Origin of the sequence: Rhodococcus sp. Eu-32, from assembly GCF_003336925.1 — a bacterium.
GTDB classification, from domain to species: domain Bacteria; phylum Actinomycetota; class Actinomycetes; order Mycobacteriales; family Mycobacteriaceae; genus Rhodococcoides; species Rhodococcoides kyotonensis_B.
In genome coordinates, this window is record NZ_QGNK01000018.1 from 1 (window position 1) to 57671 (window position 57671).

General features: G+C 66.1%; 49 protein-coding genes and 1 pseudogene. 15 read left to right on the forward strand and 35 right to left on the reverse strand.

Going from position 1 to position 57671, the window contains the following annotated elements; genetic code table 11:
* Both DK926_RS19865 and DK926_RS19870 read left to right on the forward strand, forming a co-directional pair.
* Positions 1-187: pseudogene (locus tag DK926_RS19865) on the forward strand (cytochrome ubiquinol oxidase subunit I); the annotation flags it as partial.
* Between the two features lie 81 nt (positions 188-268).
* On the forward strand, positions 269-1219 hold the full coding sequence (locus tag DK926_RS19870; protein WP_114331870.1) for a methyl-accepting chemotaxis protein: 951 nt from the start codon (positions 269-271) through the stop codon (positions 1217-1219).
* Here the strand turns inward: DK926_RS19870 and DK926_RS19875 are convergent.
* The 6 genes from DK926_RS19875 to DK926_RS19900 form a co-directional block, all read right to left on the reverse strand.
* The gene (locus DK926_RS19875; RefSeq protein WP_068432110.1) at positions 1205-1717 is read right to left on the reverse strand and encodes a metallophosphoesterase; all 513 of its coding nucleotides are present in this window, start codon (positions 1715-1717) and stop codon (positions 1205-1207) included. The two genes, DK926_RS19870 and DK926_RS19875, sit on opposite strands and share 15 nt — an antisense overlap.
* 17 nt (positions 1718-1734) lie before the next feature.
* Positions 1735-2493 carry an ATP-binding cassette domain-containing protein gene (locus DK926_RS19880; RefSeq protein WP_114331871.1) on the reverse strand — a complete coding sequence of 253 codons (759 nt, stop codon included), beginning with the start codon at positions 2491-2493 and terminating at the stop codon, positions 1735-1737.
* Positions 2490-3506 (reverse strand): iron chelate uptake ABC transporter family permease subunit, encoded by a 1017-nt coding sequence (locus DK926_RS19885; RefSeq protein ID WP_114331872.1) that lies wholly within the window; start codon positions 3504-3506, stop codon positions 2490-2492. The genes DK926_RS19880 and DK926_RS19885 overlap by 4 nt, the downstream gene beginning before the upstream one ends.
* The gene (locus DK926_RS19890) at positions 3493-4464 is read right to left on the reverse strand and encodes an iron chelate uptake ABC transporter family permease subunit (RefSeq protein WP_114331873.1); all 972 of its coding nucleotides are present in this window, start codon (positions 4462-4464) and stop codon (positions 3493-3495) included. The genes DK926_RS19885 and DK926_RS19890 overlap by 14 nt, the downstream gene beginning before the upstream one ends.
* Before the next feature lie 58 nt (positions 4465-4522).
* The gene (locus DK926_RS19895) at positions 4523-5479 is read right to left on the reverse strand and encodes an ABC transporter substrate-binding protein (protein ID WP_243636917.1); all 957 of its coding nucleotides are present in this window, start codon (positions 5477-5479) and stop codon (positions 4523-4525) included.
* A gap of 96 nt (positions 5480-5575) precedes the next feature.
* The gene (locus DK926_RS19900) at positions 5576-8860 is read right to left on the reverse strand and encodes an error-prone DNA polymerase (RefSeq protein ID WP_068432120.1); all 3285 of its coding nucleotides are present in this window, start codon (positions 8858-8860) and stop codon (positions 5576-5578) included.
* A 140-nt stretch (positions 8861-9000) separates the two neighbouring features.
* On the opposite strand from DK926_RS19900, the gene DK926_RS19905 reads away from it, so the two are divergent.
* Complete coding sequence (locus DK926_RS19905) at positions 9001-11133, forward strand: MMPL family transporter (RefSeq protein ID WP_165839628.1); 2133 nt, start codon at positions 9001-9003, stop codon at positions 11131-11133.
* A 198-nt stretch (positions 11134-11331) separates the two neighbouring features.
* Complete coding sequence (locus tag DK926_RS19910) at positions 11332-13332, forward strand: SDR family oxidoreductase (protein WP_114331874.1); 2001 nt, start codon at positions 11332-11334, stop codon at positions 13330-13332.
* Between the two features lie 6 nt (positions 13333-13338).
* On the opposite strand, the gene DK926_RS19915 is transcribed toward DK926_RS19910, so the two are convergent.
* Genes DK926_RS19915 through DK926_RS19930 form a run of 4 tightly spaced genes read right to left on the reverse strand, consistent with a single transcriptional unit; the run spans position 13339 to position 17064 of the window.
* The gene (locus tag DK926_RS19915; protein WP_114331875.1) at positions 13339-13848 is read right to left on the reverse strand and encodes a hypothetical protein; all 510 of its coding nucleotides are present in this window, start codon (positions 13846-13848) and stop codon (positions 13339-13341) included.
* Positions 13849-13872: 24 nt separating this feature from the next.
* Positions 13873-14610: an alpha/beta hydrolase gene (locus DK926_RS19920; protein ID WP_243636921.1), complete on the reverse strand. Its 738-nt coding sequence runs from the start codon at positions 14608-14610 to the stop codon at positions 13873-13875.
* Positions 14611-14653: 43 nt separating this feature from the next.
* Entirely contained in the window at positions 14654-16207 is a 1554-nt protein-coding gene (locus DK926_RS19925) for a DNA polymerase Y family protein (protein WP_114331877.1), read from the reverse strand.
* A complete protein-coding gene (locus DK926_RS19930) occupies positions 16204-17064 on the reverse strand; it encodes a hypothetical protein (RefSeq protein WP_114331878.1) in 861 nt (286 codons plus the stop codon). The genes DK926_RS19925 and DK926_RS19930 overlap by 4 nt, the downstream gene beginning before the upstream one ends.
* 210 nt (positions 17065-17274) lie before the next feature.
* Here DK926_RS19930 and DK926_RS19935 point away from each other — a divergent pair, with 210 nt between their 5' ends.
* Positions 17275-18492: a serine/threonine-protein kinase gene (locus tag DK926_RS19935; protein ID WP_114331879.1), complete on the forward strand. Its 1218-nt coding sequence runs from the start codon at positions 17275-17277 to the stop codon at positions 18490-18492.
* A gap of 24 nt (positions 18493-18516) precedes the next feature.
* Here the strand turns inward: DK926_RS19935 and DK926_RS19940 are convergent, their stop codons facing one another.
* From DK926_RS19940 to DK926_RS19950, 3 genes are read right to left on the reverse strand one after another with little or no spacing between them, the layout of a single operon-like run.
* Positions 18517-19164, reverse strand: a complete 648-nt coding sequence (locus DK926_RS19940) for a response regulator transcription factor (protein WP_068432141.1) — start codon at positions 19162-19164, stop codon at positions 18517-18519.
* A complete protein-coding gene (locus DK926_RS19945) occupies positions 19161-20471 on the reverse strand; it encodes an ATP-binding protein (protein WP_243636918.1) in 1311 nt (436 codons plus the stop codon). The genes DK926_RS19940 and DK926_RS19945 overlap by 4 nt, the downstream gene beginning before the upstream one ends.
* Before the next feature lie 58 nt (positions 20472-20529).
* Positions 20530-21198 (reverse strand): NAD(P)-binding domain-containing protein, encoded by a 669-nt coding sequence (locus DK926_RS19950; RefSeq protein WP_114331918.1) that lies wholly within the window; start codon positions 21196-21198, stop codon positions 20530-20532.
* A 137-nt stretch (positions 21199-21335) separates the two neighbouring features.
* Between DK926_RS19950 and DK926_RS19955 the strand changes: the two genes are divergently transcribed.
* Positions 21336-22721, forward strand: coding sequence for a PspC domain-containing protein (locus DK926_RS19955; RefSeq protein ID WP_114331881.1), 1386 nt, complete (start codon positions 21336-21338; stop codon positions 22719-22721).
* Complete coding sequence (locus DK926_RS19960; RefSeq protein WP_068432148.1) at positions 22714-22959, forward strand: hypothetical protein; 246 nt, start codon at positions 22714-22716, stop codon at positions 22957-22959. Before DK926_RS19955 ends, DK926_RS19960 begins: the two co-directional genes overlap by 8 nt.
* A gap of 4 nt (positions 22960-22963) precedes the next feature.
* On the opposite strand, the gene guaA is transcribed toward DK926_RS19960, so the two are convergent.
* From guaA to guaB, 4 genes are all read right to left on the reverse strand, one after another.
* On the reverse strand, positions 22964-24553 hold the full coding sequence (gene guaA, locus DK926_RS19965) for a glutamine-hydrolyzing GMP synthase (RefSeq protein ID WP_114331882.1): 1590 nt from the start codon (positions 24551-24553) through the stop codon (positions 22964-22966).
* Positions 24550-26328 (reverse strand): GMC family oxidoreductase, encoded by a 1779-nt coding sequence (locus DK926_RS19970; RefSeq protein WP_114331883.1) that lies wholly within the window; start codon positions 26326-26328, stop codon positions 24550-24552. The genes guaA and DK926_RS19970 overlap by 4 nt, the downstream gene beginning before the upstream one ends.
* A 266-nt stretch (positions 26329-26594) precedes the next feature.
* Positions 26595-27734, reverse strand: coding sequence for a GuaB3 family IMP dehydrogenase-related protein (locus DK926_RS19975; protein WP_068432156.1), 1140 nt, complete (start codon positions 27732-27734; stop codon positions 26595-26597).
* Positions 27735-27782: 48 nt separating this feature from the next.
* Complete coding sequence (gene guaB, locus DK926_RS19980) at positions 27783-29306, reverse strand: IMP dehydrogenase (protein WP_165839629.1); 1524 nt, start codon at positions 29304-29306, stop codon at positions 27783-27785.
* Between the two features lie 277 nt (positions 29307-29583).
* On the opposite strand from guaB, the gene DK926_RS19985 reads away from it, so the two are divergent.
* Positions 29584-29988, forward strand: coding sequence for a DUF5319 domain-containing protein (locus tag DK926_RS19985; protein WP_068432470.1), 405 nt, complete (start codon positions 29584-29586; stop codon positions 29986-29988).
* Positions 29989-30064: 76 nt separating this feature from the next.
* Here the strand turns inward: DK926_RS19985 and DK926_RS19990 are convergent, their stop codons facing one another.
* The 3 genes from DK926_RS19990 to DK926_RS20000 form a co-directional block, all read right to left on the reverse strand.
* Positions 30065-31075, reverse strand: coding sequence for an anti-sigma-D factor RsdA (locus tag DK926_RS19990; RefSeq protein ID WP_114331884.1), 1011 nt, complete (start codon positions 31073-31075; stop codon positions 30065-30067).
* Positions 31068-31646, reverse strand: coding sequence for a sigma-70 family RNA polymerase sigma factor (locus DK926_RS19995; protein WP_068432163.1), 579 nt, complete (start codon positions 31644-31646; stop codon positions 31068-31070). The genes DK926_RS19990 and DK926_RS19995 overlap by 8 nt, the downstream gene beginning before the upstream one ends.
* A gap of 123 nt (positions 31647-31769) precedes the next feature.
* Positions 31770-32585, reverse strand: coding sequence for a hypothetical protein (locus DK926_RS20000; protein WP_243636919.1), 816 nt, complete (start codon positions 32583-32585; stop codon positions 31770-31772).
* A gap of 704 nt (positions 32586-33289) precedes the next feature.
* On the opposite strand from DK926_RS20000, the gene DK926_RS20005 reads away from it, so the two are divergent.
* The 4 genes from DK926_RS20005 (at position 33290) to DK926_RS20020 (ending at position 37716) form a co-directional block, all read left to right on the forward strand.
* The gene (locus tag DK926_RS20005) at positions 33290-33583 is read left to right on the forward strand and encodes a WhiB family transcriptional regulator (protein WP_068432169.1); all 294 of its coding nucleotides are present in this window, start codon (positions 33290-33292) and stop codon (positions 33581-33583) included.
* A gap of 258 nt (positions 33584-33841) precedes the next feature.
* Positions 33842-34405, forward strand: coding sequence for an alkyl hydroperoxide reductase subunit C (ahpC, locus tag DK926_RS20010; protein ID WP_068432471.1), 564 nt, complete (start codon positions 33842-33844; stop codon positions 34403-34405).
* A 138-nt stretch (positions 34406-34543) separates the two neighbouring features.
* A complete protein-coding gene (gene ahpF / locus DK926_RS20015) occupies positions 34544-36130 on the forward strand; it encodes an alkyl hydroperoxide reductase subunit F (protein ID WP_068432172.1) in 1587 nt (528 codons plus the stop codon).
* A 95-nt stretch (positions 36131-36225) separates the two neighbouring features.
* A complete protein-coding gene (locus DK926_RS20020; protein WP_114331920.1) occupies positions 36226-37716 on the forward strand; it encodes an adenylate/guanylate cyclase domain-containing protein in 1491 nt (496 codons plus the stop codon).
* A 60-nt stretch (positions 37717-37776) separates the two neighbouring features.
* On the opposite strand, the gene groL is transcribed toward DK926_RS20020, so the two are convergent.
* The 4 genes from groL to DK926_RS20040 all read right to left on the reverse strand — a co-directional run bounded on the left by groL (position 37777) and on the right by DK926_RS20040 (position 41585).
* Positions 37777-39390: a chaperonin GroEL gene (groL, locus tag DK926_RS20025; RefSeq protein ID WP_114331885.1), complete on the reverse strand. Its 1614-nt coding sequence runs from the start codon at positions 39388-39390 to the stop codon at positions 37777-37779.
* Positions 39391-39482: 92 nt separating this feature from the next.
* Positions 39483-39782, reverse strand: coding sequence for a co-chaperone GroES (gene groES, locus DK926_RS20030; RefSeq protein ID WP_008718149.1), 300 nt, complete (start codon positions 39780-39782; stop codon positions 39483-39485).
* Between the two features lie 194 nt (positions 39783-39976).
* Positions 39977-41035: an LLM class flavin-dependent oxidoreductase gene (locus DK926_RS20035; protein WP_114331886.1), complete on the reverse strand. Its 1059-nt coding sequence runs from the start codon at positions 41033-41035 to the stop codon at positions 39977-39979.
* Positions 41036-41045: 10 nt separating this feature from the next.
* The gene (locus tag DK926_RS20040) at positions 41046-41585 is read right to left on the reverse strand and encodes a potassium channel family protein (RefSeq protein WP_114331887.1); all 540 of its coding nucleotides are present in this window, start codon (positions 41583-41585) and stop codon (positions 41046-41048) included.
* A 191-nt stretch (positions 41586-41776) separates the two neighbouring features.
* Here DK926_RS20040 and DK926_RS20045 point away from each other — a divergent pair, with 191 nt between their 5' ends.
* Positions 41777-43426 carry an Hsp70 family protein gene (locus DK926_RS20045; RefSeq protein ID WP_165839630.1) on the forward strand — a complete coding sequence of 550 codons (1650 nt, stop codon included), beginning with the start codon at positions 41777-41779 and terminating at the stop codon, positions 43424-43426.
* Between the two features lie 3 nt (positions 43427-43429).
* Here DK926_RS20045 and tsaD read toward each other — a convergent pair whose 3' ends face one another.
* Genes tsaD through glmS form a run of 8 tightly spaced genes read right to left on the reverse strand, consistent with a single transcriptional unit; the run spans position 43430 to position 51773 of the window.
* The gene (gene tsaD, locus DK926_RS20050) at positions 43430-44473 is read right to left on the reverse strand and encodes a tRNA (adenosine(37)-N6)-threonylcarbamoyltransferase complex transferase subunit TsaD (protein WP_114331889.1); all 1044 of its coding nucleotides are present in this window, start codon (positions 44471-44473) and stop codon (positions 43430-43432) included.
* Positions 44470-44949, reverse strand: coding sequence for a ribosomal protein S18-alanine N-acetyltransferase (rimI, locus tag DK926_RS26870; protein ID WP_114331890.1), 480 nt, complete (start codon positions 44947-44949; stop codon positions 44470-44472). The genes tsaD and rimI overlap by 4 nt, the downstream gene beginning before the upstream one ends.
* On the reverse strand, positions 44946-45608 hold the full coding sequence (tsaB, locus tag DK926_RS26875) for a tRNA (adenosine(37)-N6)-threonylcarbamoyltransferase complex dimerization subunit type 1 TsaB (protein WP_114331891.1): 663 nt from the start codon (positions 45606-45608) through the stop codon (positions 44946-44948). Before tsaB ends, rimI begins: the two co-directional genes overlap by 4 nt.
* A gap of 31 nt (positions 45609-45639) precedes the next feature.
* Positions 45640-46146: a tRNA (adenosine(37)-N6)-threonylcarbamoyltransferase complex ATPase subunit type 1 TsaE gene (gene tsaE, locus DK926_RS20065; protein ID WP_114331921.1), complete on the reverse strand. Its 507-nt coding sequence runs from the start codon at positions 46144-46146 to the stop codon at positions 45640-45642.
* Positions 46139-47131: an alpha/beta hydrolase gene (locus DK926_RS20070; RefSeq protein WP_240931182.1), complete on the reverse strand. Its 993-nt coding sequence runs from the start codon at positions 47129-47131 to the stop codon at positions 46139-46141. Before DK926_RS20070 ends, tsaE begins: the two co-directional genes overlap by 8 nt.
* A gap of 44 nt (positions 47132-47175) precedes the next feature.
* Positions 47176-48399, reverse strand: a complete 1224-nt coding sequence (alr, locus tag DK926_RS20075) for an alanine racemase (protein WP_114331892.1) — start codon at positions 48397-48399, stop codon at positions 47176-47178.
* 46 nt (positions 48400-48445) lie between these two features.
* Entirely contained in the window at positions 48446-49885 is a 1440-nt protein-coding gene (locus tag DK926_RS20080; protein ID WP_114331893.1) for an NAD(P)H-hydrate dehydratase, read from the reverse strand.
* Between the two features lie 25 nt (positions 49886-49910).
* Positions 49911-51773 carry a glutamine--fructose-6-phosphate transaminase (isomerizing) gene (glmS, locus tag DK926_RS20085; protein WP_114331894.1) on the reverse strand — a complete coding sequence of 621 codons (1863 nt, stop codon included), beginning with the start codon at positions 51771-51773 and terminating at the stop codon, positions 49911-49913.
* A 122-nt stretch (positions 51774-51895) separates the two neighbouring features.
* Between glmS and DK926_RS20090 the strand changes: the two genes are divergently transcribed.
* Positions 51896-52750 carry a hypothetical protein gene (locus tag DK926_RS20090; protein ID WP_114331895.1) on the forward strand — a complete coding sequence of 285 codons (855 nt, stop codon included), beginning with the start codon at positions 51896-51898 and terminating at the stop codon, positions 52748-52750.
* Positions 52751-52980: 230 nt separating this feature from the next.
* On the opposite strand, the gene DK926_RS26880 is transcribed toward DK926_RS20090, so the two are convergent.
* Together DK926_RS26880 and DK926_RS20105 are read right to left on the reverse strand one after the other, a co-directional pair.
* On the reverse strand, positions 52981-54741 hold the full coding sequence (locus DK926_RS26880) for a hypothetical protein (RefSeq protein WP_114331897.1): 1761 nt from the start codon (positions 54739-54741) through the stop codon (positions 52981-52983).
* Entirely contained in the window at positions 54738-55031 is a 294-nt protein-coding gene (locus DK926_RS20105) for a hypothetical protein (RefSeq protein WP_114331898.1), read from the reverse strand. Before DK926_RS20105 ends, DK926_RS26880 begins: the two co-directional genes overlap by 4 nt.
* A gap of 144 nt (positions 55032-55175) precedes the next feature.
* Here DK926_RS20105 and DK926_RS20110 point away from each other — a divergent pair, with 144 nt between their 5' ends.
* Complete coding sequence (locus DK926_RS20110; protein WP_068432216.1) at positions 55176-56216, forward strand: LLM class F420-dependent oxidoreductase; 1041 nt, start codon at positions 55176-55178, stop codon at positions 56214-56216.
* Between the two features lie 9 nt (positions 56217-56225).
* On the opposite strand, the gene glmM is transcribed toward DK926_RS20110, so the two are convergent.
* On the reverse strand, positions 56226-57560 hold the full coding sequence (glmM, locus tag DK926_RS20115) for a phosphoglucosamine mutase (RefSeq protein ID WP_114331899.1): 1335 nt from the start codon (positions 57558-57560) through the stop codon (positions 56226-56228).
* Positions 57561-57671 lie beyond the last annotated feature (111 nt).

Here is a 57671-nt window from a genome sequence, read left to right on the forward strand (position 1 = left end):
GCCCCGTATCCGTTCCGAGCGTCCCGCGTTCGAGCTGCACTACCCACACATGGTCGAACGCATGCGCTCCGAAGCCCACGTCGGACCCGGCAGCCACGGCGGACACACCACCGAAGTACTCGAACAGTCCCGCCGTGCACCTCTGAGCACCAGCGACCACGAACACTCCGGCGACCCCGACGCGTAGTTCGCAGCTCTCTCAGATCGTTCTCAGCAGCGAAAGCAATACTCGACCGATGTTCGACTCCCCCGCGCCGAGGCTGTCGGCATGCCGATAGCCCGACGCGGGCGGTCGCCGCATTTCTCTCTGCACAGTCGGATTCGCCTGCTGATCATGAGCGTGGCCGCGTTGGCGGTCGCCGTCAGCGCGCTCGCGATCTATGCCGTCACCGAACAAGCCCTGCGCGCTCAGGTCGCTGATCGGGTCAGTCGCAACGCGGACGCGTTGATCGCCAGTGCAACATCGGGCGTGACGGCGACGCTGTTCGGTTTCGGCGTCGGTAGTTCCGATGGACCGGCGATCAAGGTCGCCCTCGTCTCGGTGGACGGCGAACTGATCACCTTCACCGCCGAGTCCCGTCCGTTCACCGGAACGAGCGGTGCCCTCGACCCACCCGAACAAGCAGTGGCCGACGGCAATGCCGAGACGTCGCTCCGCGAAGTGCGCGGCTACATGATCTCCGCGAAACGCACGGTGTCGGGAGAGACCGTGATGGTGGCCGAATCTCTGGACACCAACGCGCCCTTACTGGGCAAGCTGACGCTCGCACTCGTGATGATCGGCGCATTCCTCGTCGCGCTCGCCGGCATCGCGGGCGCGGCCGTCGCGCGCACGGGTCTGCGTCCGGTCAAACGACTGCGCAACGCAACCGAACGCATCGCCCGAACCGGCTCGCTTGAGCCGATCGCAGTGACGGGCGACGACGAACTCGCCTCGCTCGCCACGAGTTTCAACGAGATGCTGCTCGCGCTCGACAAATCGGGTGCCCGGCAGAACAAATTGATCACCGACGCGGCCGAAGAGCTGATGGAACCGCTGAACACTCTGCGGTCCAGGATCGACATCCTGATGTCCGTCGACACACAGAACCCTCCCCTCACCCCGGCCGAACACGACGAACTGCGAGCGGGAGTCATGGCCGAGATGGACGTCATCATCCGACTCGTCCAGGAACTCGTCGACCAGGCCCGAGAGGTTCCCGAGTCAACGAATGCGTGACTCTTTCTCGACCCGGTGAACGTCGACGTCGCCGAGAACGCCGTCGGTGATCGTCGCCGTCATATAGGTGCAGTAGGGCTGACGACGACGGTCGGTCGGCGAGCCTGGATTGAGCAAACGCAGACCGGTATCCGCCACCGTGTCCCACGGAATGTGGCTGTGCCCGAACACGAGTACATCGGTATCCGGATACAGCGCAGCCATTCGTTTTTCGCGTCCCGCTGCCGCACCGGTCTCGTGGACGACGGTCAACCGCAGCCCGTCGAGTGTCACGTCGGCCCGCTCGGGCATGACGGCCCGCAAGTCGTCACCGTCGTTGTTTCCCCAACACGCGATCAGTCGCTTCGATCGGGCGGAGAGATCGTCGAACAATCCGATTTCGACCCAATCACCTGCGTGGATGACGACATCGGCGTCGTCGACGGCTGCCCACACCTGCTCGGGCAACGCCCGGGCTCGCTTGGGAACGTGCGTGTCGGCCAACAGAAGTAACTTCACGACGACCAGTGTGCCCGTCAGCGCGCGTAGACCGCAGTTCTGTTGCCGTCGATCGTGTGCACGCGGACCGACGTGTCGAAGACGTCGCTCAGAATGTGATCCTGCATCATCTCGTCCGCGGTACCGCCCGTCACGATGATTCCGTCACGCAGTGCAATGATGCGATCGGAATACGCCGCAGCGAAGTTGATGTCGTGGACGATGAGCACGATGGTCTTGCCGAGTTCGTCCGCTGCTCTGCGCAGCTGCTTCATCATCAGGACCGAGTGCTTCATGTCGAGGTTGTTCAGCGGCTCGTCGAGCAGCACGTAATCGGTGTCCTGCGCCAGCACCATCGCGACGAATGCTCGCTGACGCTGACCTCCGGACAGCTGGTCCAGAAACCGGTGTGCCAATCCGTCCAGTTCGAGGAACGCGAGCGCTCTGTCGACATGTTCGGTGTCGGCTGGGCCGAGCCTCCCCTTCGAGTGCGGGAACCGACCGAATCCGACGAGTTCACGGACCGTCAGACGCGCGGTGATGTGGTTGTCCTGCCGCAGGATCGACAGGTGCCTGGCCAGATCCGCCGATCTGGTCGTTCGAATGTCCATGCCTCCGACCGTGACCGTCCCCGATGTGGGGTCGAGCAGCCGACCGATGACGGTGAGCAACGTGGACTTGCCCGCGCCGTTGGGGCCGATCAGCGATGTGATGCCCCCTTTCGCGATGGTGCCGGTGACGGGCCCCAGCACACGGTGGTCCTGATACGACTTGGCAACGTCGACGAATTCGATCACAGCTTGCCCTTACGAAGTATGACGGCGAGAAACAGTGCGCCGCCGACGAATTCGATGATGACCGTCAGGAATCCACCGGCGTAGAAGATATGTTGCATGACGAATTGGCCCAGCACGAGCGTCAGCAAGCCGAGCAGGAAGGCCATCGGCATGACATACACGTGCTTGTAGCTACCGGCGAACTGATACGCCAGCGTTGCGACGACGAAGCCGTAGAACGTCATCGGGCCCACCAACGCCGTCGAGAAGGCGACCATCACCGCGATCAGTATCAGCATCAGCGTCAGTTCGCGTTTGTGCGAAACCCCGATGCCCATCGCCGCTTCCCGGCCCAACAGCAACGCGTCGAGATGATGTCTGCGCTTCCACAGAATCAGACCGATCACGATGCACACGCCGAAGGCCAGCGGGAGGTAGTCCCCCTTGACCGCGCTCAGCCGACCGAACAACTTGACCGACAACATGTCGTACTCGGTCGGAGACAGCAGACGCTGGAGGAACGTCGAAATGCTGTCGAACGCAAGGCCGATGACGACCCCCACGAGCAGCATCAGGAACAGGCTCCCGAGTTTGCCCGAGAACATCCAGCGGTACAAGATCGTCGCGAAGACGACCATGAGCGCCGTCTGGGCAAGAAGCTTCGGAATGCCCTCGGTGTTCGCTATGACCGTGCCGCCGAAGACGAACACCATCAGCGTCTGCATCAGCGTGTACATCGAATCGAAGCCGATGATCGACGGCGTCAGAATTCGGTTGTCGGTCACCGTGTGAAAAACCACGGTGCCGACTCCCTGCGTGAACGCGGCAATCACCATGGCGCCCAACATGTTCAACCGTCGTGGAAACGCGAATGCGAAGGACCCACGGACGAACAGAAAGAGAAAGCAAGCGATAAGGGCGACCAGAACCACCGACACCAGCACGAGCCGGACACCGGGACTGAGGTACGGGCGCGGTATTCGCCGTCGCACCGGCTCGCGACGCGACGCGACGTGAGATTCAAGCACTGACATAGCGACGCTGCCTCACTATCAACAGAACGAACACGACCGCACCGACGACACCCAGAATCACCGAGGCCGGAATCTCCATGGGCGCGACAACGATTCGTCCGACGATGTCGCACGCCAACAGCAAACCGGCCCCGATGAAGGCAACCCACGGCAGATTCTTGTGCACGTCGTCGCCGAGGATCATGGACACGAGATTCGGCACGATCAATCCGAGGAACGGTATGAAACCGACAACGACGCTCGTGACGCCCGTGGCGACGGCGACCATCGTGACGCCGACGAACACGATCTGTTCGTAGCGTAGACCCACCGACGTCGCGAGGTCCTTGCCCAGACCGGCGACCGTGAACCTGTTGGCCAGCACGTACGCCAGGACTGCGATGACCAGGACAGTCCATAGTGGTTCGTAGAAACCGCGCACGACACTGCTGAATCCGCCGGACCGCCATGCGGACATCGATTGCAGCAGATCGAAGGTTCCCGCAAGGAACGTCGTCACGGCGCCGACGACGGCCCCGAGCATGATTCCGACGAGGGGAACGACCAACGACGACCGTACCGATACCTGACGAAGCACGCCGACGAAGATCATCGTGCCGACGAATGCGAAGCCCGTGGCAACGATCATCTTGACCATCGGGGTAGCGCCCGGCAGCACGATGAACGTGAACAGTACTCCGAGTCCGGCCCATTGAGCCGTGCCTGCCGTGGTCGGTTCGACGAACTTGTTCTGCGTGATCATCTGCATGATCACGCCGGAGATGCTCATCGCCATCGCCGCGAAGATCAGTGCGAGAGTACGGGGTACACGCGATATGAGGAACATGTTGCGCGCCTCGGGATCGTCGAGCAACGTCCGAAGGGTGATGTCGTAGCCGCCGACGAACAGCGAGAGGACGGCGAGACCGAGAACGGTCACGACGATCGCGGTGAGAAGCAGTGTTCGATGCTTGGTCATGGAGATACCCGTGTGCCGCGGCTTTCGACGGAAAGCCGCGGCACAGCCGGCCGACGAATCAGGCGGCGTTCGCGAACGCGGTCGAGATTCCCTCGAACGCCTCGGTGTACGCCTGGATGCCCTCGCGGGTGTAGAAGTACGGGTCGAGGTAGATGATCTGATCCTGCGTCGTGAACGTGGTGTTCGCGAAGGCCTCCTGTGCTGCGAACACAGCCGCAGCCGGGGACGCACCCTCTTCGCCTGCGGCGGCGTCGCGGTCGAGCACGATGACCCAGTCGGGGTTGGCCTGCGCGATGGTCTCCGGCGCCAGACCCGAATCCCCGTGCACGTCACCGGCTTCTCCGGCGAACACGTCTCGCAGGTTCAGCGGCTCGAGAAGACGGCCGATGCGCTGGGCACCATTGTCGATCTTGCCGCCGTTGACGTTGGCGAGGAACACAGTCTGCCCGGTGGTCTGGGCGGCAGCGTCGGCCTCGGCTGCGTCGAGGGCCGCGATGATGTCGGCGGCCTGATCCTCCTTGCCGAAGATGGTGCCGAGCTTCTCGGTCTGCGCCTTCAGCGACTCGACGTAGTTCTCGTCGGTCGGCGAGATGTCGATCGTCGGGGCGATCTGGCTGAGCTCGTCGGTGTACTCCTGGAAGCGGTAGCCGCCGATGATCAGGTCGGGTTCGGCTTCGCTGACGACCTCCAGGTTGGGCTCGCGGTGCGTACCGACGTCGAGAATGGCGTCGTTCGAGATCCACTCCTCGAAGCCCTCGTCCGGCATCAACGGCTTGGGGAGCGCGACCGGCTCGATCCCGAACGCCTGCAGCGTTTCGAACGACGTGTTGTCGAGCGCGGCCACACGCACTGGGTTGGCCGGAATCTCGACAGGACCGTTGGCGGTCTCGACGCTGACCGTGTCCGAGGACGAAGCGCTGTCGGCGTCGGTCGACGATTCGCTGCACGCCGACAGAACGAGCATCGACGCAGCGGCGCCGGCCATGAGCAGCATCGACGTACGAGAGATCTTCACGCGTTTCCTCACCAAGGTTTGTTTACGAAGTCTTTAGTCGACGAGAAAAGTAATGGTTTAGGTGAGGCTATGCAAATCATAGCGGGGTGACGCCGATCACTGAAAATCTCTGGACTTGGAACGGACACGGAGGTCCATCAGCTGCAGATGATCGGCCACGACGGTGACTGCGCCCTCGGCGTTCTGAACCTTGCCGCGCACGAGCAGAGCCGGTGCCGTGAGCGCCAGTTTGCGGAACTTGGCCCACAGTCCCACCGAGCAGACGACGTTGACCATGCCCGTCTCGTCCTCGAGGTTGAGGAACGTGACACCCCCTGCCGTCGCCGGCCGCTGACGATGCGTCACCGCGCCGCCGACGAGAACACGGTCCCCGTCGGGCACCTGCAGCAATCCGTTGGCCGGGACGACACCCATGTCGTCGAGTTTCTCCCGGAAGAACTGTGTCGGGTAGGAATCGGGCGAGACACCGGTCGCCCAGACGTCGGCCGACGCGATGTCCAGGTCGCTCATGCCCGGAAGCATCGGTGCCCGCGTCGACGCGCCGAGACCCGGTAGCAGATGCGACCTTTCCCCCGCGGCCGCACCCGCCGCCCACAGAGCCTCTCTTCTGGTGATGCCGAAACATCCGAGAGCGCCTGCAGTGGCAAGAGATTCGGCTTGCGACGTCGACAGTTCCACTCGTCCGGTCAGATCGAGGAACGACGCGAACGGGCCGTGCAGGACGCGAGATTCGACGATGCGTTCGGCGAGGTCCTGCCCGATGTGCCTCACGTCGGCGAGGCCCATTCGGATTTCGAGGCCGGAGCCGGTGAGATCGGCGTACCACGAACTGGCGTTGACGTCGGGACCGTGCACCTGGACTCCGTGACGACGCGCATCGGCGACGAGGGACTGCGGCGAATAGAAGCCCATCGGCTGCGCGCGGAGCAGACCCGCGCAGAACGCCGCGGGATGATGCAGCTTGAACCACGACGAGTAGAACACCAGCGACGCGAAACTCTGCGAATGACTTTCGGGGAAACCGAAATTGGCGAATGCGGCAAGCTTCTCGTAGATCCGGTCGGCGACGTCGCCGGTGATACCGTGCAGGTTCTGCATGCCGTCGTAGAACCGATCACGCAGCTGGTTCATCTTCTCCGGAGACCGTTTGGACCCCATGGCACGACGCAACTGATCCGCCTCGGCAGGACTGAATCCTGCGACGTCGATGGCCATCTGCATCAATTGTTCCTGGAACAGCGGCACCCCGAGGGTGCGTTCGAGCGCCTTCTTGAGCGACGGGTGATCGAACGTGACGGGTTCGAGTCCGTTGCGGCGCTTGATGTACGGGTGCACCGAACCACCCTGGATGGGGCCGGGCCTGATCAGCGCGACCTCGACCACGAGGTCGTAGAACTCGGACGGCTTCAGTCTGGGCAGCGTCGCCATCTGCGCGCGGGATTCGACCTGGAACACACCGACCGAATCCGCGCGTTGCAGCATGTCGTAGACAGCCTTCTCGCTCAGATCGATGTCGGCGAGATCGACATGGAGGTCCTTGTGCTCGGCCACGAGGTCGATCATGTAGTGCAACGCCGACAGCATGCCGAGCCCCAGCATGTCGAACTTGACCAATCCGACTGCGGCACAGTCGTCCTTGTCCCACTGCAGCACACTGCGATCGGCCATGGTCGCCCATTCCACCGGACACACGTCGGCGATGGGGCGATCACAGATGACCATGCCGCCCGAGTGAATTCCGAGATGCCGCGGAAACCCCTCGATCTGCTGCGCCAACTCGAGGACGGACGCAGGAATCTCACTGTCCTCCTGATCCCCCACCTTGGACCATCGGGTGACCTGCTTGCTCCAGGCATCCTGTTGTCCTTGCGAAAACCCCAACGCGCGAGCCATGTCTCGCACCGAGGACTTTCCTCGATAGGTGATCACATTGGCGACCTGCGCCGCGTACGTGCGGCCGTACTTCTCGTAGACGTGCTGAATGGCCTCCTCACGCCGGTCCGATTCGATGTCGATGTCGATGTCGGGCGGGCCGTCCCGCTCCGGTGCGAGAAAACGTTCGAACAGCAGCTTGTTCGCCACCGGATCCACGTTGGTGATGCCGATGGCGTAACACACCGCAGAGTTTGCCGCGGAACCTCTTCCCTGACACAGGATGTCGTGTGTCTTGCAGAAGTCGACGATGTCGTGCACGACGAGGAAGTAGCCGGGAAACTGCAGCCGTTCGATGATGTCGAGTTCGTACTCGATCTGCGCGTAGGCGGACGGATGCTGTTGCCGCGTACCGTACCTGCGGGCAGCGCCGTCGAACGACAGTGCCCGTAGATAGCTGATTTCGGTATGCCCCGGTGGCACGTCGAACGGCGGGAGCTTCGGCGCGATCAGGCGAAGATCGAACACACACTCGCGCCCGAGTTCGACCGCGCCACGCACGGCGCCGGGGTGATGCGCGAACAACCGTGCCATCTCCGCCCCGGATCGCAGATGCGTGCCCCCGGTCGGAGCGAGCCACCCGGACGCGTCGTCGAGACTGCTGCGAGCGCGAACCGCGGCCATCGCCATCGCGAGTCGGCCGCTGTCGGGTGTCGCATAGTGAGCAGCCGTCGTCGCGACGATCGGGAGCTCGTATCCACGTGCCAGTTGTGCGAGGGCGTCGTTGCGCTCGTCGTCCTCCGCAATGCCGTGATGGGTGAGCTCGACACTGACACGGTCCGCACCGAACCGGTCGACGAGGTCGGCCAACGCCGCGTCGGCTGCCGACAGGCCCCCGGTATCCAGGGCTCGTCGAACATGACCCTTGCGGCACCCGGTGAGAATCTGCCAATGCCCGCCCGCGGCGTCGGACAAGCCGTCGATGTCGTACTGCGGTTTGCCTTTGACGCCACCGCGCAGATGCGCCGCCGCGATCTCGCGTGACAGCCGTCGATACCCTTCCTGTCCCCTGGCCAGGACCAACAGATGGGAACCGTCCGGATCCAGCTCTCCCGCGCGAGACCGCGCCGTGCCCAGGGACAGCTCGGCCCCGAAGATCGTCCCGATGCCGAGCGCTTTGGCTGCCTCGGCGAAACGCACCACACCGTAGAAACCGTCGTGATCGGTGATCGCGATGGCCTCCAGGCCCAGCCGCACCGCCTCTTCGACCATCACCTCCGGCTGGCTCGCGCCGTCGAGGAAACTGAAAGCAGAGTGAGCGTGCAGTTCCGCGTACGCCGTCGTCGACACCGCCGGGCGTGTCACCTCGTTCTCGTATGCTTCGCGTTTACGCGACCACGCCGGACTGTCGCCGCCGTCGCCGACGACCTCGGGCACCGGCCGCGCCGGGCGGCCCGACAGCACACGTTCCATCTCCGACCACGTGGGTGGGCCGTCGTTCCAACCCATGTGCACCTCCGGTCAGTGTTCGAACGTATGTTCCCATTACACCTCGAGCCACCGACACGAATCAATTGTCGGCTCGCGGCACCGATAGGCTCGCCCGGAACACATGCGCGGCCCCCTTCGACCAGATCCGGAGATCTCGAGTGACACGTTGGGCTTCATTCGTCGTGGCCAGGAAGCGATGGGTGCTCACCATCGCCGTCGTCCTCGTCGCACTCGGTGGCATCTGGGGACTCGGGGTGTTCGGCAAGCTCAGCGAAGGCGGCTTCATCGATCCCGGTAGCGAAGCAGCCCAGGTGAGCTCACTCGTATCGGGACTCGGACAACAGACACCCGACATCGTGGCCATCTACACCCCGCCCGAGGGCAAGACCATCGACGACATCGGCCCCGAGGTCGAGGCCGTGTTGAACGACTTCCAGAGCAAGTACACCGTTCAGAACGTCACGTCGTACTGGACGGCGGAGAACCCGGCAGCCAAAGAGCTTCTGGTCTCGAACGACGGAACGAAGGCACTCGCCACCGTCACGCTCGGCTCGAACTCGGGTGTCACGTTCTCGACGTTCGGTCAGCTTCCGCCGCAGCTCGAAGTGCCAGGGGTGACCTCGCAGTTCGCCGGGGGCTCGGTCGTCGGCGTCTCGTTCAGCACGACGCTGCAGAGCGATCTGGTTCGCTCCGAGGCCATCGCAATCCCGATCACGCTCGTCCTGCTCATCGTGATCTTCGGCGGTGTCGTCGCCGCGGCGGTCCCGGTGTTCGTCGGCATTCTCAGCGTCGTCACCGCTCTGACGATTCTGCACGTGCTGACGACGATCACCGAGGTGAGCTCGTTCTCGATCAACGTCGCATCGCTGCTCGGTCTCGGTCTCGCCATCGACTACGGCCTGTTCATCGTCAGCAGATTCCGAGAAGAGATGCGCGACGGCAAGACCCCGGCCGACGCGACCGTGCGCACCGTTCTGACCGCGGGACGAACGATCGTCTTCTCCGGTCTGCTCCTGATCTGCGCGTTCGCGGGCATGCTGGTGTTCCCGCAACCGGTCGTCAAATCACTCGGCTTCGGCGCGATGGCCGCCGTCGCGGGCGCCGCAGTTCTGTCGCTGACGGCCGTGCCCGCCCTGCTCGCGATCCTCGGGCCGCGAATCAACTCGTTGACGTGGAGCAAGACCGCCTCCGATCGGGGCGACGCACGCGCACAGAAGTTCTGGGGAGGCGTCGTCACCCGGGTGATGCGCAAGCCCGGCATCGTCGCGACCGTCATCGTCGCCGGACTGCTCGTGTTGTCCGCGCCGATCCTGAAGGTGACGCTCGGCGAGGTCGACTACACCGCGCTGCCCGAACACGACCCGGCACGCGTCGCCGTCGAAACCCTCAGCAGCGAGTTCCCGTCCACCGGCGAAGGCGCAGTCGTCGTCCTTCGTGGCACCGACGGCACGAAACCGCAGGGCTCACCGATCGCCGAGGTCACCCGCGAAGCCGGAGAGGTCGACGGCATCGGCAACGTCCAGTTCCGTGGATCGACCGACGACGTCGTCGTTCTACAGGCAACGTACAGCGAACCGGCGGACGGACGGACCGAAGCCGAATCGCAAAGCGCTGCAGTGCAAGGACTGCGCGACATCACACCGCCGGAGGGCACCGAGATCCTGGTCGGCGGCAACAGGGCCTTGACCGACGACGGGAACGCCGCGATCGCGACGTGGTTACCCGCGATGATCGCGATCATGGTGATCTCCACCCTGATCCTGTTGTTCCTCGCCTTCGGCTCGATCGTGCTGCCGATCAAGGCCGTGCTCATGGCCGGACTCAGCCTCGGCGCGACGTTCGGAGTGCTGACCTGGGTGTTCCAGGAAGGACATGGTGCCGAACTACTCGGGGTGACGCCCGCACCGCTCGAAGCGACCTTCGTCGTCCTCATCCTCGCCGTCGTGTTCGGTCTCTCCACCGACTACGAGGTGTTCCTGATGTCGCGGATGGTCGAAGCACGAGCAGCAGGTGCGACGACCGAGGAAGCCGTCGTCCTCGGCGCCCAACGCACTGGACGCATCGTCACCGCGGCCGCTCTGATTCTCATCGTCGTGACCGGAGCGTTCACGATCTCCGAACTGTCGATCATGCGATTCCTCGGCCTCGGCATGATCGTCGCGCTGATCGTCGACGCCACCATCATCCGCATGCTCCTCGTGCCGTCCCTCGTCAAGCTCATGGGCGAGGCCAACTGGTGGGCGCCTGCGTGGATGAAGAAGGTGCACGACAAGGTGGGGATCGGGCACTGAACCGCCCCATTACGGACCGAATGTCACACGCGGTCACGTGGAGTGAGCAGGGGGCACCCTCGCCCCGTCCCGGCCGCGCGGCGGGCCGGAGCGAGGGCGTCCCTCGGTCACTTCACGTAACCGAGGGTGACATTCGGTCACTCGGGGCGGGACGAACCGAACTGGCCACAGAACTTACTTCGGAGTAAGTTGACGCCCATGGCCAACTACATCGTTACCGGCGGTACGGGTTTCCTCGGGCAGAACGTGCTGCCCCTGCTGCTGGAACGTGACCCGTCGGCGCAGATTCATGTACTCGTTCGCCAGCAGTCCCTCGCGAAGCTCGAGCAGCAGATCGCCGCACTCGACGGCAAGGACCGCATCCACCCACTGGTCGGCGACCTCACCGAGCCCGCACTCGGCCTGCAGACCACACCTGCGAGCATCGACCACATCGTGCATCTCGGGGCGATCTACGACATGACCGCCGGCGACGAACAGGCCGCCACCAATGTCGACGGCACCCGTTCGGTCGTGGAACTCGCGGTACGCACCGGCGCCCGGATTCACCACATGTCGTCGATCGCCGTCGCGGGCGATTACACGGGCACGTTCACCGAGGACGACTTCGACAAGGGACAGGGCTTCCCGACGGCGTATCACCGCACGAAGTTCGAATCGGAAGCGCTCGTTCGCGAATCGGCGACGGACTGGCGCGTCTACCGTCCGTCGGCGGTCGTCGGACGCTCGGACACCGGCGCCATCGACAAGATCGACGGCCCCTACTTCTTCTTCCCCCTGTTCGCCGAACTGGCGAAGCTTCCCGACGCGTTGCCGGTCACCGTTCCGGACATCGGCGCCACCAATCTGGTGCCGGTCGATTACGTCGCGTCGGCGATCGTCGAGCTGATCCATCGCAACCCGTTGGGACAGAAGGTCTTTCATCTGGTGAACCCCGAGCCCCAGTCGATGGTCGAGGTCTACCGCGCCTTCGGCCGTGCCGCGGGATCGAAGGCGAAGGTCGTCGGACTACCGGGTCTCGTCGCTGCACCTGTCGTGTCCCCGCGGTTCGACGTCGTGAAGACCGGCCGCGACGCGCTCGTGTCCCGACTCGGCGTGCCGCCGGTGATGCTGGACCATCTGACACTGCCGACGACATTCGATTCGGCGGCGACACGAAACACACTGCGCGACAGTGGTATTACTCCACCTTCCCTGGCCGAGTACGCCGACGCACTGTGGACCTACTGGCAGAGGAATCTCGACCCGAACCGGGCTCGTCGTCAGGATTCGCGCGGACCGCTGGTCGGACGCCACATCGTCATCACCGGCGGCTCGTCGGGTATCGGTCGAGCAAGTGCGGAAGCTGCAGCCCGCAAGGGTGCGACGGTCATCCTGCTCGCCCGGGGAGCCGAGCAGTTGGCATCGGTCGTGGAGGATATTCGCGAACAGGGCGGTGATGCCTACGGCTACCCGTGTGACGTCACCGATTCGGAATCGGTCGACCAGACCGTCAAAGCCATTCTGAGCGAACACGATCACGTCGACATGCTCGTCAACAACGCGGGCCGGTCGATCCGTCGCTCGCTGTACCGCTCGACCGATCGGCTGCACGACTTCGAGCGGACCATGGCCGTCAACTACTTCGGCGCGGTTCGGCTCGTGCTTGCACTGCTTCCCCAGATGCGCGAGCGTCGCTTCGGTCACGTCGTCAACATCAGTAGCGCTGCGGTGCAAGGACATACGCCGAGGTTTGCCGCCTACGTCGCCAGCAAAGCCGCTCTCGACGGGTTCGCCGATGTCGCCGCAGCCGAAACGCTCTCGGACGGCATCACGTTCACGACGATCCACATGCCGCTGGTTGCAACGCCGATGATCGCGCCGACCGGGGACAAGAACGTCGGCCCGGTCGTGTCACCGGAGAAGGCTGCAGCCATGGTGATTCGAGCGCTCGTCGACAGACCGAAGCGCATCGACACCCCGCTCGGAACACTGGGGCAGTTCAGCAGCATCTTCGTTCCGAAGCGCAAGGACCGGACGATGCATCAGTTCTACCGTCGATACCCCGACTCCGCCGCGGCGAAGGGCGAGACGACCGAGACCCCGCCGACGCTCACCGGCTACGAGCAACGCGCGCAGTACGATTCGTCCACCGCAGCCGCGCAGGTGGCGAAACTGGCCCGTCGACTCGGACGTCTGGTGCCCGGCGCGAACTGGTGAGTGCGCTCAGCGTCGAAGCGCGCGCGACCACACGCCGGTGAACCCAGCGCTCAGGTAGGCCAAGCATCCGAGCGCCAGAACCCATTTGCTCACGCTCACCACGGTCGTCGTGCGAACGACCTTGTCGGTGATGTGCTCGGGGTGATCGAGCAGATGCAGTCCGACGACGTTCTCGATGTAGTCACCGGCAGCGGAGATCACCGGCGCCGTCGCGAGAATCCGCGCGGTCCGCGGATCGAGTTCGGTGAGCTCACCGAGTCGTGCGGCGCCGGCGCGCAGCGCCAGTGCGTAGAGCGCCGGATGCACCATGTCCGGGTAGTAGTGGCTACGGAAACGGGCGGTCATGATCGTGTCCATCGAGTCGAGGATCTGCCGATAACGATCGGCCGACCAGGCCGTCTGAACCTCCAGAACGTGCGGCCCCGCCGGACCGAGCAACCTCACGATGTTCGCTTGCGATGCAGCGAACACGGCCGACCAGCCGATGAGTCGCACATCTCGTCTCCCCAGTCCCATACGCAGATCGTAGAGGGTCGTGTGTCAGTTCCGATGTCGCATCAGAAATGGCATCACAGCTGCTTCGAACTCGGCGTACTTGTCGCGGTGGATGCTGTGTCCCGTCTTGAACGACACGACCGAGCAGTCCGGAATCTCGCCGGCCAACAGATCGAGTCGCGTGTCGTCCATCATTCCGCCTGGGCCTCCGCGTAGCACCAGCGTCGCCGCGGTGATGTCGGCCAGCTTCTTCCACCATTCGGAGTTGGGACGACGAAACTGCGCGAGTGCGGGTCCGGTCATCGACCGGTCGAACACGAAGACGGCACGGGGATGGCGAAGGATACTTGTTGCCGCATGCCAGAGTTCGGTGATCGACGGAAGGCGGCCGGTGAGTGTCGGCTCGGCGTCGCCCGGCCGAATGGGAATCGGCATCTCCTCGATGACCAACGACCGAACCGAGCTCGGACGCTCCTGCGCGACCAGCGTCACTGCGTATCCGCCGAGCGAATGTCCCACCAGATCCACCTCGGTCAACCCCAGATGATCGAGGACGGCGACGATGTCGCGACCGAACGCCGCGAACGAATAGTCGTCGGTGTGGGAACTTCGGCCGTGGCCACGCAGATCGACGGTGACGACGCGTCGCCCGGCGGCGACCAGCGCCGTCGCGAATCGATCCCATGTGCCGCTGTCACCGCCCATTCCGTGCACCAGCACGACCGGGATGGGCTCGGTGCCGCCGAAGTCTCGGTACGCGATGTCGACTCCCCCCACATCCAGGTGGGCGACGCGCACTCTGTCGGACTTCAGACCGATCTCCTCCTCATTCGTAGATTCCCTCGACGTGCCATCCTTCCGAGTCGTACGCCAACAGAAGTACCCGGTTCTCGTCGATGTGCACTTGGACCCGCGCGCCGCGGTGACCGACTGCAGGATCCCACCACCGTTCGTCGACCGACCACGGCCCGGCCCATCCCGTCACCGCCCACTTCTTGCTCCCCCATCGCAGGACTGCGGGCGCACGGTCGAAGTCGCCTCGTTCCGAGGTGTGCACCGACGATCCGAGTGCATCTTCGAGCAACACCTCGGGACGTGACTCCATCACCGCCGCGGGCGCCGGCTGCGGCAGCTTCCCCGGCCACGGCGCCGACGGATCGCGCAGCGGAACGAGCTCGTCGCCCAACGAACGAAGCGTCACCTGTTCGACGGGACCACGCCCACCGCTGAGCACACCGATCTTCACCGCGTCACCGCCGAGAAGTCCTTGCACCCGCACCAGAGCGCGACGCGCCCGTTCGTCCTCGTCGCCGACGCTTCCCCACAACCCCAACTGGAGTTCGCCTGCCGCGACGACCTCGACGGGTTCGAGCCGAAGCGTCGTGATGCCCGCGGTCGGCTTGCTCTCACTGCGCCCGGTGAGCCACCCGTCGAGCTGCCACCGCACGCGATCGGCCGTGCCCTCGGGAGTCAACGGCTCGGCACAACGCCAGATGCGCGACAGGTTCTCGCCGTTCCCGGTCGATGCATGAACGAGCAACCGCGTACAGGCAACCCCGGCCGCCGCCAGCTTGGTGTGCAGCTTCATGGCCATGCCTCGACCGGCGAACGCTGCGGCGTCGACGCGGTCGATCGGCGGATCACACGAGTGCTCCACGTTCAGGTCCGGCGGCAGCGCACGAGCGGACGGCGGGCGTTCCGGTTCGCCTCGGGCACTGCGATGCGCCAACACGGCATCGGTCCCGAACCGGGACGCGACGTCACCGGGCGTGAGTGCGGCGAACGCCCCGATCGTGCGGAGGCCGAGGCGTCGCAGCAGATCGATCAATTCACCTCGCTCCTGCGCGGCGAGACTCGGCTCTGCGGCGAGTTCGGCGACCGGCAGCGCGGACAGGAACTGCGCACCCCCACCGCGCGGAACGACAGCCGCGTGACGTGCGGCGATGACGGCCGTCGTCAATTCGTCGGCGATGCCGATCTGGCACTCCACCCCGGCGCTCGACGCCTGGTCGATGAGCCGTTCGGCGGCAGCGTGTTCCGAGCCGAAATACCGACTCACTCCGCGGGCACCGAGTATCAGCAACCCGGGACGCAGAATTTCCACACCGGGTGCGACGGCGTCGATGGCAGCCGCGACAGGTTCGAACAGACGCCCGTCGCGATCCGGATCCGCCGTCGCGACGTGGACGTCGGGGCACCGCGCCTGAGCCTCCCGTTTGCGCAGTCCCCGGCGAACGCCCTCGGTACGGGCCGTCGCCGAACACGCGATCACCCGGTTGGCCGACGTGACCGCCACCGGATGCGTCGCGGGAAGATCCGCGACGGCGGCAGCGGCCACCGCAGGCCAGTCCGGACACCACAGCGCAAGAACGCGGCTCATGCCAGTACCGCGAGATCGTCGGCATCCGAATCCACTGCCGCACGACGAATCTCAGGTGCGACGGTCCACTGCACCCGCCCCTGCTCGGACCGGAGATCGACACGCGTGGTGCGCGGACGCATCGCCTTGCCCTGCGCCCGCACTTCCAACTGCAGGGTGCGCAGCCGTCCACGTCCCGATCGCGCGCCGGTGCCGACGCCGCCGTAACTCCGCACGACCGCGTCGAGACGCAGTTCGATGCCGTCCCACTGCCCGTCCGTCACCAGCAGCGTCGCCCCTTTGCTTCGGGCACGCGCCACGACGGCACGGGCACGTGACGGCGGCACCGACCGCCCACCGAGACCGAGTACGACGAGGTCGAGCCCGTCGAGCAGGATCGCGGCCACCTCGACCGGGTCCTCGCCCGGATCGGGAACGACGGCCAGCCGATGCAGCTCGGCACCCATCTCGGCAGCCGCGAGCAGACCGAACCGTGGCTGGCCGATCACCGCGACGTGCTTGCCCGACGCAGTGACCGCAGCCACCATGCCGAGCAGCAACGAACCGGCTCCCGACACCGCGGCCACCGACCCCTGCACCAAACCGCCGTGCGGAAGGATCGACGCGAGAGCATCGGGTACGGCCAGCACCGGCTTGCGAGGAACTTCCGGCTGCGATGCGTGTCGATGTCGGACCATGGGTGCAGGATGGGATCCGGCACTCCGAGATGCGGGAGCCGAAATCTGGACCGGGTCCGCGCGCGTCTCACCACGTGCAGGGACCGACGCCATGCGGCGTCTCAGGTACTCGACTCGCTCCGGCAACGACATGTCTGCCAGAGCTGGGTCACCAGCTGGATCACCGGCAGGAACGGACATGCTTCACTCCCCGAAAATAGACGAACCCACGACACTCGAGCCGGTTCGAAAGGCACGGGGAAGTCTTGCCTTCGAACAGACTTTCGAACTGCTATCCAGTAAAGCCGGTGCACCGCCACTCGTCAAGACAGCCTCGTATCCGCAGGTAGAGGCGTCGATACGACCCGCCGAGACACCTCGTCGGCACAGAGTGCAGCAGTCAACTAACCTATGGTCGTGACAGAGCAGAAGCGCGCCGCCCGGGTTGTCGGACCCGACTATCTCCTCGCCGGTCGATACCGTCTCGCCTACAAACTCGGCGGTGGCGGAATGGGTGCGGTGTGGCTCGCGCAGGACACGCTCATGGGCCGCAAGGTCGCCGTCAAACAGGTCACGTCGACCGTCGGACTGAGCGACAAAGCCGCACGCGAGATCCGCAACCGCGCGATGCGTGAGGGCCGCATCGCCGCACGCCTGTCGAGTGCGCACGCCATCGCGATGCACGACGTCGCGATCGAGGACGGCGAACCGTGGCTCGTCATGGAGTACATGCCGTCACGCAGCCTCGCGCAGGCGCTCAACACCGTCGATACGCTGCCGCCGTACGAGGTCGCGCAGATCGGCGCGCAGATCGCCGACGCCCTGACCGAGGCGCACGAGGCAGGCATCGTGCACCGCGACATCAAGCCGGGCAACATTCTGATCGCCGATCGCGGGCGCGAACTCGGCGTCGTCAAGATCAGCGACTTCGGTATCTCCCGCGCGAAGGGCGACGTCGAGGAATCCGACTCCTCCGTCATCACCGGAACGCCCGCGTACTTCGCTCCCGAGGTCGCACGCGGACAGGATCCGACGGAGGCCAGCGACGTCTTCTCGCTCGGCGCGACGTTGTACACCGCCATCGAGGGCAAGCCTCCGTTCGACATCGATCAGGATTCCATCGCGTTGCTCCACCGCGTCGCGAAGGGGCAGATCATTCCGCCCACGAAGTCGGGCGATCTGACGAATGCGTTGCTGCACATGCTCGAACCGGATCCGGCTCGGCGCCCGACGATGGCGCAGGCGCGTGACGAGATCATCGTCGCGGCGATCAGCAGCCGGGGAAGTATCGCCCAGATGCGGGGCGTGCCACTGACTTCGGCCGACGGCACCGTGCCGCGGTGGGCACACCGGTCGACTCCTGTCGCCGACACGCGTCGTGCATCACGCGAATTCGGAAGCACCATCGCAGGATTGCCCGCGGTGCGCTCGGACGGCCTCACCGACTCGCCCAAACCCTATGCGCCGCCGCCATTCGACTCCCCGAAGAAGAAGAATCCTCTCGATCTCGTCCTCGACTGGATCGACGACGTCGTCGGTGACAAGACCGACATCGAACCGGGAATCATCCTCGCCGGCGCCGTCGCCCTGGTCGTCGTGATCCTCGTTCTGCTCGTCGTTCTGCTGTGATCACGCCCGTCGAGGGCACTCCGGTCAGTCGATGCGACGCTTGTGCGCCCACCGGGTGAGCGCATTTCGGTTGGACTGCTGAGTCTTTCGCAGCACGTTCGACGCGTGGGTCTCGACGGTCTTGACCGAGATGAAGAGATCCTCGGCGATTTCGCGGTAGGTGTACCCGCGCGCGAGCAGCCGTAGGACCTCGAGTTCGCGAGGCGTCAGCGAATCGAGTTCGGGGTCGAGCGGAGGTTCGGGTGCAGCGGACTTGCCCGTGAACGAATCCAGCACGAACCCGGCGAGGCGAGGCGAGAACACCGCATCTCCCCCGGCGACGCGTCGGACACCGTCGGCGAGTTCGGAACCGGAGATCGTCTTGGTGACATAGCCACGCGCACCCGCTCGAATGACGGCGATGACGTCCTCCGCGGCGTCGGACACCGACAACGCCAGGCACACCGGGCCGTCCGAGATGCGACCCAACACCGCGACGCCTCCACCGTCGGGCATATGCACGTCGAGTAGCACGACATCCGGCTTGGTCGACTCGATCCCGGCTACCGCGTCGGCGACGCCACCTGCCTCACCGACGACTTCGATGTCGGTCTCCCGACCCAATTCCGCGCGTACACCCGAACGAAAAACTGCGTGGTCGTCGACGAGAAAGACACGAAAAGGGTCGGTCACCTGTGCTGCTCCTGCGGTCGAGGTTCTGTCGTCTCGGTTCGATTGTGCTTGGAAGTGTCCTTGCTCGCTAAATCCCGGCCACTACCGCCCCGCGGCATCATGATTCGAACTTCGGTGCCCTTGCCGACGCCGGAGCGCACCGACACCTCTCCTCCTCGCCGTTCGATCCTGCCGCGAATGGATTTGGCGAGGCCGCGGCGATCCTCGGGCACCTGGGACTCGTCGAACCCCGTACCGCGGTCACGGACGAACACGGTGACCTTGTCGTCCTCGGTCTCGGCGAACAGGTCGACGTTGGTCTCACCCGAATGCTTCGCTGCATTGACGAGCGCCTCTCGGGTGGCACCGAGTACCGCGGTGAAGGTCTCGCGCGTCAGACCCGCGCTCGAATCGTCCAGCGCCAACTGCACGTCTCCGACGGTGATGGGACGCACGGTGATGCCGTGCTGGTCCTCGACCTCACCCGAGATGGTCTTCAGCGCTTCGGCAAGCGACGAATGATCGGGATCGCCGTCCTCGAACAGCCACTTGCGCAGTTCACGTTCCTGACTGCGCGCCAACCGCATGACCTCACCGGGCTGGTCCGACTGCTTCTGAATCAACGCCAGTGTCTGCAGAACCGAATCGTGCAGATGCGACGCGATCTCCTCGCGCTCGTCGTTGCGAATACGCGCGGAACGTTCGGCGTTCAACGCGCGCCACATGCGCAACCACACGGGAACCGTCAACAATGCGGCGCCCACCAACGTGACGATGACCGCCAGCAGCGACGAGCGCAACGACGCAAGATCCACCCTGGCCAGCACGACGACGCCGAGCCCCAACACGATGAGCGTCGCCCCGCCGACGACGCGTGCCCACCCGAGCACCGTCGGCTTCTTCGCCAGGCCGAGAACAGAACGCGGTCCGTCCGAGTCGAACTCACGCCAGACCAGTGCCGCTCCGACGACCACGACGACGATCGGTACCAATGCCGATGCTGCCGTGCCGTCCAGCAACCAGGCCACCGCTGCCGCCAGTCCGAGACCGACGGCCGCGAGACCGAGTGCCCGTTGACGCTCGACGCTGGTCGGCCGATCGACGTCGTCTCCCGCGGGGCTGAAGATCCACAGCAGTCCGTACGCGAAGATTCCCGCGCCTGCCATGATGGCCAGCAGCACGAACGCGACACGCACCTTGAAGACGTCGACGCCCAGATGGTCGGACAGCCCACCCGCGACTCCACCCACGATGCGTCCACCACCACGCCGGTGGAACGTGGCGGGTTCGTAGCCTCCGGGGGCGGCCGGCTGGTCGACAGGGTGCACTGTTCGATCCTGGCACGAATCGGACACCGTTCGCATCAGGGTCTCCCCTGATCTTCGTTCAGGCGCGCCACTCCGCAGGGCGTTCCTCGGTCGCTTCCGCGAGTGCGGTCTTCACGCCGTCGGCGTCGTAATCCTTGCCGTAGACGGGAGTACCGGGCTGCTGACGCCACGACTCCTCGAGCGTGCCGCCGTCGACCGGGTCGAACCCCAGCTGATCGACGACGTCGAACACGAGCTTCTTGCCCGCGCCGTCCGCGCCTGCGATCGGAAGCGCGATGCGTCCTTCGGACCCTGCGGGAACGCCCTTCTCGAGCAGGTGCTTCCAGTAGATGCCGTTGAAGACCTTCACGACATCACCTCCGCGCGCGCCGAGATGCCGTGCCACCCAGACACTTTCCGGTGTGCCGTTCTCGATTTCGGCGATCAGGCCGTCGCGCTGCTGCGGGTAGTAGTTGTTCGTTTCGATGATCGGTGCACCCGGTTTCGCCGAATCCACGATGTCCGACGGCAGATTCGGGGTGTTCTTCTGCGGAATACTCACGATCACGAGATCGGCGTCCTGCGCCGCCTCGGTGCTCCAGACCGCCTGTGCGCCCGTTTCGGCGGCGAGTTCGGAAAGTGTTTCGGGTGCACGGGAATTCGAGACCCGAACCTCGTGACCCAACTCCGTCAACCTGCGGGTCAACGTCCCGCCGATGAATCCAGCTCCGATGATGCCGATCTTCACGTCGATAGCTCCTCGAGAATCGCGATACAGTTCCTCTGCTTCCAAGCCGTTCGGGCGCCGGTTCATTCCGACCCCGACGACCGAAGATCAGGGCGATCCCTGATGCGACAGTCGGCGCCGCGGGCCACGATGGTTCCATGAGCAACGCAACCGTCTCCGATCAGCTACAGCAGATGTGGCGCACACGTCCGTATCGGTTGCCTCAGCGGGGCCACATTGCGGGTGTCGCGGCGGGCATCGGGTACCGCTACAACGTCGATCCGGTCCTGATCCGGGTCGCCTTCGTCGTCGGCACGATCTTCGGCGGCGCCGGGATCGTCCTCTACCTCGCGGCCTGGCTGCTCTTCAGCAAAGCAGGCGACACGGCCTCTCCCGCAGAATCTCTCGTCGGCAAGGGAAACAGCTCCGAGTCCAACACCAAGATCGTGGTGCTGATCGTTGCGCTGATCATCGCCGTCACGACGCTCGGGCCGGTAGGAGTCGGACTCGGCGGTTCCGGCCTCATCAGCGTGCTGGCACTGCTTGCCGGGTGGTGGCTGCTGCACCAGCGGCAACCGGAGCCACCTGCCTTCCTCCCCGGCGGAACCGTCACGTACCGGCAGCAGGGATTCCCGATCTCGTTCGACAACCCGTACAACCCGTGGGCAGGGGCGAACTACCGTCCGCCGCAGTTCGAGCAGCGCACGACGTCGTACCAGCAGTACACGCCGTACACGCGGCTCCCGAAGAGCTACGTTCCGACGCCCCCGCCCGCCAAGCCCGTCTCCACGCCTGCTCCGGATTCGACAGACCACGTCGACCTCACCAAGCACGACACCCCGGCCGAGCCGGCGCTCCCCGAGTCGCCGACGCCACCGTCGTGGGATCCGCTCGGAGTGGCACCGTTCGCCTGGGATCTTCCGGAACCCACGTCGACGACGGTTCCCGCCGTCCCCGAGAAGAAGCGGCGGTCCAGGTGGACGTCCAGCTTCATCGGCCTGGCTCTCGTCGCGGCCGCGATCACCGGAGCCGTTGCCGCAGCGACCGATTCGGAATGGTTGACGCCGGCCCGTATCGCAGCCGTCGCACTCGTGGTCGTCGGTACCGGTCTCGTGCTCGGCGCGTTCCTTCGCAAGGGCTACGGGTTGCTGATCGTGACGGGTCCGCTCGCGGCATTCGTCGTCTTCGCCTCGATCGTCGGGCCGGTGCAGTTCGACGGCCAGTACTCGGGCCAGCAGAACTACGCGCCGACCACCGTCGCCGGACTGCAGCCGACGTACACCGTGCAGGGCGGGGACCTTCAGCTGGATCTTCGCGGGCTGACGTTGACCGAGGACAAGACCATCGAGGTCGACGTCACGGCAGGCAACGCCACCATCACGTTGCCGCCCAGCATGAACTACCGCACCGAGTGCGTCGCGATCGCAGCGAGCACCACTTGCGCGGAACCTGGTGTGCAGCAGGGAAATTCACCGGACAACAGCGCAGTTCTGACGATCGACGCCACCGCACGCGCAGGAAACCTGGAGGTCATCCGTGGCTGAGACATGGCAGTACGGCGACAGCGACACCGACACTCCCGAGGAGAACAAGGCGCGGACTCGCCCGTCCGCACTTCTGTTCCTCGTGGGACTCGCAGCGCTCGTCGTCGGCATCAGCGCTCTGATCGGACCGTCGGCGATCGAAGCCCTGGGGGACGTGCAGTTCCGCTGGGTGTTCGTCGTCGCGGCGATCGTCGTCGGCCTGGCGCTGCTCATCGCGCCAGGCCGCTCACGCGGCTAGCGCGTCACTCCCACTCGATGGTGCCCGGCGGCTTGCTCGTCACGTCGAGAACGACTCGGTTGACCTCCGACACCTCGTTGGTCACCCGAGTCGAGATCGTTTCCAGGACGTCGTAGGGCAGTCGCGTCCAGTCGGCCGTCATCGCGTCCTCGCTCGACACGGGACGCAGCACGATGGGGTGACCGTAGGTGCGGCCGTCGCCCTGCACGCCGACGCTGCGAACATCGGCCAACAGCACCACCGGGCACTGCCAGATCTGCTGGTCGAGACCGGCGGCGGTCAGTTCTTCGCGCACGATCGAGTCGGCTTGACGCAGCGTCGCGAGGCGATCCTGCGTGATCTCGCCGACGATGCGGATCGCCAGACCCGGGCCGGGGAACGGCTGACGGTTCACGATGTCCTCGGGCAAGCCGAGTTCGCGGCCCACCGCCCGCACCTCGTCCTTGAACAACGTGCGCAGCGGCTCGACGAGCGTGAACTGCAGATCTTCGGGCAGCCCGCCCACATTGTGGTGGCTCTTGATGTTGGCCGTCCCCGACCCTCCGCCGGATTCGACGACGTCGGGGTACAGCGTGCCCTGCACGAGGAACTCGACCTCGGCGCCGTGGGATGCGTTCTCCCCCAACACTTCCGACACAGCGCCTTCGAAGCTGCGAATGAACTCGCGGCCGATGATCTTGCGCTTCTCCTCCGGGTCGGAGACGCCTTCCAGAGCCGACAGGAAGGTGTCGACGGCGTCGACGGTGACCAGCTTGGCACCGGTCGCGGCGACGAAGTCCTGCTGGACCTGCTCCCGCTCACCCTCGCGCAGAAGGCCGTGGTCGACGAACACACACGTCAGACGGTCGCCGATCGCGCGCTGCACCAACGCCGCTGCCACGGCGGAGTCGACGCCGCCGGACAGACCGCAGATGGCTTGACCCGTCGGGCCGACCTGCTGCTGGACCTGCTCGACGAGAGCGTCGGCGATGTTGGCCGCGGTCCACTCGCCCTTGATGCCCGCGGTCTCGTGCAGGAAGCGGCTGAGCACCTGCTGTCCGTGCGGCGAGTGCAGCACCTCGGGGTGGTACTGGACACCTGCGAATCGACGTTCCGTGTTCTCGAACGCCGCGACGGGCGCGCCCGCACTCGTCGCCGTGACGGTGAATCCCTCGGGAGCGTCGGTGACCGCGTCGCCGTGACTCATCCATACAGGCTGCGTCGCAGGAAGACCGTCGTGCAGCACGCCGCCGTCGACGGACAGCTGCGTGCGGCCGTACTCGCGAGTCCCGGTGTGCGCCACCGTTCCACCGAGCGCCTGTGCCATGGCCTGGAATCCGTAGCAGATACCGAAGACAGGCACCTCGAGATCGAACACGCGAGGATCGAGCGCAGGCGCGCCCTTGGCGTACACGCTCGACGGACCACCGGACAGCACCAGAGCGGCCGGGTTCTTCTCGGCGATCTCCTCGACCGTCGCGGTATGCGAGATGACCTCGGAGTACACGTTCGCCTCACGCACACGACGTGCGATCAGCTGGGCGTACTGGGCACCGAAGTCGACGACGAGTACTGGCCTGGGCAGCGCGGGATCGGGCTGTTGCGTAGCGGTCACCGGGCCAGTCTAGTTGCGCACGCGTCGTGCACTAACGCTGCACCCGTGGTGGCGGGCTTGTCGCGGCGAACCGGGGTGATCGTGAGCCGCAGTGCCGCCGGCGCGGACACCGGCACGACCGGATTGTTCGGTGCGATCGGTTCGATGCGCTCGTACGGCAGACCCTGTCGCGGACGTAGGTCCTGCTCGCCCTTGTTCGGCCACAACGCCGCCGAACGCTCCGCCTGGGCGCTGATCGTCAACGACGGGTTCACACCCAGATTGGCCGAGACGGACGAGCCGTCGACGACGAACATCGTGGGGTAGCCGTACACGCGGTGATACGGGTCGATGACACCGTGCTCCGCGTCCGACGCGATCGCACAACCACCGAGGAAGTGCGCGGTGAGCGGGATGTTGAACAACTCGCCCCACGTGCCACCTGCGATTCCGCCGATCTTCTTCGCGATGCGTCGGGTGGCGTCGTTGCCCTCGGGAATCCAGGTCGGGTTCGGTTCGCCGTGTCCCTGCCTGCTCGACACCGTACGGCCGAACAGTCCACGCTTGGTGAACGTCGTGATCGAGTTGTCCAAGTTCTGCATGACCAGCGCGATGATGGTCCGCTCACTCCAGTTCTTCACGTTCAGCACTCGCACGAAGTCGAGCGGACGCGCGACGACCATGACGAGGAATTTCAGCCATCGCGGGATTCGACCGCCGCCGTCGGTCATCAAAGTCTGCAACATGCCCATGGCGTTCGACCCCTTGCCGTAGCGCACCGGCTCGATATGCGTGCTCGCCGACGGGTGGAACGACGACGTGATGGCCACTCCCCTGGTCAGATCCACGTTCGGATCGACCTTCATCTTCGCGGCGCCGACGATGGACTCGGAGTTGGTGCGGGTGAGTTCACCGAGCGTGTCCGACAGCCGGGGCAGGGCACCCTCGTCCTTCATCTTGTGCAGCAAGTTCTGTGTGCCCCACGTGCCCGCGGCGAGTACGAGATTGGCGGCCGTGTACGTCGTGGGGCGTTTGCGCATCCAGGCACCCGTCCGCTCGGTGGCGACGTCCCAGGTGCCGTCGGGCAAGGCTCGAACGCCCGTGACGGTGGTCATCGGGATGATCTCGGCGCCTGCGCGCTCGGCCAGGGCCAGGTAGTTCTTCAGCAGTGTGTTCTTGGCGCCATGACGGCAACCCGTCATGCACTCGCCGCACTCGATGCACCCGGTGCGCTCGGGGCCGACGCCGCCGAAGTACGGGTCCGCGACCTTCTTGCCCGGCTCGTCACCGAAGAACACACCGACGGGCGTCTGAATGAACGTGTCGCCGACGCCCATGTCTTCTGCGACGGACTTCATGACCTCGTCCGCGGGCGTCATGTGCGGGTTGCGTACGACTCCCAGCATGCGGGTGGCCTGCTCGTAGAAGGGAGACAGTTCGCTGTTCCAGTCGGTGATGTGGGCCCACTGCTTGTCCTTGAAGAACGGCTCCGGCGGCTGGTAGAGCGTGTTGGCGTAGTTCAGCGAACCGCCGCCGACGCCTGCTCCGGCGAGTATGAGGCAGTCACGCAGCAGGTGAACGCGTTGGATGCCGTAGCAGCCGAGCTTGGGCGCCCACAGAAATCGCTTCAGATCCCAACTCGTCTTGGCGAAGTCCTTGTCCTCGTACCGTCTTCCGGCCTCGAGGATGCCGACCTTGTAGCCCTTCTCGACGAGTCTCAGCGCAGTGACGCTGCCACCGAAGCCCGATCCGACGATCAACACGTCGTAGTCGGTCTTGCGAGCCTGTGAACCCATGTTCGACCTCCGCCTCTACGCGCCCACCCCGACGTATGACCGGAGCCACATTTTAGGCGACATTTCTTTCGAAGTGCCAACGGTCCTGTGACAGCCGGCACAAGCCACTGTAGCTGTAACCCCGAGTATCACCAAGTGCGGCTGCGCCACCCGTGCATGGATAGTTGCAACCTGGGCCGACTATGCGCGCACGGGTGGCGTAGCCGCACGAAAAAAGCGCGCATCCCGAGGGGACACGCGCTTTTCGTGTAGCTGCGGCACACTACCTACGCCCGAACGTTAAGTCCGACCTTCTGGAACTCCTTGAGGTCCGAGTAGCCCGACTTCGCCATGGACCGACGGAGGCCGCCGACCAGGTTGATGGAACCGTACGGATCGTTCGACGGCCCATGCAGCACCTGGTCGAGACTTGGACGGTCGCCTGCCGCGACCGGCAGGAGGGCGCCACGCGGCATCGACGGGTGCGCTGCCGCCGACGGCCAGTACCAGCCACCGCCGGGAGCTTCGGCGGCAACGGCGAGCGGCGCGCCGAGCACAGCGGCGTCGGCGCCGCAGGCGATCGCCTTCGCGAGGTCGCCCGAGGAAACGATGTCGCCGTCGGCGATGACGTGGACGTAACGTCCGCCGGTCTCGTCGAGGTAGTCGCGACGTGCAGCTGCGGCGTCGGCGATGGCCGTCGCCATCGGTACGCCGATTCCGAGCACCTCGCCGGTGGTGGTGCCGCCCTCGACGGATCCGTACCCGACGATGACGCCCGCTGCACCGGTACGCATGAGGTGCAACGCGGTGCGGTGGTCGCTGACGCCGCCCGCGATGACCGGAACGTCGAGATCGGCGATGAACGTCTTCAGGTTCAGCGGCGTCTCGTCGCCGTGCGCGACGTGCTCGGCGGAGATGATGGTGCCCTGGATGACCAGCAGGTCGATTCCGGCCGCCACCAGCGCGGGCGTCAGGCTCGCCGCGCTCTGTGGGCTCACTCGAACCGCAACCGTCACTCCGGCGTCACGCACCTGTGCGACGGCGGCAGCCAGCAGATCCGGCTGCAGCGGTGCCGCGTGCAGCTTCTGCAGGAACTTCACCGGCGCGTCGGCGTCGAACTCGTTCTCCGCGATGGCCACCAGCTCGTCGAGCTTCGCCTGAACGTCGGCGTGCCGACCCCACAGCCCTTCGCCGTTGATGACACCGAGGCCACCGTGCTTACCCAGTTCGATGGCGAACTCGGGCGAGACCAGCGCGTCGGTCGGATGCGCCATCACCGGAATGTCGAACCGGTACGCGTCGAGCTGCCACGCCGTCGACACCTCCTTCGACGAACGAGTACGACGCGAGGGCACGATGTCGATGTCGTCGAGCTGGTAGGTACGCCGGGCTGCTCTGCCCATGCCGATTTCAACGAGGTCGCGCACGCGCGCCCCTTTCTCGAGAGGTTCGGGAACTGTTTCTGGCCGGTCGGGTCAGCGCGTGGTGTAGTTCGGCGCTTCCGCGGTCATGGTGATGTCGTGCGGGTGGCTTTCCTTCAGACCGGCCGCCGTGATCTGCACGAACTGCGCCTCCTGCAGCTGCTCGATCGACGTCGACCCGGTGTACCCCATCGCAGCACGCAGACCACCGGTCAGCTGGTGAATGACCTGCGACAGCGGACCCCGGTAGGGAACCCGGCCTTCGATGCCCTCGGGCACCAGCTTGTCCTCGGCCAGCACGTCGTCCTGGAAGTAGCGGTCCTTCGAGTAGGACTTGGCGGCGCCACGTCCCTGCATCGCACCGAGCGAACCCATGCCGCGGTAGCTCTTGAACTGCTTGCCACCGACGAGGATCAATTCACCGGGCGATTCGGCGGTACCCGCGAGCAGCGAGCCGAGCATGGCCGTCGACGCGCCCGCTGCGAGTGCCTTCGCGATGTCGCCGGAGAACTGAAGGCCGCCGTCGGCGATGACGGGAACGCCGTGCGGCTTGCAGGCTGCGACGGCCTCGAGGATGGCCGTGATCTGCGGCGCGCCGACGCCTGCGACGACTCGGGTGGTGCAGATCGAGCCGGGTCCGACGCCGACCTTGACCGCATCGGCCCCTGCCTCGACGAGCGCCAGTGCGCCCGCACGGGTCGCGACGTTGCCGCCGACGACCTGCACGCGCTCGCCCACCTCGGACTTGAGCTTGCTGACCATCTCGAGCACGCCCGAGTTGTGCCCGTGTGCAGTGTCGACGATGAGGACGTCGACGCCCGCGTCGGCCAGCGCCATCGAACGCGCCCACGCGTCCTGTCCGACGCCTACCGCGGCACCGACGAGCAGTCGGCCGTCACGGTCCTTGGTGGCGTTCGGGTGCTGCTCGGTCTTGACGAAGTCCTTGACCGTGATGAGCCCGGTGAGAGCTCCCTGGCCGTCGACGATGGGAAGCTTCTCGATCTTGTGGCGACGCAGCAGACCGAGCGCCGCTTCGGCGGTGACGCCTTCCTGCGCCGTGATGAGCGGTGCCTTCGTCATCACATCGGCAACGCGACGGTTCTGGTCGACCTCGAAGCGCATGTCGCGGTTGGTGATGATGCCGACGAGCGCACCGGTCTCGTCGGTGACGGGGAGGCCCGAGATGCGGAAGCGGGCGCACATGGCGTCGACCTCGGCAAGCGTGTCGGTCGGCTTGCAGGTGACCGGGTCGGTGACCATGCCGGCCTCGGAGCGCTTGACCGTCTCCACCTGGGACGCCTGATCCTGCAGCGACAGGTTGCGGTGCAGGACTCCCATGCCGCCTGCACGCGCCATCGCGATGGCCATTCGCGCCTCGGTGACGGTGTCCATCGCGGACGAGACCAGCGGAACCCGCAGCCGGATCTCCTTGGTGAGCTGGCTGGACGTGTCGACCGCGCTGGGAATCAGATCCGACGCAGCAGGAAGCAGCAGAACGTCGTCGAACGTGAGACCGAGCATGGCGACCTTGTTGGGGTCGTCGCCACCGGTACGGACATGGGCTCCGGAACTACTCATCTAAATCTGGCCCTCCCTAGAGCCGGGTGCCTCTCGGGCGCACGGACGGCGGCACCAGAGATAGGCGTGTTCGAGAACGGATGGAGACAGTGCGGGATCGAAACATGGACGCGGGCGCGCGGCGCCTCGGTCCATGGTATCGGCTCCGATGTGCCAGCGTGAACGCGCACCGGGCACGCCGCTGCATGCACCCGGAACCCTTGCCGACGTCCCGGATATTCTCGCGCGGGAGCCGAACAGCTGGCGCATACCCACCGATCCTGCGTACCGTGGAGGCGTGCGCGATCAATTGCCTCCAGGTCTACCGCCGGACCCCTTCGCCGGAGACCCAGCCGACCCCTCGGCCGCCCTCGATGCCATCGAGCCGGGCCAGCCGCTGGATCCTCAGGAGCGGCTCGCCGTCGAGGAGGATCTTGCCGACCTCGCCGTCTACGAGGCACTCCTGGGCCACCGAGGCATTCGCGGCCTCGTCGTGTGCTGCGAGGACTGCCAGCAGGACCACTATCACGACTGGGACATGCTGCGAGCCAACCTGCTGCAGCTGCTCGTGGACGGCACCGTCCGTCCCCACGAGCCCGCCTACGACCCCGTCCCTGACGCGTACGTCACGTGGGACTACTGCCGCGGCTACGCCGACGCGTCGATGAACGACGCGCTGCAGGGCGACGGCTTCGAGAACTAGCACTTCGGACACGAAGAAGCCCGGCTCCGATGTTCGGAGCCGGGCTTCTTCGTGTGTCGAGCTCTGGGTCGGCTGATCAGCCGCCGTTCTGAGAGGTGTCGATACGCGGCGACGAGACATCGGCACCGGTGGATCCGCTCGCCGACGCCGTGGTCGGGCTCGGCTCGTTCAGAATCGTCGGAACAGGCGGCACAGTGGTCTGCGTGACCTGAGGCAGCGACGGCTCCTGGCTGATCGGACCGCTGGTGTCCGTCGGCGGTACCTGACCGGTCGACGTCACCACGGGCGGAACAGCCGGGACCGACGTCGTCGGAATCCCCGGCAGAATCGGAGACTGCAGCACATCGGGCGACGGCAGCTGCGGGATCACCGTCTGCACGGGCGGTACGGGCGGGAACGTCGGGATCAGCGCCTGCAACTGCTCGTTGAGTCGCTGCAACCAGATCTCCAGATCCGACTTCTGGTTCGGGTCGATGACACCGCCGCTGGTCTGCGATGCGCCGTCGAGCAGCGCGCGTGCACCGTCGACGTCACCGGCAGCGATCAGCTCCTCCGCCTGAGACAGCTTCGACGTCGTATCGATCTGTGCGACAGTGGAATCCGCCTGCTGCGAGAAGACGACCGACTTGACGCTCCACAGCGGATCGCCCGGCGCAGAGTTGTACGAGAAGACCACGAGCCCACCGAGAACCACGGCGATCGCGGCGGCTGCTCCGGCGACCGGTCGCAGCAATCCGGAACGGGTCCGCGATCGAGCCTTGCGGTTCAGTCCAGCGGCACGGATCTCTTCGTCCACCGCGGCAGCGACGTCATCGAGCGAGGGGCCGGTAGGTAGAGCCGGTGTCGTGACCTCGGCTCGCCAGCCCGCGAGCAGCAACGCGAGCTGGTACTCGTCGGCATTGTCGGTGGCGATGGGGCCGTCGCCACGAATGGCTTCGATGAACTCGTCGTCCCGGCGTACCGACGCGATGTCCACGGGACCCGTCTCCGACGCCGAGTCCGCGTACGCGCTGTCGGCGGGAGTGGCAGCCGACCCGTCGGGTCGACCGATACGGGGAATGCCATCGCGGCCGTTGTTCCTAGCCATACATTTCACCCGCCTTCACGACTTCGTTCTTCAACTTCGCGATGGCTCGGTGTTGAGCCACGCGGATGGCACCTGCAGTACTGCCCACCGCGGCTGCTGTCTCCTCCGCCGACAGTCCGACGATCAAACGAAGCACGAGAATCTCTCGATGCTTCGCCGGGAGAGTGTCCAGCAATGCGGTCATCTGTCTACTCGACTCGGACTCCAGAGCACGCTGCTCGGGACCGTGTTCCGTGGACACGACATCTGGTACTTCGGCGGCCGGGTCCGATTTGTTACGCGACGCGCTTCGATGCGCATCTGCGACCTTGTGAGCGGCAATTCCGTATACGAATGCCATGAACGGCCGACCTTGATCCTGGTACCGCGGCAGGGCGGTCATGACTGCCAAGCAGACCTCCTGCGCAACGTCGTCCGCCGAGAGCTGACCACGCTCGGCGGACCCGACTCGCGCGCGGCAGTACCGCACGACGAGTGGACGGATTATTTCCAGTACCCGGGAGAGTGCGGCACGCTCGCCCTGCGCTGCGGCAGCGACGAAGGAGTCCAACTCCTCACCCGTGTTGTTCATCGCTCAAGGAATCCCCGCGTTACAGCGACGCCGTCGGCCTTCGACAGGCGTATCCACCCCAGGTGGAACCTTGTAAGGATAGCGACCTCGCCGCTCCCGGATCGAACCATGCGGTCCGCGATCTCACGAAGCAGCGACGAAGCCACCGCGGTGCGCGAGAACCGCCCGGCTCTCCGCCACGATCGACTGCGCAGGCGTTACCTCACCGAGACCGCACAGCAGCATCGCCGACGCCCACGCCAAGGGAACGAGCCCGTGCTCCGAGCAGGCCTCGAGCACCGCCCTCGCAACGTCCACCGCCGTCCGAACCTCGCCCGCGGAACTCAGGGCCGCGGCCACTATCAGATCGGTCTTCACCCTGTGACGTAACGAATCGGTATCGGAGGCACGGTCGCGCGCGTCGAACGCGTGCCGGACGGCGGCGGGCCCGTCGCCCGACATCATCGCGAGTTCGGCGGACACCCAGAGCTCCCGCAATCGACACCGCCACAGGCCGTCGGATTCGGCGTCGCCCAGGACTTGCCTGGACCTCGCCAGCAGCACGGCGGCACGGGCGAAGCCCCCGGACCCGAGTGCGTCGGCGGCGAGTCCGGTCAACGCGTCGCAGCGCGCTTCCAGAACGAGGAGCGACGACGGCTCCCGCGGCAGACCCACGCGAGCGAGAGCGGACCCGTCGTGGCGTGCGGCATCCGCGTGCCGGCCGACCTGGCGCAGCCACGACGCACGCGTCGACGATGCGAGTGAGGCAAGGGCGTCGTCGGTCCGCCCGACGCGTTCGAGCGCGTCGAGTTCCGCAGCTGCCTGGCTGTATCGCCCTTGGCCGCCGAGTGCCACGGCACGGTTCCATCGTTGGGACGGCGTTCGGGCCGACGGCAACGGCCACGCACCTGGAGCGTGCCCCCACGCGGCGTCTCGCAATGCCACTGCCGCACCTGTCACGTCGGCAACAGTACTGCGCCCTTCGCCCGATACCGGCCATCGCGGTCGGTCCGTACCCGGTATCCGGTCGAATCGACTGCTTCGCCGAGATTGTCCGGCCGTTTCACGCTTTGTTTCATGGAATTAACAAAAAGCGCGAGTTACGCGCAGATGAGCATTTTCTGACATTCATGTGGCCGTCAGGTTAATCGCCGACGTCGCACTGCCCCGAAAAGGACCGGCTTCGGTTCGAGTCTCGCGCGGTCGCTTATCGACGACAGGACGGTTTCCACCGCGTCGCGTGGAGATCGCATGCGGGGAACGCGGCGTCGCCCGACCGCGAGATAACGGCGACGAGCAGCGGAAACACAAGCAGCGTCGATATCGTCAGCGCCGACGTGACAGGTGCCCGATCCCATCGAGAACGCACCCATGGTCTCGCGACTCCACGACTTTTTCAACACGAAACGCACGCACGAAATCGTCGCGAAGTAAATGTCCGGCGCGTTAATTTATCGAGTTCGCCTATGGAAATGGCCACGTTCGCGCGGCATTGACGTCATTTCGCCGCCCAACATAACGTTGTTTCCGTTCGACAGAGATTCGAGAAGTCTCTCGCGAATCACGACAGCAGAAACGGCCCCTGCGGCTCATGAGGCGTCAGCGGCACCACACCGAGGTGCGGCTGCTCCACACGAGGCAAGCACAACACCCTAGGAGTTCTTATGCCACAGCCGAACCACCTCCCTGGGCCCAACGCCGACATCTGGGATTGGCAGATGCACGGCGTGTGCCGTGGAGTCGACTCGTCGATGTTCTTCCATCCCGACGGTGAACGCGGACGCGCCCGCGCACAGCGCGAGATGCGCGCCAAGGAGATGTGCCGCACCTGCCCCGTACTGGCTCAGTGCCGAACGCACGCACTGAGTGTCGCCGAGCCCTACGGCATCTGGGGCGGAATGTCGGAGACCGAGCGCGAGATGCACGCACGGCACGCGCGCCGCCGCATCGCGGTCTAGACGAGCCAGGCGCACAACCGATCGACCACCGAGACGGCCCCCTTCTTCACGGAAGGGGGCCGTTTTCGTCCGGCCACTCGGTGTTCGACTATGGGTTCGCTCACATACCACCCTGATTTGAACGGTTCCAGAAACCGATTGCAGGGTTTATAGCCGGGCGCTATCGAAGATGGCGGGATCATCGATTGGTGCGATCAATCTTCGGTCGTTAGGGTCGAAAACCGACACACCAACAACCGAGAACGAATGAGGCTGTACATGTCGCTCATCAACAAGAAGATCAAGCCCTTCACCGCGGAGGCCTTCAAAGACGGTGCGTTCGTGACCGTTTCGAACGAGGACATCACGGGCAAGTGGGCCATCTTCTTCTTCTACCCGGCCGATTTCACGTTCGTGTGCCCCACCGAATTGGGCGATCTCGCCGATCACCACGAAGAACTGCAGCGCCTCGGCGTCGAGGTGTTCTCCGTCTCCACCGACACGCACTTCACGCACAAGGCGTGGCACGCGTCGTCCGACACCATCGGCAAGATCAAGTACACGATGATCGGTGACCCGACTCTGAAGATCAGCACCGACTTCGAGGTGCTCCGCGAAGAGCAGGGCCTCGCAGACCGCGGCACCTTCCTCGTCGACCCGGACGGCGTCGTCCAGTTCACCGAGGTCACCGCAGAAGGCATCGGCCGCAACGCTGCCGAGCTGCTCCGCAAGGTCAAGGCCGCGCAGTACGTTCGCTCGCACCCGGGCGAGGTCTGCCCCGCGAAGTGGGAAGAGGGCGAAGACACCCTGGCCCCGTCGCTGGAGCTCGTCGGCAAGATCTGATCCACGCGACAGCAAGCATGCGGCGGCACGGGGCGTTCGTCCCGTGCCGTCCGCATCTTCCCTGTTCGGATCGCTCGGCTCGAGCCGAGAAGTTCGCCGACCGAAGTGACCGCCCTTTCAACTACAGGAGTAACACTCGTGCTCGAAGCCGCCCTCGCCACTCAACTGAAGTCGTTGCTGGAGAAGGTCACTCAGCCCATCGAGCTGGTGTCCTCGCTCGACGACAAGCCCAAGTCCGTCGAACTCGGAGACTTGCTCGACCAGATCGCCGGCCTGTCCGAGTCGGTCACCCACTCGCGCACCGGCACCGATCCTCGACGTCCGTCGTTCGCTATCCGTCGCGTCGGCACCGACATCGAGGTCCAGTTCGCCGGCATCCCCCTCGGTCACGAATTCACATCACTCGTGCTCGCGCTGCTGCAGGTCGGTGGACACCCCTCCAAGGAGGACGCCGCTCTGCTCGCTCAGGTGCGAGACCTCGAGGGCGACTTCTACTTCGAGACCTACTTCTCGCTGTCGTGCCAGAACTGCCCCGACGTCGTGCAGGCGCTGAACGTGATGGCCGTTCTCAACGCGAACGTCAAGCACATCGCGATCGACGGCGCCCTGTTCCAGGACGAGGTCGACGATCGCGGCGTCATGGCCGTGCCGTCGGTGTTCCTCAACGGTGAGCCGTTCGGATCCGGACGCATGACTCTCGAACAGATCGTCGGCAAGCTCGACACCGGCTCCGCCGAGCGCACCGCGACCGCGATCTCCGAGAAGGACCCCTTCGACGTCCTCGTCGTCGGCGGAGGCCCTGCAGGAGCGACCGCGGCGATCTACGCCGCCCGCAAGGGAATTCGCACCGGTGTCGTCGCCGAACGCTTCGGCGGACAGGTGCTGGACACGATGGGCATCGAGAACTTCGCGTCCGTCGCCTACACCGAAGGTCCCAAGTTCGCAGCCGAGCTGGAGAACCACGTTCGTCAGTACGACGTCGACATCATGAACGTCCAGAACGCCACGAAGCTCACCCCCGCGGCCACCGAGCAGGGCCTCGTCGAGATCGAACTCGAAAGCGGTGCACGCCTGCTCTCGCGCAGCGTCATCCTGTCCACCGGTGCCCGCTGGCGTTCGATGAACGTCCCCGGCGAGACCGAGTACCGCAACAAGGGCGTCACGTACTGCCCGCACTGCGACGGCCCGCTGTTCAAGGGCAAGCGCGTCGCGGTCATCGGTGGCGGTAACTCCGGCGTCGAGGCCGCCATCGACCTCGCGGGCATCGTCGAACACGTGACCCTCGTCGAGTTCGACAGCCAGTTGCGCGCCGACGACGTGCTGCAGCGCAAGCTCCGCAGCCTGCCGAACGTCGACATTCTGCTCAGCACGCTGAGCACCGAGGTCATCGGCGACGGCGCCAAGGTCACCGGTCTGGCCTTCACCGATCGGACCACCGACACCTCTCACTCGGTCGCTCTCGACGGCGTGTTCGTCCAGATCGGTCTGCTCCCCAACACCGAATGGCTTTCCGGCAGCGTGGATCTCACTCCTCGCGGGGAGATCGTCGTCGACGATCACGCTCGCACGTCGGTGCCCGGTGTGTTCGCGGCCGGTGACTGCACCACGGCCCCGTACAAGCAGATCATCGTCGCCGCCGGATCGGGCGCGACCGCCGCTCTCGGCGCGTTCGACCACCTGATCCGCACCAGCACCCCGGCCGAGGAATCGGTCGCGGTCGGCTGACCCGTAACGATTCGACGACCCGGTCCGCATGTGCGGGCCGGGTCGTTATGCTTTCGGGCTTCCCACCCGTCGAAACCGGCAACTACCCTGGCGGCATGGACGCGCCGACGACGCGGTACATCCAGCGCGGCGGTCACGCGTTGGCCTATCAGACCGCGGGTGCCGGCGACAGAGCCGTTGTGCTCTATTTCGAAATCGGATTGCATCCTGACTTGATGTGGACCGATCCCCACCTCCGCTACCTCTTCGAGCGCACCGCGAGACTGTCTCGCAGTGTCAATCTCCTGCGTCGCGGACTCGGCCTGTCTGAATCCGTCGAGCGCATCCCCACCCTCGACGAACAGGCAGACGATGTTCTCGCAGTCATGGACGCCGCCTGCGTCGACTCCGCCGTGCTACTGGGAACCGCGAGTACGTGCGGCCCGTTGCTTCTGGTGGCCGCGCGGCATCCAGAACGGGTGTCCGGACTCGTCCTGCACCAGCCGATGATCGAAGGACTCGACCGTGACGACGGCAGCGTCCCGCCGGGATGGGAAGAACACGACCTCGCCGGCTATGTTGCGCACTGGCGGAACGTGTACGCGGATTGGGGGTCGGGACGCATACTCGAGGTTTGGGACCCGTCGATCGACACTCCCTTGAATCGCACATTGATGGGACTGCTCGAACGGACGACCGCAGCTCCGTCGGTAGCAGTCGCACACCTCGAATGGGTTCTGCGGCAGAACCTGTGGGACGTTCTCGGGTCGGTACAGTGCACCACCCGCGTTCTTCACCCTGCCGCGTCGCCGCGTCCGCAGTCCGTCGCACAGCGGATAGCCGACGCAATCCCCGGCGCGACGCTGCATGTCCTCCCGACCGCCGAACCCGGCGCAGCGCTCGGCGAAGCATGGCTGCCGGTTCTCGAGAACGTCGAGGCGGTGCTCGCACGGGAGGACGCTCGGCCGGTCGACATCGATCGCTTTCTCGGCTGCGTCCTGTTCACCGACATCGTCGACTCGACCTCACTGCTCGCGACGCTCGGTGACCACGACTATCGAGACCTGCGCTCGGCACACGAGCGCGATGTCCGCTTGGCCGTGGACACTGCGGGCGGCCGGTTGGTCAACGTGACCGGTGAAGGCACGTTCAGCGTCTTCGACGGGCCGACCGAGGCAGTGCGCTGCGCCGAGACCGTCTGCCGTGACGGCCGGAACCTCGGCGTGGAGGTCCGCGCGGGCGTGCATTCGGGCGCTCTCGAGCGCAGCGGATCCGACCTCACCGGAATGACCGTGCACACCGGCGCACGCATCGGCGCGCTGGCCGGGCCGGGTGAAGTCCTCGTCTCCGGTACGGTCCGCGACCTCACGGATGGTTCCGGCCTCACCTACACCGAACGAGGTACGCACACCCTGAAAGGCGTTCCCGGCCGATGGCCTCTCCATGCGTTGACGGCCGACGTCGCCACCCCGGTCCCGCGCCGACGCCCGCGACTCACGGCCGTGGATCGTGCTGTTCTCGCCTCGGCCCGACGCATACCGTCGGCGCTTCGAGCAGCCGCACGCGTCGCGTACGTGTGGCAGCGACGGCGCAGCCATCGACAGTGAACACGCAGAACGGCCCCCTTCCGGGTTCGGAAGGGGGCCGTTCTGCGTGCTACGAGTCGATCAGTGGCTGTGACCGTGGCCGGCAGCCGGCTCTTCCTCGTCGGCAGGCTTCTCGACGACGGCGCTCTCCGTCGTGAGGATCATGCGTGCGACGGAAGCAGCGTTGACGACGGCGGAACGCGTCACCTTGACCGGGTCGACGACACCGTCGGCGAGCAGGTCACCGTAGGTGAGCGTCGCTGCGTTGAAGCCGTGCCCTGCACCCAGCTCGGCAACCTTGGAGACGACGACGGACCCGTCGATGCCCGCGTTGGTCGCGATCCAGAACAGCGGCGCGTTGAGTGCGTCGCGGACCACGGCGACACCGGTGGCCTCGTCGCCCGACAGCCCGAGGTTGTCTGCGAGCGTCAGAGCAGCCTGTGTCAGGGCGGTACCGCCACCGGGGACGATTCCTTCCTCGACAGCAGCCTTGGCTGCGCTGACCGCGTCCTCGACACGGAACTTGCGTTCCTTCAGCTCGGTCTCGGTGGCAGCGCCGACCTTGATGACGGCGACGCCGCCGGACAGCTTCGCGAGGCGCTCTTCGAGCTTCTCGCGGTCCCACTCGGAATCGGTGGCTTCGATCTCGCGACGCAACTGACCGACGCGAGCGTCGATGTCGTCCTGCGTGCCCGCACCGTCGACGATGGTGGTCTCGTCCTTGGTGACGACGACGCGACGTGCCTTGCCGAGAAGCTCGAGACCGGCTTCCTTCAGGCTGAGGCCGACATCGGACGTGATGACCGTACCGGCGGTGACGACGGCGAGGTCGTCGAGGAACGCCTTGCGACGGTCGCCGAAGAACGGCGCCTTCACGGCGACGGCCTTGATCGTCTTGCGGATCGAGTTGACGACGAGCGTCGACAGAACTTCGCCTTCGGTGTCCTCGGCGATGATCAGCAACGGCTTGCCGCTCTCGGCGACCTTCTCGAGCAGCGGAAGGAAGTCGGGAAGCGACGTGATCTTCTCGCGGTACAGCAGCACGAAGGCGTCTTCGAGGACTGCCTGCTGTGCGTCGACGTCGGTGACGAAGTACGGCGACAGGTAGCCCTTGTCGAACTGCACGCCCTCGGTGACGGCCAGTTCGGTGCTCAGAGTCGACGACTCCTCGACCGTGACGACGCCGTCCGCGCCGACGCGGGTGAGCGCCTCGCCGACGAGCTCGCCGATCTCGGGATCGCGCGACGACACGGTGGCGACCTGCGCGATCGCTTCCTTGCCGTCGACGGGTGTCGACGCGGCGAGAAGCGCCTCGGCAACCTTGTCGGCTGCCTTCGCGATGCCGGAGCCGAGTGCGATCGGGTTCGCGCCCGCCGCGATGTTCTTCAGACCGCCGCGGACGAGAGCCTGCGCGAGCACGGTCGCGGTCGTCGTTCCGTCACCGGCGACGTCGTTGGTCTTCGTTGCGACGCTCTTGACCAGCTGCGCGCCGAGGTTCTCGAACGGATCTTCCAGTTCGACCTCGCGAGCGATCGAGACGCCGTCGTTGGTCACCGTCGGGCCACCGAATGCCTTGGCCAGTACGACGTGCCGTCCACGCGGGCCGAGCGTCACCTTGACGGCGTCGGCGAGCTTGTCGACGCCACGCTCGAGAGCGCGGCGCGCGTTCTCGTTGAATTCGATTTGCTTGGACATCTCTTGGGGCAACTCCTTCGAGGAGGAAAGTACGTGAACGCAGTCCGCCCCGGGACCGAGTGAGTCGGGCTCCGGGGCGGAAGGCGTGAGGCTTACTTGGCGATGACAGCCAGCACGTCGCGTGCCGACAGGATCAGGTACTCCTCGCCGGCGTACTTGATCTCGGTGCCGCCGTACTTGCTGTAGATGACGGTGTCGCCTTCTTTGACGTCGACCGGGATGCGGTTGCCCTTCTCGGTGACACGGCCTTCGCCGACGGCGACGACGGTGCCTTCCTGAGGCTTTTCCTTGGCTGTGTCGGGGATGACCAGACCAGAGGCGGTCGTCGTCTCGGCCTCGTTGGCCTGGACGAGGATCTTGTCCTCGAGCGGCTTGATTTTCACGCTCGCCACGTTGAGCCCTCCATTGGGTACGGGGTACGCGTTCGGGGTCGGATCCCCGAACTGCTGTATCTGTCTTCTACTTCGACGGCTCTGTGCTCGTTCCCGTCGTCGCGGGTGCCGGGACTTCGCTCAGCGCTGACTAGCACTCTATACACGCGAGTGCCAGCACTCAAGGTCTAGGTTCGCCAGAATCGCCGACGGCGCTACGCCTCCAGCGAAAATCCCGCCATCGCGTCGCGCACACGCGGCGCAACTTCCTTACCGAGCAATTCGATCGCGCGCAGCACCTTCTCGTGCGGAAGTGTCCCGACGCTGATGTGCAGCATGAAGCGTTCCAGTCCGAGTTCCTGCGCCGTGCGCACGATCTTGTCGGCCACGACGTCGGGGTCGCCGATGAACAGCGATCCGTCCGGTGAGCGAGAGGCGTCGAACGACGCCCTCGAGATCGGCCCCCATCCGCGCTCGCGGCCGATGTGCGACATCGCGACTCGATAGGGAGGAAAGAACTCGTCGGCCGCGGATTCGGTGTCGTCGCCGACGTAACCGTGCGCGTGAACGGCGATCGGTGCCGGGTTCATGCCGTACTCGGTCAGCGCCTGACGATGCAGATCGGCGAAGGGAGCGAACCGTGCGGGCTCGCCACCGATGATCGCGAGTGCCATGGGCAGGCCGTACGACGCCGCACGAATCACGGATTCGGGATTGCCACCGACGCCGACCCACACCGGCAGCGGATTCTGGAACGGCCGCGGATAGACCGCATGATCGACCAGCGCACTTCGGTGCGTACCGGACCACGTCACTCGCTCGGAATCGCGGATGGCCACGAGCAGGTCGAGCTTCTCGGCGAACAGTTCGTCGTAGTCGGCGAGGTCGTACCCGAAGAGCGGGAACGATTCGACGAACGAACCGCGACCGGCGATGATCTCCGCACGTCCGGACGACATCTGGTCGAGCGTCGCGAAATCCTGGAACACGCGGACGGGATCGTCGGAACTGAGAACGGTGACCGCGCTCGTGAGACGGATCTCGCGCGTCGACCCGGCGATGACGCCGAGTACGACAGCGGGCGACGACGCCGCGAAGTCCTCACGGTGATGTTCACCGACGCCGTAGATGTCGAGCCCGACCGCTTCGGCCTGCTGCGCTTCTTCCACTACTTGACGCAGACGATCTCCGTGAGAGGTGGTCAGGTTCGTCTGCGGGTCCGGATACGTCTCGACGAAGGTGGTGACACCCAGTTCGAAGGGCTGTGTACTCATGGACACGACGTTAGTGTTTGCGGCGCGCCTGCCCTCGTCGGATGGCTGCGACGAACAATCTGCCGCCGAGCGCGATGATCAGCAGATTGCAGACCATCTGCACGGTGACGATGGCGCGCGTGAAATCGGTCGAGGCTGCGATATCGCCGAATCCGACGGTCGCGAACACCGACATCGTGAAATAGAGGCTTCCCATTCTGGAGACCGGTTCGGTGAAATTCTGTGAGGACGCTGCATAGGCCAGGTAATAAACGGTCGAAAAACCGATCAGATATGCCGGAATCACGGCCGCGAGGGCTTCGACGGCCTGTACCGCCGGATAGTCGGATCGAACCACCCTGACCACCTGCCACACGCAGACGACACCCACGACGACGAGTACCAGCGCGAGCAGAGCCACCGTCGTGATGTCCCTGATGTCCTCCATCGGAACGACGAAGTAGACCGTGGTCAGGACGAGGGCGGTGACGAGCGGCCGTGCGATCGCGCGTCGCAACAATGCTCGACGCTGCTGGTCGGTCAACGCCGAATAGGGGTTGCGTTCGTCCATGATCACCTCGATGGCTCCAACAAAAACAGCGAACTTCCTTGTCATAGCGTTTTTCGAGTGCCGAGTTTCACATACGCGGGAATTGTTCTGTAACGTTAAGATAACGGGGCGTGATAGTCGGCGCAGAGCTGTGCGCGAAAAGCAGAAATTCTCGGGGCGCGATGACCGACGAACAGGGCAGGAGGTGCACGATGCGAGTCGGACTCGGAGTCTCGACGGGAACCGAAGTCGTGTGCGCCGCCCTCGTCGTCGCCGAGGACGACGGCTCGACCACCGTCGAGTACCGCACGGTGTCGGCCGATTCTCAAGCGAACACCGACATCGGGGAGCTCGTGGCCTCCGCCGTCGAGTTGATGACGTCGTTGGCGCCCGTCTCTGCCGGTCACGGCACACATTCGACCGAACGGCACCAGCCGGACGCGATCTCCGTGTCGTACCGCACTCCCGAACAGGCAGCGTCGATACGGTCGGCCCTTGCGCATTCCCGCCGCGCCGTCGCCTTGATCCCGGAGACCACCGCTGCCCATGCGTTCCTGGCCGAATCCGGTCTCATCGCCCGCTACGGCAACGTCGCGATCGTCGACGTCGGCGCGTCCGGCACCACCGTGTCGATCGTGGACTCGTCGTCGGGCGTCGTGCATGCAAGCGAGCGCACCGACACCTTCGGTGGTGAGGTCGTCGACACCCTGGTCAGGGACCTCGTTCACGGCCATCCGACCCGCCGCCGCGACGTACGTGACGACCTTCGCGACGAACGCGGCGTCGGTTCGGCCCGCTACCGCTCGACGAAGGAACACCTGTCCACCCACGATTCCGTCGATCTCGGCACCTCCACCGTGCGCCGGGCAGATCTCGATGCCGCGATGCGCCCGCTGGTGACGACCGTGGCGCAGACTGCGGCGCGTCTCGCCACCGATCACGACGTCGATGCAGAGGCCGTCGTGCTGGTCGGCGGCGGCGCGAACACGCCGTCGATCCGCACCGTGTTCGAGGCAGTGCTCGGCGTGCCGGTTCTCGTGGTGTCCGAACCCGACACGGTTCTCGCACAGGGAGCCGCGCAGGTGTCCCTCACCGGAACCGGTCATCTGTACCCCACCATCGGTGCGCGCGGCGACGGCCAGACGAAGTCCGTCGGCCGCTTCTCGGGCGCACTGGTCGGCGCGCTCGTCGTCGGCGGAATCGTCCTGGCATACGGCGTGCAGATGTTGGTGCCGTCCGACGACGCGGGCTACTCCCCCGCAGGCTCCGCTTCCCCGTCGCAGCCGCAGACGTCTCAGGTCGGCCAGGAGGTGCCGAACACGACGACCGGCACTTCGTCGGCAGCCACGTCGCGCGAGTCCGCCCCGGCCCTGCCGACCGACAGCGATGCGTCGTACTCGCAGCGGCCGACGTCGCCAGCGGCAGACGCCGTCCCGGCCACGCCTGCACCGTCGTCGACCCGCACGCCGACACTGCATCCGGCGCCGGACCTGCCGCTCATCCCGTACCCGGCACAGCCGACCGAACCGTCGCCGCCGCCGGTGACCCGGACGCCGGAACCGTCGACGCCTCCTCCGCCCCAGAGCACGACCGAACCCGTGAGTCCCACGCCGTCGCCGGGAGGACCGACAGAAAGCCCGTCCGACACACCGTCGAACTCGCCGTCGGAGCCGACGGAGCCGACGGCCATCGTGACCGTGCCGTCCATACCGACCACGGTCGTCGACAACTCACCCACGTCACCGGAATTGGCTCCGCCGCCCACCGTGTGGTCCCCGCCTGCACCCACGCCCAGCGCGTCCGCGCAGCCTGCGCCCACGACGGCGTCGCAACCGAACCCGACCACCACGTCGAGCGAGTAGGTACTAGTCACGCCCCGACACGATCGAGGTGGACACTTCGAGTCCCGGATCGGTCGCGGCACGCAGGTCCGACGGCGCGGCTCCCCCTGCGACGAGGTGCGCACCCAACGACGCGATCATGACCCCGTTGTCGGTGCACAGACGCGGCTTGGGAATGCGAAGCGTCAAACCTGCTGCCGCACAGCGTGACTCGACCAACGAGCGAATTCGTGAGTTGGCGGTTGCGCCGCCACCCAGAACCAGGGTGTCGACCCCGACGTCCTCGGCCGCTCGCACGGCCTTCATCGTCAGGACGTCCGCGACGGACTCCTGGAACGACGCGGCGATGTCCGCCACGGGGACGGTGTCACCGGCACGCCCCCGCGCTTCGACGAATCGGGCCACCGCCGTCTTCACACCGGAGAACGAGAAGTCGTAGCGGGCGTCCCTCGGACCGGTCATGCCACGCGGGAATGCGATGGCGTGCGGATCGCCCTCGCGCGCAGCGGCATCGAGCGCGGGCCCACCGGGGAAACCGAGGCCCAGCAACCGCGCCACCTTGTCGAACGCTTCACCCGCTGCGTCGTCGACGGTGGTGCCGAGCTCGGTGATCGGCGAGCCGAGATCCTTCACGTGCAATAGATGGGTGTGGCCACCCGACACCAGCAGCGCGACGCACGACGGCATCGGACCGTGCTCGATCGTGTCGACGGCGACGTGTCCGCCGAGATGGTTGACGGCATAGAACGGAACACCCCATGCTGCCGAATATGCTTTGGCTGCAGCAACTCCCACCAGGAGGGCACCGGCAAGACCAGGACCGATCGTGACTGCGACGGCGTCGGGACGGTCGATGTCCGCGGCCGCGAGTGCACGACGCATCGTCGGGACGATCGCCTCGAGATGCGCGCGCGACGCGACTTCGGGAACGACGCCGCCGTAGCGCGCGTGTTCGTCGACGCTCGATGCGACCTCGTCGGCGAGCATCTCACACACACCGGGCTCGCGCCACCGGACGACTCCGACACCCGTTTCGTCACACGAGCTTTCGATCCCCATGACGATCACGACAGTTCACCTTCACTTCCAGCTGCCGGACGCCGCATCGTGTACGCGTCCGCGCCGCTCGGCTGATAATAGTTGCGCCGGGTGCCGACGACGACGAAGCCTTCGCGCACATAGAGTTCGATGGCGGCGGTGTTGTCGGTGCGCACTTCGAGGAACACCGGGCCGCCGTGCCGATCTGCCGCAGCGAGAAGGTCGTTCATCATCGCGCCGCCGACTCCGCGGCGGTGCATCGACGGGTCGACGCCGATGGTGTGCACTTCGGACTCCGCAGATTCACCCCGCCCGAGCAGGGCGATACCCGCATACCCCACCAACAGGCCGTTCTCGCGCGCCGCAACGTAATGATTGTGCGGCGCAGCGAGTTCCGACAGAAACGCCTGTGCCGTCCACGGGTCGTCGCCGGGAAACAACACCGTCTCGAGCTCGGCGCACGCCTCGGCGTCGGCTGGTGTCAACGGCGACAGCGTCACGGTCACGACGACGCCTTCTTCTCGGCCGCGCGCTCGTCGAGAGTCTTGGCGTCGGGCCTGCGCAGATACAGCGGAACGAGCGGAGCCGGGGCGATCCCGTCCGTCAGCAGATTCTGTGCTGCCAGGACGAGTCCCGTCGGGCTCGGCGACGTGACGTCGCGCGCGGGCAGATCGAACAGCGCGGTGTGCGGCGGCGAGCCTGCGGTCGCTGTGGCACCCGCGACATCGAGCGCACCGGGGGCGCAGACGTCCGGCCCTGACACGCGGACACCGTCTCGATAACGCGCCCAATAGATTTCGCGTCGGCGAGCGTCGGTGATCACGAGCAGCTCCGACTCGTCGGCGAGTTCGGACGCGATGCCGTCGAGACTGCAGACGCCGTGGACGGGGATCGACAAGGCGTCCCCGAATGCGGCCGCGGTGGCCATACCGACACGAAGACCGGTGAACGGTCCCGGTCCGACGCCCACGACGACGGCACCCAGGTCGCCGGGCGCCAGGCCGGCGTCGGACAGGCATTCGAGAATGTTCGGGGTCAGGATCTCGGCGTGCAGGCGAGCGTCGACCACCACGCGCTGCGAGACAGGAACGACGGTTCCGTCGGTGAGCCGCACCACACCGGCAGTGACGGCGGGCGTGGAGGTGTCGACGGCGAGAACAAGCACGGTTGTTCAGGGTACCCGCACGTCAGTGCGCCTACGACGCCGCATCGGACGATTCGACACGGCGCAGCTGCACGGTTCGAACGTCGGATTCGGGGTCACGCCGGATTCGCACCGACACGTGCCCGTCGCTCAGCGTCTCGACCAGCCCCTCGCCCCACTCGACCACGACCACCGCACCATCGAGGTCGGTGTCGAGATCCAGGGCGTCGAGTTCGTCGAGAGCCGACTGACCCGTCATGCCCAGTCGGTACGCGTCGACATGCACGAGAGCCACCGGGGCATCCCCGTTCGGGCGCACTCCCGGTCGATGCTCGCGCGCGATGACGAACGTCGGCGAGCTGACACGGCCCCGCACGCCGAGGCCCGCCGCGATACCCCTCGTCATCGCGGTCTTGCCTGCGCCGAGCGGACCGTCGAGCACCACGAGGTCACCCGCAACGAGTTCCTGCGCGAGCCGGTACCCGAACGCTTCGGTGTCCGCTGCCTCGGGCAGGAAGATCTCCCGACCGTCGAAGAACAGCTCGTCGTGCTCAGCCAATGCCCCGCCGCCCCGCACGTCGTCGACTACGCAATTCGGTTGCGCGCGAACCCAATCGGATCAGAGCAGCATTGACCTTGTCGGGGAACTCCAGCTGAACCAGGTGCCCGGCCTGACGGATGCGCACCATCTCCGATTCCGGCAACGCGTCGGCGAGCGCCTGCGAGCTCGCGAACGGAATGATCCAATCGTCGTCACCGCAGATGACCGACACGGGAATACGCTCGAGTTCGGTCAGAGCGTCCTTCTCGTCGTGGAGTTCGAGCGTCTTCAGGAAATTGACGATGGTCACGACGGACGTGTCGTCGATCATCGACTGCGAGAACTCGACGAGGCGTGGACTGACCCGCGTGCCGTACGACGCGGCCCGCAGCACCGGAGCGATCAAGGCGCGCACCGCGCCCCGCCCGAACTGGACCACGCCAGGCGACGTCCGCACGGCGAGCCGGAACGCGTCGACGACGGGGTTGTCGAGACTGCGACCGAGGCCCGTCTCGGCGAGACCTGCTGCCGTCGTCGAGATGAGTCCGACGCCGACGACCCTGTCTCGCACCGATTCCGGGCGTTGACGGACCATCGACAGAATGGACATGCCGCCCATCGAGTGGCCGATCAGCATCAGGTGTCCGCGCGGGGCAACGGCACGAATGACGGCGTCGAGATCGAGACCGAGTTGCTTGATGGTGCAGCTCTCCGGCGTCGGGACACCGGAGCGTCCGTGCCCGCGCTGGTCGTAGAAGACCATCCGAATCGACGAGCCCCACTCTTGTTCGAGGGCTTGCCGCTGAAAGTGCCACGACGCCATGCGAAGGCAGTATCCGTGCACGAACACCACGGTGATCGGCGCGTCGGAGGGACCTACTTCTCGCACGGCGAGCGAAACCCCGTCGTCGGCCGTCACGATCGACCCGCGATCGGCGTCCATCAGGTCCAGGTTCTCACCTGCCAGCGGATCCTTGTTCGACCTCAGAACCGTCTCGCGCAAGGCGATGCCGACGCTGCTGACGATGCCGAAATTGGACGACCACTTCACGCCTGCACCTCCCCCGCTGCAGTGTTGCCCGCTCCGACTCCCCCGAATTCGCGCTTGATTCGCCCGCCGATGCCGGTGACCACCTCGTAGTGGATGGTGTCCAACGTGTCGGCCCAGTCCTGCGCGACCGGCTCGCCGTTCTCCCCGGAGCCGAACAGTACTGCAGTATCGCCGACCGCGACGCCTGCGCCGTCGGGCCCGAGGTCGACGACGAATTGATCCATGCAGACGCGTCCGACGGCGGGGAACCGACGGCCACCGATGCCGACGTCGAAGCGGCCGCTGAGGTTGCGTCGGACGCCGTCCGCGTAACCCATCGGAATCAGGGCGACGACGGTGTCCTCCGGCGCGCTCCAGGTGTGCCCGTAGGACACTCCCTGCCCGGCACGGACCTTCTTCACGAGCGCGACCTTCGTCGACACGGTCATGGCCGGCCGCAGACCGAAGTCTCCGAGTTCGGGTATCGGCGACAGACCGTAGGCAGCGATTCCGGGGCGCACGAGGTCGAAGTGCAGATCCGGCCGCGTCAGAGTGGCCGCGGAATTCGCGAGGTGAGTGACCTCGGGGTGCAGGCCCGCCGCGCGAAGCCTCGCCACCGCGGCGCGTAACGACTCGGCTTGCTGGTCGTTGGCCGGATGATCGGGCACATCGGCGCACGCGAGATGGGAGAACACACCGCGCAGCCGGGCCGTACCGTCGGCCACTGCGCCGCGGAGCACGTCGATCACGTCGTCCAGGTCCGCGGGGTCGATTCCGTTCCGGTTCAGTCCGGTGTCGATCTTCAGCGTGACCGTGGCTGTCCTGCCTACCGATCGCGCGGCGGTGAGGACCGCCTCGAGCTGCATCGTCGACGACAGCCCCAGTTCGACGTCCGCGACGATCGCAGGCGAGAAATCGGTGTCCACGTGGTGCAGCCACGCCAGGATCGGCGCGGTGATGCCTGCGTTGCGCAGAACGAGAGCCTCGTGGACCGTTGTGACGCCGAGTTCCCGCGCCCCAGCTCCGAGAGCCGTGCGAGCCACCTCGACAGCGCCGTGGTTGTAGGCGTCTGCCTTGACGACGACCATGACCCCGGCGCCACCCGCGTGGCCGCGCAGAATTCGTACGTTGTGCGCTATGGCGTCGAGATCGACGAACACCGTGGACACGGCATCCGAATCACCGCGATCCCGGTCGATAGGTTCCGTCGTTCCACTCTGCACAGCATTCGATAGTGCCATTCGACCCCGCCGAAGCCCCATTCGACCCGACGAGCTGCTTCTCTCGTTACTCGCCGGTGGTGACGGACCGCACAATCCTGATCGCGTCCGGTAGTGCCGACAGCAGCGGACTCGCCGAGATGGGGGCGGCGAACTCGCCGTCGACCCCATGGGCGGCCGTCGCCGCGGCGAGAGAATGCACCCGCGCGCCACATGCCGCGGCCGTCGACGGGGTCATGCCCGACGCCAGCAGCGCGCCCAGAATGCCGGACAGCACGTCTCCCGAGCCGGCCGTCGACGCAGCCGACCCACCCGCGTCGTTGACGTAGGTGGTGCCGTCGGGATCCGCGATGACGGTTGCCCTGCCCTTCAGCAGCACGGTCACACCCCATTCGGCAGCCAACGCACGAACCGAGGCGACGCGGTCGGGACCGGGCGCCTGTCCCGTGAGCCGCTCGAACTCGCCTGCATGCGGTGTCAGCAGCGTCGGCGCCGTCCGGTCCCTCACGAGCCCGGGATTCGACGCCAGGACGGTCAGACCGTCGGCATCGACGACGACGGGGAGATCGGACGCGAGAATGTCGGTCAGCCACTGCTTCGACACGTCGTCGGTGCCGAAGCCAGGCCCGACCGCCCAGGCCTGCACGCGGCCACTGCTCTGCGGGTCGGACGCGGCGATGACTTCCGGGTAGTGCGACACGACCTCTGCCGCAGCACTTCCCACGTATCGGACCATGCCCGACGTCGCCGCGACGGCCGCGCCGGTGCACAGCAATGCAGCGCCCGGATAGCGATCGCTACCCGCCGACACTCCGACGACGCCCTGGGTGTACTTGTCGTCCGTCGCTCTCGGAATGGGCCACAGGGCACCGACGTCCGCGGGCTCGAACGCGGACAGATACGGATCCGGCAGATCCAGGCCGATGTCGACGAGTTCGACTCTGCCGCAATACGGTACGGCCAGCACGTGCGCGGGCTTGCGCGCGCCGAACGCCACCGTGACCGCCGCGCGCACGGCCGGGCCGTCGACACTGCCGGTCTCCGGGTCGACGCCGCTCGGGATGTCGGCGGCGACGATCGGTGCGTCGAGGGCGGACACGAGTGCGTCGGCGTCGGGACGCAGCGGACCCTTGCCGGAGATTCCGACGATGGCGTCGACCACGAGGTCCGGCTCACCAGGAGACTCGACGACCTTGCCGCCCGCTCTCCGGAATGCGGCAAGGCCCTCGGCATGCGCGCGATCCGGTTTCAACAGAACTGCTTCGACTGCGACGCCGCGTTGTCGCAGCATCGCACCGGCCCACAAACCGTCGCCGCCGTTGTCACCCGATCCGACGAGCACGCAGACCTCACGGCCGACGACGCCGCCCGTCCGGGCGAGCAGTTCGCCGACCACGACGTTCGTCAGGCCGTATGCGGCGCGGCGCATCAGCGCCCCGGGCGGGCCCGCCTCGAGCAGCGGTCGTTCGGCGTCGCGGACCTGGTCCGGTGTGTAGTAGCCCCGCATGGTCGTCCTTTCGGGCGGCTGCGCATCACTCGACAGTGACGGATTTCGCCAGGTTGCGCGGCTTGTCGACGTCGTACCCGCGTGCCTGCGCCACCTCGGCGGCGAACGCCTGCAGCGGAACGGTCGACAGCAACGGCTGCAGCAGCGTGGGTGCCGCCGGGATCTCGATGAGGTGGTCGGCGAACGGACGCACGGCCTCGTCGCCTTCCTCCGCGATGACGATGGTCAGCGCGCCACGGGCTTGGACCTCGCGGATGTTCGACAGCAGCTTCGAATGCAACACCGCGCGGCCCTTGGGCGACGGCATCACGACGATGACCGGGACGCCGTCCTCGATCAGCGCGATCGGACCGTGCTTGAGCTCGCCTGCGGCGAATCCCTCCGCATGCATGTACGCGAGTTCCTTGAGCTTCAAGGCGCCCTCCAACGCGACCGGGTACCCGACGTGCCGTCCCAGGAACAGGATGGTCGACGTGTGTGCCAGCTCGCGGGCCAGAGCGCGGATCGGCTCGACGGTGTCGAGCACGCGTTGCACCAGCTTCGGCATCGCTTCGAGGTCGGCGTACTCGCGAGCCACCTCGTCGGGATACTTCGTGCCGCGGGCCTGCGCCAACGCGAGTCCGACGACGTAGTTCGCGGTCACCTGGGCGAGGAACGCCTTGGTCGACGCGACGCCGATCTCCGGACCGGTCCGCGTGTAGACGACGGCGTCGGCCTCACGCGGAATCTGCGAGCCGTTGGTGTTGCAGACCGCGAGGACGCGGGCGTTCTGTTCCTTCGCGTGCCGAACGGCTTCGAGAGTGTCCGCGGTCTCACCCGACTGCGAGATCGCGACGACCAGAGTCGACCGGTCCAGAACCGGGTCGCGGTAGCGGAACTCGCTGGCTAGTTCGACCTCGACGGGAAGACGCGTCCAGTGCTCGATCGCGTACTTGGCGAGCAGGCCCGAGTGGTACGAGCTGCCGCACGCGACGACGAAGACCTTGTCGACGTCGCGGAGCTCCTGTTCCGACAACCGCTGCTCGTCGAGCACGATGCGCCGGTTCTCGAAGTGGCCGAGCAGTGTGTCGCCGACCGCAGCGGGCTGCTCCTGGATCTCCTTCAGCATGAAGTAGTCGTAGCCGCCCTTCTCCGCGGCCGCGAGGTCCCAATCGATGTGGAACGGGCGTCCCGACGCGAAGTTGCCGTCGAAATCGGAGATCTCGTAGCCGTCCGAAGTGATGACGACGACCTGGTCCTGCCCGAGCTCGACCGCGTCGCGCGTGTGCTCGATGAACGCCGCGACGTCCGATCCGATGAACGTCTCGCCGTCACCGACGCCGACGACCAGCGGCGTCGAACGACGTGCCGCGACGATCGTGTCCGCGTGATCGGAATGCGTGAACACCAGCGTGAACGCGCCTTCGAGTCGGCGCATCACCGCCTTGGCGCTCGCGACGAAGTCACCGGCCGTCGGACCGCTCGCATACGCCAGCGACACGAGGTGAACGGCCACCTCGGTGTCGGTGTCGCTCTTGAACTCGACGCCCTCGGCTTCGAGCTCGGCCCGAAGCGGACCGAAGTTCTCGATGATGCCGTTGTGGACGACCGCCACCGAGCCGGAGACGTCCCGGTGCGGGTGAGCGTTGCGATCGGTAGGACGACCGTGCGTCGCCCACCGAGTGTGGCCCATACCCGTCGTCCCGACGAACTTCTCGGTTCCGACCTCGTCGAGCTCGGCCTCCAGATTGGCGAGTCGGCCCGCCTTGCGCTCGATGGCGGTGTTGCCCTGACCGTCGAGGATCGCAATGCCTGCGGAGTCGTACCCCCGGTATTCCATACGCCGAAGCGCCTCGACCACGACCCCGAGAGCGGGGCGATGGCCGACGTATCCCACGATTCCGCACATGGTGGTTCAGGCTACCCGCGCCGGAACCGTCAACCCGAATCCGTTCGTCGTGGGTCACTTTCTCGCCACTCGTCGGCGGCGCTCACCCCCACACTTCCGGCTATCCGATAGCGTCTACTTCCGTGGCGACATCCAGCAAGCTCGCAGCACAGTTGACCAAGCGCGGCCCGCACAAGGTGCTCCGCGGCGATCTCGCGCTCGCCGGACAACCCGGTGTCGTCTACACCCCCGCCGAGGGCTACAACCTCCCTGCCGTCGCGTTCGGCCACGGCTGGATGCTCGGTGCGTCCCGCTACTCGGACACGTTGAAACACCTCGCGTCCTGGGGGATCGTCGCCGCGGCACCGGACACCGAGCGCGGTCCGATGCCGTCGCACCGCGGGCTGGCAGCCGACCTCGGCACCGTCCTCGACATCATGACCGGGGTGCGCCTGGGCACCGGAGACATCAGCGTGCACCCGGAGAAGTTGGCCGTCGCCGGACACGGCATGGGTGCCAGCGTCGCCGTCCTCGCGGCTGCAGCACGATCGGACGTCAAGGCCGTCGCCTCGCTCTTCCCGGCACCGAGCACCCCCAGTGCGGAAGAAGCCGCTGCCGGACTGACCGTTCCCGGTCTCGTGCTGGGCGACGCCGCCTTCACCGACTCGCTCGACGACAACACGCTCGCGCTCGCGGGCGCCTGGGGCGGACCGTCCGTGCTGCGCCGGATCGGCAAGGCGTCGTCCGACGGCATCGTCGAAGGCAGGCGACTTCTCGCGCCCATCGGCGTCGGCGGCACCGAGAAGTCGACGGTCAAGAGCGTGCGTTCGCTCCTGACCGCGTTCCTCCTCTTCCACATCGCAGGCGAGAAGAAGTACGAGGAGTTGGCGGGAAGCGTGGAACTGAAGGGCAGCCGCGTCATCGACCCGCACGCGCCCATCGAAGAGCAGCCCAAGCCCAGTCCCCTGTCGGCTGCACGCGCCCTCATCGGTCGCTGATCAGACCAACCACCCTGTCGACGGTTCGTCGGCCGCGGGCCGGGGAGCGACCCGGCGGGTGTCCAGGTTCGCCGGGAGCAGGAACGATGACTCCGATTCGTAGGCCGGTTCGGTAGACGGCGGCTGGCCCCGCGGCGATCGTCTCGATGCGTTCTCCAGCCGTGTCGACGCTCTGCCCACCGCGTGTCGATGGGCTTCGCGAACGACGTCGAGTTTGGCCTGCCATTCGTTCACAGCGGACCTGCCTCGACGAGTCGTGCGCCCGACGAGCTGTCGGGTGGTGATGATCCTGTGATCGATTCGGCCGGCACCGGCTCCGGCTCGGCAGGCTCCGGAGGGCAGTGCGCGACCGCTGGCTCGGGCTCGGGGTCCGGCTCGAGTTGCGGCGCCGGCGGCGGATCCGGCAGCGGGCTCGGCTGGGGTGCGACGGGCGTCCGGTCGACGACCGGCGCGGGCGGCTGCTGACCAGGTGCCGATTCCGGTACGGGTGGAGTCACCACCGGCGCGACGTCGTCGTCGAACATTTCGACGACGACGGGCAGACCCATCGGACCGATCCGCAACTCGAACCGCCTGCTCCCACCGTCGGGTGTGCCGAGATTCAACGACATCGTGCCGTCGTGCGCCAATGCGACGCGGGCGTGGTAGCCGTCGAGCTCGGCGTCGAGGTGTCCGCGTTCGGTGCCGTCACCGGGCGGCCCAGGAGGCGGCGGAGGGCCCGGCTGCGGGTTCGGCTGGAGAAGTGAATCATGTTGCGACGGTTCATCATCGGCGGATTCAGGTGATGTCTCCGGTCGTTCGACGGCGGGCGGTGCATCGCCGGACTGCCGGTCGGCGTCGAGTGGAGCCGCGAACTCCGACGGTGCGGCATGCTCGAGTTGCTGCCGGAAGTCGTCCAATGCAGCTCGTATCTGTTCGCCGATGTCGTCGGTGACCGCCGCGACGGCGGCCTCGACCACCGCAGCGAACTCGGCGAGACTCGGAATCCGTTCGGGCGACGGAGATTCGAGCGCACGGACGTCGGGCATCTGCGAACCGGACGGCCAAGGCCTGGACTCCGAAGACGGCAGCGTCGCAGCGGGCGCGGGCGTGGGCGCCGAATCATGCGGCTGCACAGCACTTTTGTTCTCGCACGACAGAGCAGGCTCCACCGATGCAGGCCGCACGGGCGCGAACTGCGCATCCGGTGCCGCGGGGAAAGCCGATGCGTCCACCGCTTCGGCGGCCTGCGCGACGACCGCCAACGCGTCGCGCACCGCGGTGTCCGTGTCCGCGCAGAGGTCGACGAACGCGGCACACGTCTCGATCACACAGGTCGCGAACGCGGATCGGAGCCAGTCGCGGCACAGTTTCTGCACCTGCCGAAGTGCGGCGTCGTCGAGTCGATCCTGTTCCCCGACGTAGTCGGCGACCGCCGGGAGCCACCGCGCCAGGATCGGTACGTCCAGATTGGCGACGATGCCGATGTTCGCGCCTGATCCGATCGTCGTCGTCCCGTACTTCACGATCGCGGCCACGGCCGACGCGGGAACTCCGTCGATCTGCGCGTCGTCGATCCGTCCGCAGGTATCCGCCTTGTCTCGAACGCTTGCGGCGATCACGTCGGCAGCGCCGTGCATCGCGACCGACAATTGCCCCGCCGCGTCGACGCGATCGGCGGCGTCGCGCGCATCCTGGCGGGCATCCTCGACCGCAGCGACGCCGCCCTCACCGATCCACGACTGCTCGAGTGCCGATGCGAGGCGTTCCGATTCGTCGACGTGGTGCCGGGCCTCCACGACCATGCGACCGAGCGCATCCGCATCGGCCTGCAGCCTCGTGAGGTCCAGCCCTCGCTGCTGGTCGTAGCGGGCGCACAACTCCGTGTAGGTCCAGTCGGTCTCCTGGCCGAGCATCTCGAGCACGGGCAGGTTCCGCTCGAAGTACTGCAGACCGTGCGCGCCTGCGTCGAGAAGGTGATCGACCGACATGCCCTGCACCGGAAAACTCACCGCGGTGCGCCGATCGATGCCGCACTCTCGATATCCGCGGCGCGATACGCGTCGACGCTCACCCGTAGCCGTCCAGCGTTGTCGTCCAGCGCCTCACCCCATCGGCGAAACGACGACGCGACCTGCTCGTATCCCGCGACGATGCGGTCGGCCACATCACCGTAGCCGCGCCCCGCCGCCGCGCGGCCGAAGGCGAACCCGGCTACCGAGTCCGCCAGAGCCGACACCGACCGCGCCGTGCCCTCGACCGTGGTCGCCACCTCGGTCACCGCGTCCACATCGAGTTCCATGCCGTGCCCCACTGGACCCACCCTCTCGCTCACCGTCTCTGTGAGGTTGGACGCATCCCCGGTGACACAGGTTCCACCCAGTCGGCTAACGTCCGACAAGAGAAACTCGGGTCACAGATAACGCTCACACCTGCGAGGAGTCCCATGCACATCGGAACGATGCTCAATTACTCGGGCGGTTTCACCGAAACCGTCGCCGAGGTTGCAGAACTCGAGAAGGCCGGGCTGGACATCATCTTCGTCCCCGAGGCTTACTCGTTCGACGCCGTGAGCCAGCTGGGCTTCCTGGCGGCGAAGACGTCGACGATCAAGATCGCGTCGGGCATCTTTCAGATCTACACAAGGACCCCGTCGCTGACTGCCATGACGGCAGCAGGCCTCGACTACGTCTCGGACGGCCGTTTCGTGCTCGGTCTCGGAGCCTCCGGACCCCAGGTGGTCGAGGGATTCCACGGCGTCAAGTACGACGCCCCGATCGCTCGCACGCGCGAGGTCGTCGAGATCTGCCGCCAAGTGTGGCGTCGGGAGAAGGTCGAGCACCAGGGCAAGCACTATCAGATTCCGCTGCCCGCCGAGAAGGGCACCGGTCTCGGCAAACCACTCAAGCTCATCAATCACCCTGTGCGCGAACGCATTCCGGTCGTCATTGCAGCGCTGGGGCCGAAGAACGTCGAGCTGACTGCCGAGATCGCCGAAGGGTGGCAGCCGATCTTCTACTTCCCCGAGAAAGCCGATCAGGTCTGGGGAGACGCGCTGGCAGCCGGTCGAGCCAAGCGGGACGAGTCACTCGGTGACCTGCAGATCTTCGCCAGCCCGACGCTCGCCATCGGTGAGGACGCCGACAAGTACCTGCCGTGGGTCAAGCCGCACCTCGCGCTGTACATCGGCGGCATGGGCGCGAAGGGCAAGAACTTCTACAACGACCTCGCGCAGCGCTACGGGTACGAGGCCGAAGCCGAGACGATCCAGGATCTCTACCTGGCAGGCAAGAAGGAAGAGGCCGCCGCGGCGGTGCCGGACGAACTCGCGCGCGCGGTCAACCTCATCGGTCCCGAGAGCTTCGTGAAGGAGCGCGTCGCGGCGTTCGCCGAAGCAGGCGTGACGACCCTCAACGTCGCGCCGCTCGCGGAGAACACCGCGGGCCGCGTCGCGCAGCTGACTGCGCTCCGCGAGCTGACCGACTGACCCTCCGGCTCAGACCTGCCCGACCCGGTCCGCGAGATCCTGCGCGAGCCGGCGGGCCAGGTCGGGCTCGGAGGCTTCGACCATCACACGCACCAGCTGCTCGGTTCCGCTGGGACGCAACAGCACCCGACCGTTGTCCCCCAGCTGCCGTTCCACCTCGGCGACGCCGTCGACGACGATCTTCGACGACGCGACGGCGGCCTTGTCGGACACCTTCACGTTGATCAACACCTGCGGCAGGGTCTGCATCACCGACGCCAGATCGGCCAGCGTGCGTCCGGTCTGCGCCACCCGTGCCATCAACCGCAGCGCGGTCAGAATGCCGTCGCCGGTGGTGCCGAGCGCTGGAATCACGACGTGCCCGCTCTGCTCGCCGCCGAGCGAGAAGTTTCCCGCGCGTAGCTCTTCGAGAACGTAGCGATCACCGACCGCGGCGGTACGCAGGGCGATCCCGGCCTGACGCATCGCGATGTGCAATCCGAGGTTGCTCATGACCGTGGCGACGAGCGTGTCCTCGGCGAGCTCGCCGGACTCCTTCATCGCGATCGCCAGCACCGCCATGATCGCGTCGCCGTCGACGACGGCACCCGACGCGTCGACGGCAAGGCAACGGTCGGCGTCGCCGTCGTGGCCGATGCCGATGTCGGCTCCGTGCTTCACGACGGCGTTCTGCAGATCCTCGAGGTGGGTGGATCCGCACTCGTCGTTGATGTTGAGACCGTCGGGATCGGCATGAATGGCGACGACCGTCGCGCCCGCTGCCGAGTACACCGCAGGAGCAACCGACGACGCGGCGCCGTTCGCGCAATCGACGACGACGGTCAGTCCGGCGAGGTCGTGGCCAACAGCGGTGCGCAGATGTTCGACGTACTTCTCGCCTGCATCGGCGTCGACGCGAACGCGGCCGATCGCAGCACCGGTCGGTGCGGGCAACTCGCCGTCACCCGCGATGAGCGATTCGATGCGGTTCTCGACGTCGTCCTCGAGCTTGTGTCCGCCGGAGGCGAAGATCTTGATGCCGTTGTCGGGCATCGGGTTGTGCGACGCCGAGATCATGACGCCGAGGGCCGCGTCGTACGAGGCCGTCAGGTACGCCACTGCGGGCGTCGGGAGCACGCCGACGTCGACAACGTCCACACCCGACGCGGTCAGACCGGCGATCACGGCGGCGGACAGCATCTCGCCGCTCGCACGAGGATCGCGGCCCACGACCGCAACCGGACGCGACCCGTTGCGTGGCGCCAACACCGTGGCCGCTGCCCGGGCGACCTTCACCGCCAACTCCGGAGTCAGCAACGCGTTGGCCAACCCTCGAACGCCATCGGTACCGAACAGTCGAGTCATACGCACCCGTCCCCCTTGCCGCAAAACGAAAGTGATCCATCGGTGAAAAGCCACGAGGGCAGGCATCCGGTCGTTGCCGGGCGCCTGCCCTCGCAGGTGGAACTGTAAGAC

Bases quoted from the DNA above. Each gene is read 5' to 3' on its own strand.
- DK926_RS19910 (WP_114331874.1), top strand. From the start codon at position 11,332: ATGGCCAACTACATCGTTACCGGCGGTACGGGTTTCCTCGGGCAGAAC.
- guaB (WP_165839629.1), bottom strand. From the start codon at position 29,306: ATGAGTAGTTCCGGAGCCCATGTCCGTACCGGTGGCGACGACCCCAAC.
- DK926_RS20045 (WP_165839630.1), top strand. From the start codon at position 41,777: ATGCGAGTCGGACTCGGAGTCTCGACGGGAACCGAAGTCGTGTGCGCC.
- DK926_RS19885 (WP_114331872.1), bottom strand. From the start codon at position 3,506: ATGTCAGTGCTTGAATCTCACGTCGCGTCGCGTCGCGAGCCGGTGCGA.
- groL (WP_114331885.1), bottom strand. From the start codon at position 39,390: ATGTCCAAGCAAATCGAATTCAACGAGAACGCGCGCCGCGCTCTCGAG.
- alr (WP_114331892.1), bottom strand. From the start codon at position 48,399: ATGGCACTATCGAATGCTGTGCAGAGTGGAACGACGGAACCTATCGAC.
- DK926_RS19935 (WP_114331879.1), top strand. From the start codon at position 17,275: ATGGTCGTGACAGAGCAGAAGCGCGCCGCCCGGGTTGTCGGACCCGAC.
- DK926_RS20110 (WP_068432216.1), top strand. From the start codon at position 55,176: ATGCACATCGGAACGATGCTCAATTACTCGGGCGGTTTCACCGAAACC.
- DK926_RS20105 (WP_114331898.1), bottom strand. From the start codon at position 55,031: ATGGAACTCGATGTGGACGCGGTGACCGAGGTGGCGACCACGGTCGAG.
- glmS (WP_114331894.1), bottom strand. From the start codon at position 51,773: ATGTGCGGAATCGTGGGATACGTCGGCCATCGCCCCGCTCTCGGGGTC.
- DK926_RS19915 (WP_114331875.1), bottom strand. From the start codon at position 13,848: ATGGGACTGGGGAGACGAGATGTGCGACTCATCGGCTGGTCGGCCGTG.
- ahpC (WP_068432471.1), top strand. From the start codon at position 33,842: ATGTCGCTCATCAACAAGAAGATCAAGCCCTTCACCGCGGAGGCCTTC.
- DK926_RS19925 (WP_114331877.1), bottom strand. From the start codon at position 16,207: ATGAGCCGCGTTCTTGCGCTGTGGTGTCCGGACTGGCCTGCGGTGGCC.
- DK926_RS19955 (WP_114331881.1), top strand. From the start codon at position 21,336: ATGAGCAACGCAACCGTCTCCGATCAGCTACAGCAGATGTGGCGCACA.
- DK926_RS19995 (WP_068432163.1), bottom strand. From the start codon at position 31,646: ATGAACAACACGGGTGAGGAGTTGGACTCCTTCGTCGCTGCCGCAGCG.
- DK926_RS20005 (WP_068432169.1), top strand. From the start codon at position 33,290: ATGCCACAGCCGAACCACCTCCCTGGGCCCAACGCCGACATCTGGGAT.
- DK926_RS19890 (WP_114331873.1), bottom strand. From the start codon at position 4,464: ATGACCAAGCATCGAACACTGCTTCTCACCGCGATCGTCGTGACCGTT.
- DK926_RS20035 (WP_114331886.1), bottom strand. From the start codon at position 41,035: ATGAGTACACAGCCCTTCGAACTGGGTGTCACCACCTTCGTCGAGACG.
- glmM (WP_114331899.1), bottom strand. From the start codon at position 57,560: ATGACTCGACTGTTCGGTACCGATGGCGTTCGAGGGTTGGCCAACGCG.
- DK926_RS19990 (WP_114331884.1), bottom strand. From the start codon at position 31,075: ATGGCTAGGAACAACGGCCGCGATGGCATTCCCCGTATCGGTCGACCC.
- DK926_RS19900 (WP_068432120.1), bottom strand. From the start codon at position 8,860: ATGGGTTGGAACGACGGCCCACCCACGTGGTCGGAGATGGAACGTGTG.
- DK926_RS19970 (WP_114331883.1), bottom strand. From the start codon at position 26,328: ATGGGTTCACAGGCTCGCAAGACCGACTACGACGTGTTGATCGTCGGA.
- DK926_RS20040 (WP_114331887.1), bottom strand. From the start codon at position 41,585: ATGGACGAACGCAACCCCTATTCGGCGTTGACCGACCAGCAGCGTCGA.
- DK926_RS19870 (WP_114331870.1), top strand. From the start codon at position 269: ATGCCGATAGCCCGACGCGGGCGGTCGCCGCATTTCTCTCTGCACAGT.
- DK926_RS20020 (WP_114331920.1), top strand. From the start codon at position 36,226: ATGGACGCGCCGACGACGCGGTACATCCAGCGCGGCGGTCACGCGTTG.
- DK926_RS19930 (WP_114331878.1), bottom strand. From the start codon at position 17,064: ATGTCCGTTCCTGCCGGTGATCCAGCTGGTGACCCAGCTCTGGCAGAC.
- DK926_RS20080 (WP_114331893.1), bottom strand. From the start codon at position 49,885: ATGCGGGGCTACTACACACCGGACCAGGTCCGCGACGCCGAACGACCG.